Here is a 57,671-nt window from a genome sequence, read left to right as displayed (position 1 = left end):
GCCTCTCCAAAGTCCTCTCTGATTGCTTTCTTTTCACGTTCGAGTTTTTCTCGTTCAGCCTTTTCTCTAGCTTCCTGTTCTGCTCGTTTTCTTTCTTCCTCTATACGAGCCTGACGTTCTGCTTCAAGACGAGCACGTTCTTTTTCTTCAGCTTCAATCTCTGCCCTTCTACGTTCAAGCATTTCCTGAATACGTCTCTGTTCTTCTTCGCGTTCTCTCCTGATACGTTCTCGTTCTTCTCTTCTAGCTTCCTCGATACGTTGTTTTTCTTTAAGACGTTCTTCACGTTCAAGTCTTCTTCTTTCAGCTTCTTCAGCTCTCTGCTGCGCTTCTAAGATTCTCCTATCAACTTCAGCATAGTAATTTCTCTCGATGGTAATAGCCTTACCAATCTGATCAAATACGGCCGTTGAATTCTCTGGAAGATCAGAATTCTTATATCCCTGAACGCCTTGAACTTGTATATATCCGACAGCACCTTCTGTATGGACATCATACTGTCCTGATAGAAGTTCTGATTTATATCTTTTTACAACTCTTGGTTTTATAGGCTTATAATTTCTTTTACCTATTGGCTTATAAACATCTTTGACATTACTCTTATCCGTATAACTTTTAAATAGGACAAGATTACATGCCATGGTCTTTCCAAGGTCTTCCACATATTCCTTATTAGGATTAAGTGCCGTATCCTCTACGTTAATCTCATAACCGACCTTATCATAACTTAATATGTATTGCCAAAGTGCAAGACACGCCTTTAAATCAACGTTCTTCATAAGAGCGTTAGTTCGCATAATAGGTGGTTGCACAAAGTTATTCCCAAGACTTGTACAAAGTTCCGAACCTTTGTAGCCTTCTATTGTTTTTTTAAGCTTTTCAACACGTTGCCATACCGTATATCCGCTATCATTTGTTGCTTCAAGACTTCTCTTTGTATCAATGGCGATTTTAACATTAAATGAATTACCATTCTCATCATTTATCTTACTTTCCGCCTCCATTGCATACACTTCTTCGTCTTTTTCAATCTCAGACAGTTTCTGATATCTGGTCATTATAAAAATATACAGTCTGTCAATAAGCGTATTAACGAAACGGTTCTCATATGTACTAAGACTTTCCTCTTTATGCACATTAAGAACCTTTGAAGGAGTAATAGTCCCCTTCTTTTCGTCTACGCTCTGTATCAGATCTGTATGTTGTGCTAAATGCTTTATTGATTCAACTGTAATTTTTTTGGACAGGGCTATCGGAACTATCTCTTCAACGTCCACGATAGTCCTACCAGGATTTCTTATAACATTATCAACATGGATAATGCCATCCTCTATGGCTTCAACCCAAGATACATCAATACTTTTCTCCATGAGCTTTCTGTTCATGGAAATATTGAAACGCCCTAAGCCCATAAGTCTGTTCATATCAACATAGACATCATTTTCATCCATGGTGTCAAATGCACTTTGAAAATCCTGGTACCATTCTCCATATTTCTCGTTCAATAAAAACCTCCGGATTCCCTAGAACAGTTTCTGTAGTCTTTCTAGATATGCAATTGATTCATTCATCTTGCCTTTGCCAAATGATTTGTTAATATATACTACCAATTCCTTAAGTTCATCTCTAAGCATTGCAAGGTTTAAAGATTCAAACTTACGGAATATTTTAGTTGCAAGTATGTAATCAATACCATCAAGTTCATCGCCCCCACATGCGACATATACAGGAACAAAAAGTCCCATCTGCTTGATAATACGGTTACCAAATGCTACTCTCAACTTGTCGATTACCCAAAGGTCAAGCTGATGTATTTTTTTAAGATTCTCTTCTGAAATAGGATATTTTTCAAATGCATCCTGGAATAGATCATTCAAATGTGAGAAACTAATAGTTAACTGATCTGCCTCAGGTGCTTCGAAAGCAACACCCTTTGCATCAAGGTTTATAGGCTGAGCACGGTCATAAACCTTATCTGAAATAGCATATGTGGAATCATCGTTGTTAGCTGTTCCAATATACCAGATATTCTGCGGAATGCGTAAACGTCCATGATCAAGATTCTCTGGATCTGAACTCCATACATTAGGAACAAGATCAAGTTCCCATTCATCTGCGTTAGGCATTTCAAGTATGGATAACATTTCAGCAAAATAGTACTCAATACGAGCAATGTTCATTTCGTCCAAAAGAATTAAATTAACATTGTCATTATAACTTGCTTCATATATTCTCTTAAGAACTTCGGTTTCATTGAAGTTCTTTGTAAATTCATTAAAATATCCAAAAAGTTCTGTTCTATCACGCCATGATGGCTGAACTGATGCAATAGTTGTATCTATACCTAAAAACTTACCAAATGAATATGGTAAAGATGTTTTACCAGTACCAGATATACCCTGAAGGATAATAAGCTTTGTAGAAGCCATACCTGCTAGGAACAATCTTATAGTTTTTATGTCATAATACAAATGCATCTTTGAACATGCAAAGTTACGATATCTTTCACATACACCTGGAAGATCGATTTCATTATCATAGTTAGGTGTTTCGTAATTCTTATAAAACATATCAACTTCATAAAGTTTAGAGAAACGTCTGGTTTGAGTAATAAATATACCTTCGTCTCCTGCTGCCTGTTGAATGTTCTCTGCATCTTCTGTTTCATATTCTTCCGACGTAAGACTAAGAGCTGGTCCACCTCCGCCACCTATCTGAGCAACTTTCATGGCCATGATTCTGTCTTTCTCTTTCGCCATCTTCATAACATCTCTCTGAAGAACAGATATTTCCTCAAGAAGATCTTCGTTACTTACTATGGAATGTCTAAATCTTATATACTTTCTTATAATCATAAGTATAAGTACAAGTATAAGGACGTAAATAACCACGACAACTACAATCGTAAGTATCGCAAGAATCCACTCCGGTGTGCTAAAATCCTTGGAATAAGTCTTAAATATCTTTATGTAATTTTTAATGTTAAATATCTTTATTATGCCTCGGCCTATCCCCTGAAACATTATTTCAAAGCCTTTTAGCATTTCAGATATAAATTCGAAAAACCATCTTAAAAACTTGTCCACTATTTATACCCTCTCATCCTTCTTATGCCTAGTCTTCTGCTACTGATTCTTCAACCTCTTTAACTGTACCCTCTACATCATCTGAAGCTTCTGTATCATCTACATTTTCAGCTTCTTCTATAATTTCAGTACTCTCCGTACTTTCAATTTCTTCTACATCATCTACTGCTTCTTCTGCATTTGCTGCTTTTTCTTTAGCAGCCTTTTCTTTAGCAAGATACTCTTCTACAGCTTTTCTCTTAATTTCTTCTTCATCTTCTTCTGAAATTACACCCTGTTTTGCTTCGATTAAAACAGTGATAAACTTGTATAGTTCAAATATGAAGAATATAGCTATAGGAATAAGTACACAGATAAAGAAACCTTTCTTTGTTGTTACAAAGTCTATGAACTTACCTAAGCCTTTAACCTTTGTACCAGTCCACTTACCTATGATATCTGAAGCACTTACTGGAGTTTCATCATCAATCTGGTTGTTATCACCCTTTGTGATGAATCTCTTTGTGTTATCTTCTTCTGATATTTCAACAATTCTATGAGTATTAATTACTCTCTGTCCATCAATAATAGTATAGAAAGTGATTACATCATCCTTCTTCAATGAATATAAATCATCTACTTTCTTTACCATGATAAGATCGCCTTGTTTAAATGTAGGGCTCATGGAGTCTGATTGTACGCTCATAGGGCTATATCCAAGGAGTGTTGGCACTCCGTTGTTTTTTTCCGATCCAAATACCATTACGGTTATTAAAAATGCAAATATAAGTAATATCCACGCTAAGATGTCAACTACTACGCTAAGTACTTTTTTCATAGTCTATTCTGCCTTTCAAATCTTTCTTTAAGTATTTCTTCTGTTAAAATCAAGTTGATTCTATAATCTTAAAATCCATCTGGAATTTAATAGTTCCGCCTATGATGGCATCCACACAGTCAGGGTCGTTACCCTCTAACCATATAACAACTGTGTACTTATCTCTATCCTTAGGAGCAAATCCTTTCTTTTGAGTTCTCATAATAACTTCAGATGAAAGGAATTCCTCATCACAATCGCTTTCTTTTCCGCCACCACTGCTCTTAGTTTTACCATATAGTGTTTTCTCGCCATTCTTATAAACGGCAACTCGTATGGCATCATCAACATTCTTAGTTACATTTTCAATAAACAATTCACCTTCATAAGAGAGCGTATCGCTTCCTCCGTTTATAACATAGAAAGTGTATGCAATGTAATTCTGACCGTTATGACTTCCGTTAATATTATCAATATTATCCGGAAGATCTTCACCACTAATATTAGTCATATCATAAACTATCTTTGCATTAAGCTCCGAAATGGTATGATCATATTCTGGTGTTTCGGAAAGTGTCAATCCCTGTCTAGCCATATCGTATTTATTTACTTTTACCGTGAAACTTCCAAACTTGTCATAAAAGTACGAAATTATATAGACAATAGCAATTATTGCCACTAATAACCCTATAAGGAGTGCTATTACTCGAGTTACTAAAACATGTCTCTTAACTTCCTTGGCAGTTCGACGGAGTTCCACAACATCACGCATATTATCTGCCAAATCACTCCCCCCCTTCAGTATTATTATCCTTCTTTATCCTCTTGTTTCTCTTCTTTTTTATTCTTTAAGTGTCTTGATGCTACGTACTTACCCACAAGCGGTCCAGAACCATATCTACATTGTGCCTTAAAAAGTAACTCAGCCTGTTCAGCGCTCATCACTCCATCGGCAATGGTTTCCGCACCTAATCCACTAGCAAATTCTACTATGGATTCAACAGCTGCAAGAGATCTGGAATCATCGACCAAATACCCTATCATCTCTTCACTAAGCTGTACAAAATCCACTGGATAGTACGCTAATCTTATAAGTGGCGAATTCATACCACCGAAATTTGTAAGCATAAAGTGAAAACCTCTATTTCGCAAATGCTCTATATTCGTCCCATGTATAGACTTTCCTTCAAAAAGAATATCAGGACTAAGTTCAAAACAGATTTTATTAGTATCCACTCTCGACTCATCCATCTTATCCATAAGATACTTTTGAACATCCTTACTTTCAAGAAATCTTAATGGCATATACATAGAAACCCATCTAAAATAGAATTCACTTTCTTGCATCATTTTTATATTTTCAATCAATTGTCTTAATTCCAACTCAAATAAGGAAACGCACTGGTTGCTAAGTTCCGAAACCTTTCTGAAAGTTTCAGGAACCAATGTTCCTAATTCCGGTGTATTAAGCCTTGTTCTAGATTGAAGGAACTGCAATTCTCCGAACTCAAATTCACGAATTGGTCTGAATTTCATATCTACTGCTCTTAGTCCCCCAACCTTTGTAGTAGTTTCAAAATTTCCCATAAATTATCTCTCTATATTAAAACTGAATTCAAATATTATACTTTTAATAAAGTATAGTTGTTCTATTTAAGTATAAATAAAATTATGAAATATGTCAAGTAAATTGGCACTTTGCGAGATTTTTTTGTGCAAAATTACACAAATTTTTGAAATTAAAAAAATCTCAGTTTTGAACCGAGATTTTTTTCTATAAATCATTCTAAAAAACTATATTAATTTACCAACTACATTCCTAAATTTTGCATCATCTTTTTTCATTATACTCATCCTCCAGTTTTCGAAATCTAACTGTTTCATTATATATAGTTTTTGCCATATCTTCAACTCTTATATAAATAAAGCACCTGCTAATTAATAGCAAGTGCTTTGTTATTATTCTTCTGCCCAATTAGGCTCATCAATTAAATATGTTTCTTCGCTTAAAACTTCTTCAATGCCTTCATTCATATACTTGTCCTTATCAAGATATGTTTTAGTTTCATATAATGTTACTTCATCTATAGGAACTTTTAATATCCATTCCCCTCTTGCTACCATAATTACATCATATTTCGAATCATAACTATTTCTATCCTTTTCATAAATACTTAATTCTACAATCCCTTCATCAGGGAAAACCCAGTAACCATTATATTTTTTTCCTTGAAAAATCAAAAAATGTTTTATTTCGTACATCCATTCTATTTCATAAGCCTTTACTGGTCGAACAATACTTTGCCCCCATTTTATACATTTATTGTCGATATCTTCATCATCATTAACATATAAATAATAATCAATTGGTATTTCTTCAAGTATATCTGATATATGTGACATTCTAAGAATTTTGCCTTTATACTTCACGTATATTCCTATTCTTGTATTACTCAAATTTTCACCCACTTTCCAGATTCAAATCTATAACGTTCTACAACTTTACCATCAACAACTTTATTCAATAATGAACCATCATCTATTTCCAACAATTCTTCTGATTTCCATTCAGGAACTGTTGTGTTATTTTCTCCCCAAAGGAACCCATTTCTAGAGCATGGCTTCGGAGCGGTTTCTGTTCCTCCGAATTCCTTACCATAAGGTGTCTTAATATTTTTCAAATCACCTTCATTTTTTAGATTAAATTCTAATTCCCAATGAGTATTACCATCAACAGAAAAAGGAGTTCCCTCATAATCAAGTCGAAATGTCTCAAACATATCTTTATATTTTTTTATAATCAAACTTTTCTCTTTCATTGTTTTATCCATAAACCAACTCAAGTTTAAATCCTTTTAATTGGTTTTCGATAATAGTTTCAGCAAATTTTTCAGAAACAAAAACATCTCCTCGTGGTAAATCTGATATTTTAAAAATGTTTTTTCCTTTTATAGCTTCCTCTATAAATTCATATTTTTCAAAAAACATTATTCTTTTTCCATCTCTATAAGTTTTATATTTAGACAAATCATAATTAATTGCATCTATAATAGTTAAAACATTTATACCATATAATATTTCATCATTTAATTGTATTTTTAAAACTTCAATATCATTTGAAATCATTGGATATAAAACCTCATACGCTCGTTTATTTAAAACTGGGATATTAAAACCTGGTGCATCACCATCTTCTAATTCCAAATCATCATCATACACTTTTACACGAGGTACTATCCAACTATTTGATAAGCTTCTACCATCAAACATCTGATAAAAATCTGCATCTACTTTTTCACATAGTTGAATACTTTTAAATTTATTAACATCAAAATCCAACTTATAAATCTTCATTTTATATCCTCCACTAAAATATTCCTGCCAATAATTTTTCTCTTATCATATCTAAAATATCTATATTATATTTCTTCAAAATAGCTCTTGCTTCAGCTGCTTTTGGTGATGAACCAGCCACTATATGATGTGCTGCGTTTTTATATGCCGGTTCAGGTTTTCCTGATGACAATAGATTTTCTCTCAACTTTTTCGAACTTGCATTGGTACCACATCCGCCTCCAAGAACACTCTTTGCTTCATCAACGCATTGATTAGATTTTATCATACTAAATGCATCATCACCATATTTTTGAATCAACTTTTTACCATCATCACCATATGATTCAATTAAGTCTGCTACATCTTTTCTAGAGTTATTTCCATACTCTCCAGCACCTTCTTCAGGTTTTCCTGTATTTGTATCTCCTCCTACATTTTTCACCTAATAGTTTAGATTTTCTTTCATTTATAAAAATCTAAACATATATACAAAAAAACTGCAGCAAATGACTTTATCATCTACTGCAAGTTTTATAACTAATTATCTTTTGTTTCTTCAAACCACCATGGTTCATCAATCAAATATGTTTCTTCACTTAAAACTTCTTCAATATCTTCATTTAAATATTTATACTTATCAAAAAATGTTTTGGTTTCATATAGTGTTACTTCATCATAAGGGACCTCTATATATATACCATCTCTACCACTTTCAACTACTTCATATTTCGGATCAATCTTTGTGTTGCTCCCCCAACTTGCAGCGTATACCCACAATCCCTTCTTATCAGGATAATAATCAAACCATTTATACTTTCTACCATTACATATAACATAATGACTTATTTCATATAAATATTCTATTTCTTCTGCTTTAGCTGGCTTTGAATAATATGCATATTCTGTACCACTTAATTCCTCGTACCAGTCTTCTTCTTTATCTTCTTCATCATCAATACATATATAATAACCATCTGGCTTATCTCTATTTTCTTCATCACCAATATAACCATAATTACTTAAATAATACTCTTTTTCATTATAACCTACATATCTTCCAGATCTTATATATTTCACATTTTCACCCACTTTCCTATATTACTTTTAAATATATATTGTTCTACAATTTCACCATCAACATATTTAGTAAGTGTCGAACCATTTTTTATTTCTATTCTACCTTCTATTTTCCATTCGGCAATAGTAGTATCATTTCTTCCTCCTGTATAACCATTACCCTTAAACGGTTCAGGTTCATTTACACTTCCACCATAATGTTCACCATATGGTGTTTTAATTCGTGACATATCCTTAGCTTTATCGACATTAAATTCCATTTCCCAATGAGTATTACCTCCTTCCGGAAAATCTCTCACTCCATTATTCAAGTAATCTAATCTATTTGTTTCTACTACATCATCATAATAATGACTTAAATATCTCGAATCTTCAGCTCTTGAAACAAAACCCGTTACCTCATTACTATTGTTACCAATGTAATGTTCTTTGACACTAGCATCCGTTAATACTTTCTTCATTCTAGTTCCTTTATTTATTTTTATCTTATCCCTTATTTCCTTCACTGCTTTAGTCATTCTATTATATTCAGCCTTATTTGAAATCTTTAAATTATCCAATTCAGTTTTTCCTAATTTTTTGAACTTTTGGAACTCATCAAATGATATATCGTTTTCCTTTAATCCTTTACATACTTGTTTAACAACATCACCATTCTGATTAGCCTTTACCATTTTAAATGCATCATCACCATATTTATTTACTAGTTCTATTGCTTCTTTTGCATCGGACTTTGAAAAACTCTTCGTAGCATTTACCAGGTCATCGCCATAATTTTGAATCATCTTTTTACCATCATCACCGAATGATTCAAATAAGTCACCTACATCGTTACCATATTTATTTTTTATCTCTTTCCAAAAATCAGTGTTTGATTCAACATTACCTCCAGATCCACCTCCTGGATTATTTCCATTGCTTGGAGCATTATTGCCTTCGCCTGGCTTATTGACTTCACCTGGCTTTTCACCATCACCTGGTTTATTACCATCAACTGGTTTATTACCATCAACTGGTTTATCGCCGTCAACTGGTTTATCGCCATCAACTGGTTTATCGCCGTCAACTGGTTTATCGCCGTCAACTGGTTTATCGCCTTCAACTGGTTTATCGCCGTCAACCGGTTTATCGCCATCGACTGGTTTATCACCATCAACTGGTTTTCCACCTTCACCTGGTTCACCACCTTCACCTGGCTTTCCGCCTTCACCTGGCTTTCCACCTTCTCCTGGTTTTCCACCTTCACCTGGTTTTCCGCCTTCACCTGGTTTTCCACCTTCACCTGGTTTTCCGCCTTCACCCCAGCTTATTTCACCAGTCTCATCAGCAAAATCAAATTTTGCTCTATCCTTCCACTTTCTTCTAACAAAATCCTTAAACTCATCAGTTTTAAATTTGTTTTCAAAACCTTTAATCACTTTTGGAAGAGCATATTCAAACAATAGAAACAATAATCCGGTTTCTATTGCTTTCTTTAATATTTCTAATATATTCTTGCCACTTGGATCCTTAAGATAATCTATCCAATTACCATAAACCTCTCCCATCTCTTGAATTGAGAATACTGCTCCTACAACACCCATAATTAATATAGCCATCTGCAATATACTAAATGAACCTGATAACGCAGTTGCAGCACCTAAAATCATACCTACAGCACCTATTAAGAAATGTGCCAAAATAGCTAATGTAAATATTGTTGCTGCCGCCATCAAAAGGGTAACGAACGTCATGCCAAATTCCTTACATGATTCTCCACCACATAGATTACCACTGATCATATATGATGCTTCCCCTGTATTTGCATCAAGAGCTATGTATCCTGTTCCATGCCATTGATAATAATATATATCCTTTTCAGGAACAATTACAACCTTATCTTCATTAATTGCTCTTTTTATTTCATTTTTTGTTAATGATTCGATTTCTAAATCATCTATCTCTTCTTTGTTTTCTTTTGACAAGACTTTAAGTGCTATACCTCTCTCCCCTGCTTCTTCAAATACAGAAACAGTAGAAATTCCTTTTACACCAAATGATTTTTCCACTACAAAACCTTCAAGATATGAACCAATAAGTCCACTCATTAACATGTAATTCTTAATTGATTCGTCATCTTCTTCAATAGATGCTAAACCAGCAGTATCAGTATCTACATCAACACAAAATGTTCCTTCTTTTATGGCCATTGGCACACCTAACATAGAACTTACTTTAGGTGTATAACCTATAATACACTCACTAATACATCTACCAAACTTTACGTTATTAGCATTAGCTAAAAGAATATCATAATAATCCAAATATCCAAAATATGATGTTCCAATTGCATTAAGCATCTTTGAAATCATAATGTCATTTGTTACTTTTCCATCACTAAACTCATTTGCATATGAAGTCATATTTGTAGTAGCTTCATCTAAAACAGACTCACTCATAATGTTTAGGTCAAATATAACAGAATATACACCACCTGCTATCAAACTATTTTCAACCTTAACATTATTGATTCCTGCTTCCTTTATGTCTAAAATCAGATTCGTAAATTCACCAGGTATTTGAGCCTTACCTTTTATTGTTTTTTCTCCGTCAATAGTTATAACTGGGCACACTCTAACAAGATAAGCAGGTGTATTATAAATATCACCATACTTATTTATAAGAGCTTCATCTTCTTTTGTTTCTGGTTCATATGATAAAGTAACTTCTTTGCCATATAAATCTGAAGTATTAATGCTAATACTTGCATCTGCATTATCGCCAAAAACGTTTGCATATAATGCTCCTTTTAATGAAAACGAAATTGTGTCTACACAATCATCAGGTAAAGTTTCACCCTCATACTTTTCATTAACCACATAATACTTCAATTCAGAAGGTAAATATCCTAATTCTTCTTTCTTAATATATCTAACTCCTACTGAACTACCTATTTCTTTAGTGTCAATCTTTCCCTTTGATAATTCATCTTCTATAAAATCTAATGAATCATCACTATTAACATCTACAAATTTATGAACACCTGAAAAATCATCATATGATAATTCACTTGAAACATTAATACTTGCACATTCAGCATTATCATATTTAGACATACTTTCAGATATTAACTTTTCTACATCCTCATCTTTTTCGACTTCTTCATATTCCTTAAATGATGGATCTAAATATATCCACATCTTTTTTCCATTATTTCTGTCAACACCTCTATAGCTTTCATAGTTAACAAATGCTTTTACCCAAACATGCTCTATTCTAATTTTAGAAATCTTGCCATCATAAACACCATGCTGTGTAGCTATACCTAACATACTTATCGCATCTACAGCTGCTTTATCTGTATTTACACCTAACCATGCTTTGGCCATTTCTATGTCTATATCAACATAACCTATAACAAACTTAGCATCATATCCCTTATATTTAAGCATAGCAATTAAAAGCGCTGCCTGATCATAATCATTTCCCGCTTTCTGATCATATGTACCATTACAACCAAGTCTCAATCCTGTATATGGTTTAAAATCAAAATTATTGTGTACATACTCATATATCTTTACTGGTGTTTCTAATTCATCTGCTTTCTTTTTAATCTCATCATTAAGAACAAGATATGATGAATCTAATGATTTCTTTGAATTTTCTTTAGCAGAAATCTCCGAATTTGGTAATTCTTCACCAACAATTTTAGTTACCTCATATCCATCTGTCTTTCCATGTGAATCTTTATCATTGATAGTATCATTAACTGGATTTTTAGTTAATCTCTTAATATCATCATTAAGATTTTTAATACTCTTTTTTGTTTCCTTATCTGAAATACCCTTCTTAATTCCACTCTTTATATTAAGTACATCTTTATCTAACTCATCAATTGTCTTACTGAGATTATTTTTATATTCTTCAGCTCTATTAATTATCACATTAGAGTTAGTATACTTAATCGTCTCTTTATACTCTTTATTTATAACTTCTTTAGTATCATCTATAACTTTTTCAAGTTCAGAAATTTTATCTAATCTTTCTGCTTTTATTGTTCTACTTAGTTCTTCTGTTTTTTCTGCTAAAGTTACAATGCTTTTAGCAGATTCTATCTTCAATTCTGGCTGCTCATACTCCTGGACTTCGTATATTTTCTGCTTACTAGCTTCTTTTAGTGCTTTTACTCTTTCCTTATCGAATGCATCCGGTACATATGAAGATACTACAGCTAAAATGACAGCAAGATTAACAGTAATTATTCTATTATATTTATTCTTTAATTTTCTACTTATCATTTGCACAATCCTTTTCTTTTTTCTTTAACAATACACAAACTATTATAAGTGACATACTCTGAATTAACAGTAACACTCTTATCAAGTCTTTATTCATATAATCACCTGTCTTAGGTGTTGATTCGTTAGTATCATTCTGATACTTACTCTCATTAATGTTTTCTGTCTCATTCTTCTTAGCATCATCTATCTTCTTGTTATTACTTCTACGTTTTCCTTTAACAACATCCTTCTTTTCAGATTTTTTATTCTTTGAAGGTTTACTTGTTTTATCTTTATCAGAATTACGACCATTATTACTATTATCGTTATCTAATCCATTGCTATTTTTATTTTTCATTTTTGTTATTTGATCAACATTTGTTTTCTTTGCAAAATAAGCTTTAATAGTAACATCTGATTTTGGCATAACAATTTCTATTTCAGATTTATTAATCTGATTATTATCAAGAACGTCTTCCGCACATACCCATTTATCAAATACATAATCGTCATTAGCCTCTGCTTTTAATTTGATTAACTCTCCTGATTTATATAATCCATTTTTACCACTAACTTTACCACCAGTTTTTGCCTCAATATATAGATTATATCTTTTCTCGTCAAGATTTATAGTTGTAACATCAAGTGTCTGATATATACCATCGATTTTAGCAACAAGAACTGCAATGTATTCTCCTTCACTTAATTTATCTGTCTTTACTTCAACGTCAGAAACCGTAGTCTTTTTCCTATCAATACTAATATTCTTTTCTGTTTCAACTTTAATGTTTTCATCATTAACATTCACTAAAACAATACTACTATCAATATTCTGAACAACTTTATTTCCTTCAAGATTCATTTTGACCTTAGCCACAATATTCTCGTCTACAAAGTGTTCGTCATTAATAAAATCAACACTTCCAGCTAACTTTAAACTCTCTTCCTCTTCTCCAATTTTCTTATTATGTGATAATAGATTCTTCTCATCATCAGTTAAAGTATTTATCTCTTCATCCTGAACACTTCCATCTGATTCCTCGCTACTAATTTTTCTTGTTCTCTTAACACATTCTAACTCTATATCATCTAATGTTCGTTCAACACTTTCATCATTCTCATTTGAATACTCAAGTTTTATATTTTCGATTAATTTTATACTATCACCTTTTTCAGCTTCATCTAATTCATCAAATGAAACTTTTATCCCAAATTCCTCTCCAACACTAATATAATCCTTCAAAAATTTAACTGTTTTAGTACCATCTTCATTTTCAATAACTTCATCAGGTTCGCTTTCAAATGTTATATGTTCATAAGGCACATTCCTACCCAAAGTCATTGAGACAGCGACTTCTCTTCCGGCCATCTTGAAGATATCTCCAACCAAATCATCAACACACTTTGTAATATCCTCTCTATTTTCTACTCCTATAAATCTTCCGCCTGTTGACTCAGCCAAGTATGTCATATCTTCTATTGCTTTTGGCAAATTCCTATCGCTTATATTACTTTCAAGTAAAACTGTATAAATTGTAATCTCTTTTTCTTTTAGTCCATCTTCATTTAAGACCTTTTCATCTCCTTCTCTTACACCATCACTAAATAGATAAATAACTTTATCTCTTTCTTCATCTTCAAAATCGTTTATACAATAATTTATATTTCTATATATTGGTGTACCACCCCACATAAAGAAGTTTCTTTTACTTTCTATCCATTTTAATAATTCTTCTTTATCACTGGAGAATTGGTGTTCCATTTTACTTTTTGTAATAAATCTGAATGCAGCTCTATCCTGAGGTTGCATTTTCGAAATAATATTAATAGCACCATTAATTGATTCATTCCAATCCTTTCCACTCATACTTCCAGAATCATCTAAAATAATTATTATGTCCATAGGTCTTCTTTTAATAGTCTCTGAAAGTCCTTTTCCAGATAAATTAAAATCAACATCGACACTCTTTGTATCTTTCTCAATAAAATCTTCACTTGTTTTATAATCAATATCTATTCTATTTTCATCTTCAGTTTCAAATAGTTTAACGTATGTGATTTTACTAATTAAATTCTTATTTCCTTCATGTATAACAACTCTAACTTTTAATAAACCTTTTTCTTCGATTTCAGGGACAAATGCACTTGTACCATATAAAGCACATCTATCATCCTTTCCACAAACTAATTCTTTTTCATCCATATAAATTATATTTCCATCTTTATCTTCAACACTTATAGATGCACTTGTTTTTCTATCTGTATTTGTTAAAACAAATGCCTTTGGAGTTATTTCAATTTTTCTATTAGATCCTATTTTATATGCTTTTGGAGTAACTTCTATATTCAAACTAGAAATTTCAAAATATTCTTCAATATTAAAATTCTTAATTTTACTAGAAATAACTTCACCATTCTCATCTATTAAAGTTACTAAAATATGGCATTTACCAAGATGATTTTTTGTATTATAAACAAAGGTGTTTTCATTATATTCTAACACCTCACTATTTCCATCTTCGTCATACAAAACACCACTTACACTCATACCATCTTTAAATCCAACAATAACAGGCTTAAACAAAATATCAGTATAAGCTTTTACCTTTCCATCTTCTGTTGCTAATACTATGTTCTTAATATATGAATCAACATCTTTTTCATTAATCATTTGTAAGTAATCGCTAGCTATAGAAATATACATTGCTGTAAGTTCAACATCTTCATATAAACTTCCATCACTAGATAACTTATCATTTATTTCTTTTATTCTACTCTTTGTATTATCATCATTTCCAAGTAAGGCACTTGTACAAATTAAAGTATTCTTTATACTTGCTTTATCAAGTCCCCATGCATTCTTTGTATTTTCTTTTTTCAATAAGTAATCATAGGCTTTATCGACAATACCCTTATAGGCATTTCCGTCACTTAATTCAAGATTATCTTTTAATACTCTATATACATATGCTGTTAAAAAGATACTTTCCTCTTCATTGTTATATGAAAAACTTCCATTTGCATTTTGTTTTTTCTTTATATACATTAATACCTTTTCAATCGTTTGTAGTGCGTAATCATCACTTAAATACAAATTTTCAAGAGCTAATATTGTGTCTAAAGTATCACTCTCATATCCATCAAAAATAGAAAAACCGCCATCATAATTTTGCAATTTTTCAAAATCAATGTTGGCGGCACTTTTATTATTCATGTATTTAGCAAGATTCATTCTAAATAAGTCATCATTGTTTCTTGCTTCTATTGTATTTAAATAATTTAATGATTTATCAACTATTTCTTTACTTTCTTTTACTGAAGATAAATAATACGAGGCTATTTCCTCATCATATATCTCCATTCCAATCTTAAAACTTCCATCTTTATCTTGATTATCTCTAATCCATTTATTCGCTTTATCTAAAGAATTCTTAATTTCAGTACTTGATATAATTTCATACGAGTATACCTTATTCTCAATTCTTAATAAAGCAACTTCAATACACATAACAACTGCTATTGTTATCGCTATAAATCTTAATGTTAACTTTGACATAACTACTTCCTCTTTTCTTTTTTATCAATACCGACACAACGTTAACATTATATATTTTTATCCTGTATTTTTCAAGTATTTACCCAACTTGTACACTTTCTCAAAAATTTCTAATTTTTTTAAAAAGATGCAACAGTTTGCATCTTTTTTTGCACTTATATATAGAATCCCCAATAGCATTTGCTAATCATTTTATATTTTTTTGTAAAGGAGATTTACCATGAAAAAACAATTAACAATTATTCCGCTTTTAATGGTAACCATACTTGCTACATCCTGTAGTTCAAAAAAACATAATTTTCATCAGGTTAAAAAGGTACCAATTACAAACACTACAGTACAAGAGACTACAACCGAAGTTGTATATGACCAATTATTTTATGATTCTGAAAAGAACGTTGAATTTACATTATTTAGAAGTGGTGATTCATATTTTCTTTGCAGAGATAATAATTCTACCGACAACACGAATAAAGATAGTGAAGTTATTACCACAGATTGGAATCGTGTGGAATGGGAAATCCCTGAAGAAATCAAAATAAAAGATTTCGAATTTCTTCATGTTAAAGCCGACCTCACAATATTAAACGGTGGAGAAGCTGGTTACCTTAACGATCCAGTAATTGATAAAGTATACGAGCAAAAAGCTATGACCTATGATGAAGCGATGAAAAAGAAAATAATAGATAAATATGATTGTTCAACAAAATACTTCACTGGTCCAAGGATTTATGAAAACAACGGCGACTCTTTCATAATAGTATACTCAAATTATAAAAATTACCGTTTATACAAGAATGAAAAATTTATGAATAATTACGCAACCGCATACGATGCAAATGAAGCTATGGGTTCAGCAAGAATAAAAGAATAAAGAAAAAGAAAAACTAAATTGTAATGAAAAAATTTATAACTTATTGCAGCACAGAAAGGAACGAAAAAAATGAGAAAGAAAAGTTTATTATTAAACGCAATGTTAATATCCGCACTACTTGCAGGCTCATGCGGATCTAAAACAATCACCAGAACATCTAAGGAGCCTACTACTATTACATCGGAACAAAACACAAATAGAAATGCTAATAAGCCGATACAAAATGAGCCTACAAAAATCAGGGAAGTTAAGAATGCATTTGCTCCAAAAAGCATGGCATCATCTTTTGATAATCTCTTTTTAAATACACTTCCAGATAAGGCTAGTAGTGATAATGTTCTTATATCACCATTTTCAGTAATTATGGATTTTGGTATGTTAGAGAACGGCGCAAAGGGTGATACATTGGACGAACTTGAAAAATATTTAAATGGTGGCATGCCTCTTTCAGAGCTCAATAAACTTATGGAGACTATGCGTACTTCGATGATGAATAGCAAGGATGTCGATTGGAATGTAGCAAATGCCATCTGGTTAAATAAAAACCAAACTTCTGGTCTAAATAAAGATTACCAGAAGCTTGTTAAAGATATTTATAATTCAGAGGTTAATCTTGTTCCATATTCAAATGAAACTGTTGATGAAATTAATGAATGGGTAAACAAGGAAACATCAGGCATGATTCCTAAGCTACTTAATAACGTTAATCCAACTGACTTTATGCATCTTATTAATGCCATCGCTTTTAAAGGAGACTGGGACGAAGAATTTGAAAAGGATAATACTGAAAAAGATACAATATTTAATAATCTTGATGGAACAACTTCTAAAGTAGATATGATGCACTGTGAATTAGATTCTTATATCAAAACTGATGATTTACTTGGTTTTACTAAAGACTTCAAGGGTGGAAAGTATAAATTCTTTGCTTTACAAGCTAACGATAATCTAACTCCTAAAGAAATTATGGAAAAAACCAAGAAAGACGGTACATCAATATCAGATATTATTTCACAGAACACAGTTGATGCTCCTGCCTACATTGGTCTTCCAAAGTTTAGTATTGATTATGGTATTCAGTTAAATGGTGTTCTTAACAACATGGGAATATGTAAATCATTTGGTCTTGATGCTAACTTTTCAGAACTTTGTGACGGTAAGTCTCCATACATTAATCAAGTAATCCATAAAACTCATTTTGAGATTTCAGAAACAGGTGTTAAGGCTGCAGCTGCTACTTCAATTTCCTTGTATGAAAATGTGGTAATTGCAGACTCCACACCAATAACTATTACTATGAATAAACCATTTGTATATGGTATATTAGATGAAGAAAGCAAATTACCAGTATTTATCGGCGAAATGCATACATTTGCTGGGCAGAAATAATTTATAAAGAATACACGAAAGAAAGGAAACACTATGAAGAAGAAAAATTTATTATTAAGTGCTGCACTAATTTCTGCTTTAATGTTAAGTTCATGCGGAAGCAAAACCGGCACAACTACAACTAATTCTAATGAAACAACAACTATTACTAATGAAACAACAACTATTACTAATGAGACTCCTACTAATAGTAATCCAGAGACACCAAGCAATACATCTACTAATCCGGAGGAACCTAATAATCCTGATCTTGTAGCTTCTACCTCACTTTCAAATAGTTTTAATAACATTTTTTATAAAACTCTTGAAAACGAAGTGGATAAAAATAACAATGTTTTAGTTTCTCCATTTTCAATTGTTATGGATTTTGGCATGCTTGAAAACGGAGCTAAAGGATCTACAAAAGAACAAATGGAAACTTATTTAAATGGTGGCATGAGCGTCGAAGATTTAAATGAGTATATGAAAACCTTAAAAGACAAGATGATGAACTCAAAAGAATTAGAATGGAATGTTGCAAACTCAATTTGGTTTAATGAATCACAGATTAGTGATGTCAGTAATGATGTAAAGGAAATCGTAAAAAAATATTATGATTCTGAAATTAATAAGAGACCTTATAATAACGATACATTAGAAGAAATTAACAACTGGGTTAAGAAAAATACTAACGACATGATTCCAGTGATCCTTGATAAGCTTAATCCTTCTGACGTTATGCATCTAATTAACGCAGTTGCTTTTGAAGGTGATTGGTATGTTAAATTTGATGAACATGATACCACTAAAAATGCTCCATTTAAAAATCTTGATGGTAGCACAACTAACGTTGATATGCTTCACTCTATGAATGCTGGATATTTTTCAAGTAATGATTATATCGGATTTACAAAAGCATTTGCTGATCAAAATTATAGTTTCTTTGCCATGAAATCTCAGAAAGGTTTATCACCTTTAGAGATGATGAAAAAGATGAAAGATGACAATGAAGATATTTCAACAATCATGACCAAATACGGAATCGATGGTATGGCTAATATTGGTCTTCCTAAGTTTGAACTTGATTATGATACAGTTTTAAATAAAACATTAGCAGACCTAGGCGTTACTAATGCATTCTCTCCTTCAGCAGATTTCAGTGTTCTTGCAAATACTAACGAACCTTTATACATTAGCAAGGTTATTCATAAAACCCACTTTGAACTTTCAGAAACAGGTGTTAAAGCTGCTGCTGCAACTTCGATTGCCATGACTAAGGGAGCTATGATAAAACCTAAATTGGATGTTGAAATCAATATGGATGAACCTTTCATCTATGGTATTTACGATAACAAAAATGGGCTTCCAATCTTTATTGGATGTATCAATAATTTCAAATAGAACCACTTAATACGTAAAAAAGCCTGCTAATAAAAGAATTGTTCTTTTGTTAGCAGGTTTTTTATAATTATTTATTTTCACGATCAAGTCTTTCAACAAATGCCTCAATTTTCGATAATGCTTTCTTTAAATCAGCAAGTGAATATGCATATGATATTCTAAGGAATCCTTCACCACAATCACCGAAAGCTGTTCCAGGAACAACGGCAACCTTTTCTTCCATCAAAAGTCTTGTAGCAAATTCCTCCGAAGTTAATCCAAATCTCTTAATGCTTGGGAATACATAGAACGCACCGAATGGTTCAAAACAATCAAGTCCCATCTTCTTAAATGAATGCATTAAGAATCTTCTTCTTTGATCATAACTTTCTCTCATGTCTGCAACATCTTTATCTCCGTTACGAAGTGCTTCGATAGCTGCATACTGAGAAGTTGTTGGAGCACACATAATAGCAAATTGGTGAATCTTTAACATCTGCTCAATAATCTGTGTTGGACCAGCTGCATAACCAAGTCTCCAACCAGTCATAGCATACGACTTAGAAAAACCATTAATAACAATTGTACGCTCTGCCATACCAGGCATTCTTGCAATTGATGTATGCTCTCCCTTATATGTAAGCTCTGAGTAAATTTCATCTGATAAAACAAAGATATCTTTTTCGACACAAACCTCTGCAATTGCTCTAAGGTCATCCTCTTCCATAATTGCACCTGTTGGATTATTAGGGAATGGTAAAATTAAAATCTTTGTCTTGTCTGTAATATGTTCAAGTAATTCCTCTTTAGTTAAACGGAATTCATTCTCTTCTTTTAAGTTAATAATAACCGGAACACCATCAGCTAAAACTGTACATGGTTCGTATGAAACATAACTAGGCTGTGGAATTAAAACCTCATCACCTGGATCTAACATACTTCTAAGAGCAATATCAATTGCCTCACTACCACCAACAGTTACAATAACCTGATGATTAGGATCATATTTAACCCCTATTCTTCTTAAAAGATAATGACTTATTTCTTTTCTTAATTCTTTAAGTCCAGTATTAGATGTATAAAATGTCTTACCTGATTCTAATGAGAAGATACCCTCCTCTCTTATATGCCATGGAGTATCAAAATCTGGCTCACCTACGCCAAGTGAAATTGCATCGTCCATTTCATTAACTATATCAAAAAACTTTCTAATACCTGATGGCTTAATATCTACTATTTTTGTTGATAGTGGATTTCTCATGGTGTAACATGTATCCTTTCATCTTTTCCTTTGTCCGGAAGCACTGTTCCGCTTTCTTTGTACTTCTTTAATACGAAGTGTGTGGCTGTACTAAGTACAGTATCAAGTGGCGCTAACTTATGCGCGACAAATGAGGCGACTTGCTTCATAGTCTTTCCTTCGATGATAACTGTAAAATCAAAACCACCTGACATAAGGTATAATGAACTAACTTCATCATAATTGATAATTCTCTCAGCGATTTTGTCAAAACCAAGTCCACGCTGTGGAGTAACTTTTACCTCTATAAGCGCAATAACTTTTTCCTTGCTAGTATTATCCCAATTAATCATTGTATAATATCCGCATATGATATTCTCTTTTTCCATCTGAGCTATTTCATTCGCCGCTTCTTCTTCACTTATTCCAAGTAAAACGGCAAGTTCCGCTAAATCAATACGGCTATTCTTTTCAATAAGATTTAATATCTTCTCTCTCATATAAAAGCCCCTTTCAGTGTATATTCTTTAAAACGTCACCTTTAAAAGGTTCAACATATTTTTTCTCATCATCTATCATAATGATTTTATCGTTATTCTTACTAAGCTTTCCAATAATACTAACTGGAATTCCTTTATCTTCCAATCTACTAATATATTCATCAGGATTACTTGTAGCAAATACCACGCTACCCGCCGATCTCATCATATATGGATTTACATCCATTATATTACAAGCTTCCACTGTCTCCTGTCTTATTGGAATTTTCTTAAGGTCAACTTCAAATCCGCAATTTAAAGAAGATGCAAGATTTGAAAGTCCTTCATAGATACCACCAGTACCCAAATTATCAATGTAGAATAAGTTTATCCTATTATTTATCCTATTATCATTAAAATTCTCATTTTTTATATCATTTTTAGCTTTTATTTCACTTTTTAAAACTTCTACGATAGTCTCCACATGATCCCTAACATTCATCCAGGATTTAAATTTCTCATAGGAAGTATCTAAAGAATTTCCAAGAACTTCATGAATCTTTGCTTTGTAATTATCATACAAATAAGCAGTACCTTCAATGCCAGTATATGCAGTCATTAATATATAAATATCTTCGCTATCAATTCTTGATTTGACTTCTTTCTTCTTCTTTAACAATATAGTCTTCAAGTCATTCGCTCGACCTGCATCTACATTATCTGCAAAATCATCACTCTGATTTTTTAGGGCTTCATCATAAAATACCGTAAAACTTACAATTACATCTGTTACTTTATTAGATACAATTGTACTTCCTCCGCTTATCTGTAAATCATTCTCCTTAGCAAGCCTATCACAAAGTCTCGCTATATCCTTTAACTTTTCTTCATCATATTCCCTAGGTAGAGTAATGGCAACAGAAACCTTATTTGGCTTTCTACATAAACTAACCCACGCACTGTTAACCGCTTTAGCATATGCATACTCGATTTCATCAACACCTTCAGCTATCTTAGTAGCAGATGTGCCTATTACATCCATATTCTTTAATATGCTTCTATTTATTATGCTTTCTTTGACTTTTCCTAAAGAATTTATATTCATAAAATAATCTTTCCAACGTATACTAAAATAAACGTTATTCTATTACACCTGGACCTTCTTGTTCCCGTCTTGAAGTAGTTGATTCTGACTGTCTAGGTGTAGTTGATTCTGACTGTGCAGGTGTTGTAGACTCTCCATTAGCCTTTGTACTTGAAGATTCCTCAGAACCATCAGAAGATTCTCCGTCCTTCTTAGTCTCATCCTTCTTCTTAGTAGTCTTTTCCTTCTTAGCAGTACCAACAATCTTTTCAGTCGGAGTTGCCTTATATGTACTAGTATTTATTAAAATCTTATCTTCAAGCTGTCCATCAATAAATACATACTTCCAAAGTTTAGCAACATATCCTGTATAACCTGCAGTAACTATCTCTTCGTACCCTTCTGGTTTTGTACTATCCTTAGTAATTTTAACCTCAGGTTCCTTCTTACTAACTGTTTCAGATTCAAATTCCAATGTACGATTTGCTGGTCTTGTTTCATGACCATATACATTAAACTTAATACTTCCACCCCAACTAAAGATACCTTCTATGTATAACGGAGCATCTGTATCATTCTTAAACTTCAAATCCTTATAATCACCAGTAATTGCTGCATCAGCCGCAAGCGGAACATAATTAACAGTCATAGAGTGATTAAGTCTTTCTGTTATTTCTACCTCTGCACGAAGAAGCGCATTATAAAGTGTAGTTGATACCTGGCAAATACCACCACCAATATCTGTTGAAACTTCACCATTAATAAACGCACCAGCTTCATAATATCCGTTCTCCGCCGTAAATGGCAAAAACATCTCATTACATGATATCTCATCACCTGGATATAATACTAAGCCATCAAGCTTCTTACATCCATTTTCTATATTTTTATTTCTGTTTTCTGTTGTTGTGGAAACAGAGAAAGTTGTTGTATAACTACCTAACGGTTCATCTGAAACTTTTTCACAATCTTCAGATGTAACCTGTGCTTTCTCCTCAGTAGTAGGAAGCTTAACAAGTCCAACACTATCAGTTGCCCAGTCTTCCTTCATGTAATCATAAAGAACTTTTGAAGCTTCATCCTTATCAATTACATAACCATTCTTTTCAGGAATAACCTTAAAGCCGTTATCTGTAAGTTCAAGCGAAGCATTCTTCGCTGTTGAACCAAATTCTTCAATTACCTTTTCAAGTCCACTCTCAAGCATATTCTTCTTAACTTCCATTTCAACAGAATATACCTTGTTTCCATGTTCAAGATCCTTATTCGCCTTATATCTAGCAACAATGTTACCAGACTGACCATAAGAAACCGCATCATCAACAACTTCCTTGTTAGCCCACTTATATCCAAGTTCAGACGCTTGAACAGAAACTTTTTCAGAACCTATGGCTAATGTAACTTTCTGATCTGAAATACTTTCAACATAACTTTTAACTGCACGCTTTGCATCAGCCTCCGTCATGTTTGCAATATCAATGTTTTCAATATATACGCCCTTTAAAGCCTTCTGGCTTTCATTGGCATATGTCTTACTTGAAAACACACAAAAAACAGAAGCCATTGCAAAAAGACATGCAATGTGCTTTCTATTAAATTTCATTTTCTTTCTCCTAATAAAGTCCTGGTAACGCTAAAGTAACTACCATAGCAAGTACTAAAATAATAACTATAATAGCTGAAAATCTTTGTCTTGTTTTTGGATTGTTAAAATTAATCATACTATCCCTCATTTCCTAAATGTATTTTATTCATCACATTTATGTAAATCTATTTTTTCAGTAAATTATATTATAACACAATTAATTCCCATATAAAATATTAAAATATTACCATTTTCGGCCGTATTGACTTAAAATTTTGTCGATTTTTCTCGATGCTTCGCTCTTACTAAGGGTTTCAACATCAAAATCCATCTCCAATTCATGAATATTACAAAGGTCAATTAAATACTTCTTCTGAGCATTTGTTATAGGCGACTGCTTCTTAGGCTTATACGCATACACATATGGAGCAAATACTTTCTCATCACTACTAGCGCTCTGATAATCACATAATCCATTCTGCTCATCAGCCATTTTAAGGTAAATCATACCAGCCGCCTTCGCATCATCAAACGCTCTATGATGATTTTCAAGTTCCACACCTAAGTATTTAGATAAATGATTTAATCTTCTACTTTCAAGGAAAGGATATCTCTTTCTTGAAATCTTAACAGTATCTATAACTAAGTTATCAATGATTAATGATGCATTTGCTGCATTTTGCTTTAGGAATGAATAATCAAATGTAATATTATGTCCCAAAAGTGGATAATCTTCAATAAATTCAACAAAATCAACCATTACATCATTAATATTTCTCTTTCCATCGACATCTTTCTGTGTAATTCCAGTCAGATTTGTAATAAGTGGCGGAATCAAAACTCCCGGATCTATAAGTTCACTAAACTCCTCAACCACTTTTCCATCAACTATCTTAACCGCACCAATTTCAATTATTTTATCCCTTGTTACGGCAACTCCCGTTGTTTCTATGTCAACTGCGACAAAATCACATACTTTCATTTTTCTTTTTGCCTTTCAAATATTTTAAATACTTTGTGGTACTAGATTATCTCATATCACTATAATGCCAGTGTGTTCGGCCAAAACCTACGTTTGCACTGCCCTCGAGCCAATTCTAGAAACAGATTTTAAACTTCACAAGACGGACAATACTCTCTCAAAAAACATTCACTACACTTAGGTCTTCTTGCGATACAAATCTGTCTACCCAAGGTTATAATTTGCATATTGTATAAAATCCAATGGTCCTTTGGTAAAACTTTCATTAAGTCATATTCTATCTTCACAGGATCACTTTCCTTTGTAAACCCAAGTTTGTTTGAAATTCGTTTTACGTGAGTATCCACAACTATGCTTGGATCATCATAAAGATTTCCACGAATAACATTCGCAGTCTTTCTGCCAACACCTGCAAGTGATGTTAACTCTTCAATTGTAGAAGGAACTTTCCCATCAAACCTATTGAGCAAATCATTCGCACAGCTTATAATGTTCTTTGCTTTGTTTCTGTAAAAGCCAATTGAATATATTTTTCTTTCAAGTTCCTCAGGCATAAAGTTTGCCCAATCACTTAACTTATCATACTTTTCATAAAGCGGTACTGCCACCTGATTAACTCTGTCATCAGTACACTGCGCACTTAAAATAACAGAAAAAAGCAATTGCCAGTCTGTATTATACTTAAGATAACATATAACATCCGTACCATAGTTTTTATCAAGAAGTTCAAGTATTTCTGATACATTTTTATTACCAGTAAACTTCTTTGACTTTTTAGATATTAAAGTTTTACTGCTCTCTTTATTATACTTTACTTTATTATTCACTTTTTTATCACTCATCTTATAATCTTTTTAATTTTATTATCCATCTACCAAATTTTAGCCTCTCCACCAGGAGAGGCTAAATTAAGATTTATTCACTTACGATAGTTAGTATCATTTTAATACTAACTATAATTATTTTAACTCACCTAATATTTTTTCGTTAATATCAATTACTTTCTTCATGGCATCAGGACCTGGTGCTCCAATTGTAAGTCTCTTTCTAACGCATGTATCAAGTGAAATTGCTTCATAAATATCTTCATCAAAGAGTTCTGAGAACTTCTTAAATTCATCAATTGACATATCATCAATTGCACAATTTTTATTAATACAATAAACTGTAATTTCTCCAATTACTCTATGAGCATCTCTAAATGGCATACCCTTATTTACGAGGTAATCAGCTGCATCAGTTGCATTTGTATAACCACCAGTTGCTGAATTATACATACGCTCTTTATTAAATGTAATTGATTTAAGCATACCATCAAAGAGTTTAATACACCCTTTAGTTGTATCAATTGCATCAAATGTAAGTTCCTTATCTTCCTGCATATCCTTATTATATGCAAGAGGAATTCCCTTCATTGTTACAAGCATACTGTTAAGTGCACCATATACTCTACCAACCTTACCTCTGATAAGTTCTGCAATATCAGGGTTCTTCTTCTGTGGCATAATTGATGAACCTGTTGAATATGTATCACTAATCTCAACAAATTTATATTCATTTGTATTCCAAATAATTATTTCTTCACAGAATCTACTTAAATGCATCATGATAATTGCCATTGCATCTAAGTATTCAATTAAATAATCTCTATCAGAAACACCATCCATACTGTTAAGTGTTGGTCCGTCAAATCCAAGTAATGAAGCTGTATAATCTCTATCTAATGGATAAGTAGTACCTGCAAGTGCGCCACTTCCAAGAGGACACACATTCATTCTCTTATAAATATCACTAAGTCTATCATAGTCTCTCTTAAACATTTCCATATATGCACCAAGATGATGTGCAAGTGTTAAAGGCTGCGCCTTCTGTAAATGTGTAAAACCTGGCATATATGTTTCAACATGTTCTTTCATAAGTCCATGAATTGTATTAAGTAAATCACGAACTAAATTCTTAGTTGCTACTATCTCATCTCTTGTATAAAGTTTCATATCAAGTGCAACCTGATCATTACGACTTCTGCCTGTATGAAGTTTCTTACCAACACTACCAATTCTTTCTGTAAGTGTTCCTTCTATAAAACTATGGATGTCTTCTGCAGTAGTATCAATTTCAAGTTTTCCTTCATTGATATCACTTAAGATTCCTTCAAGTCCTTTAACTATCTGTTCTTTCTCTTCATCTGTAAGAATACCCTGTTTTGCAAGCATTGTAACATGAGCAATGCTACCTCTGATATCCTGTTCATAGAATCTGCTATCAAATGTAATTGATGCATTAAAATTGTATACTAATGTGTCTGTTTCTTCACAGAAACGACCGCCCCAAAGTTTTTCCATAGCGTTTCCTTTCAATTAATTATCTTTATATTTTATCTTAGTATCATTTTGATACTAAGTATTGTACTTCTATTTTTCTTCTTCTGATTCTTCTTCCACAACCTGAATCTTAAATGCTTTCTTATAAGCCTGATCCAAATCTTTTTCAGTAAGAACAATTACGCCAGCGCCATCCCAAAACGTAACATTACAAATTTTACCAAACTTATCATTATCAACAAGTAAGTATCTTCTGCCAGTCTTAGTTTTTTCCATAGCTGTACGCTTAACTGCTGCTTCAGCACTATCAGGTGTTGTAAATCCTGAATTAACACCAATGCCATTCGCACCAAAAAATCCAATTGTAAAATGATATTTTTGCAAATTCACAATGGCATCAGCCCCAATAAGACATTCTGTTTTTTCTTTAATTTCTCCACCTAGTAAAACAACCTTCATACCCTTCTTCATAAGAGTACGTGCATGACCTATGCTATTTGTAACATAAGTTGCATTCTTCTCTTCAATAAAACCAAGCATGTAACCAGTTGTTGTACCAGAATCTATAAATACAAAATCTCCAGGATTAATTAACGTTGCCGCATACTTTGCAATTCTAATCTTCTCTTCCTTGTTAAGTTTCATCTTTTCCTTAACAGAAATTTCAGAATTAGTAACAGTAACATCATTACTAACTGGAATTGCACCACCATACACTCTAAGGACCTTACCTTCTTTATGTAAAAACTTAATATCTCTTCTAATTGTTGATTCAGAAATACCAAGTAATTCCACAAGTTGAGCATGTGTCATACCCTGACTATTATTAATCGCCTGAAGTATTTTTTCTCGTCTGTTAGTTGCGAGCATAAGCTACCTCCTCGTTTTTCAGATTAGAAACTTCTTTAAGACACTATTCTAATCACTTAACACCCTTCTATATTTTACTATCATTACCTTTCATTTTCAAGCAAAAGTGCACATTTTCTGTCATATCACAGCAAATAGCCGCACAAACAAAGAACTTCCCACCCATTTGGTGGAAAGTCCCTGTTCTTTTCCTATTCAACATTCTTTAAAGCTGCGGAAAGAGGAATCTTCTTAATTCTTCTCATATCGAATGCTGCGATAATTACATAAGCTATAAACAATACTACTGCCACCTCAATAATATTTTTAACTGGCATATAGTATGGTAACCATCCAGGCATATTAAGAAGATATGCCTTCCAAATTACTGCCATTAAAACATGGCTTAAAACAACTGATAGTATTACTCCAAAAGCAACAACCATTGTCGTTGACAGCATGTATAATCTGTTAATCTCACCATTTGAATAACCTAATACTTTGACCATTGAAATCGATGTTTCATTCTTTTCAATAACAATCTTAGTTAATAAATACATTAAAAGCATTGCAAATCCAAAACTAAATCCAGCAAATATATCCATAAAGTCACCCATTGAATGGTTAAGCTGTCTTGATGTTTTCAAAATGTCATCAACTGTAATTGTTCTATAAATATAGTTTTCATCAATATCTGTAATCTTTGTTTCTGACAGGAATCCATTAAAGAAATTCTCATCCTTTTCAAAGATTTTTCTAAACTGTTCAAGATTCATGTATATTGAAATACCAGTACCTTTTTCATAAATACCAGTGTTTTTAAATGTATACTTACCATCTTCATATTCTTCTTCAAGTTTAAGTATCTCACCATCTTTAAGATCAAACTTATCTTGGTAGTAATTTGATACTAACACTTCGTTATCTTTTAAATCTTTAAATTCCTCATCGTCTATTCCATAAACAATAATTTCTTCCTTGTATTTATTTGAAGTAATAAGTGTTTCCATACAAACTTTTTTAGCCGTTTTATTACTTGTTGTAATTACATTACCTTCCATATCAACATTCTGCTTCAATATATACTGATATGGTGCTACTAACTGCTCCTCAACTGTATCCTGATAATGATTAATTGTTATTGGTGCAGCCTTACAGAAGAACATCATAACACCTGCAAGGAAAATACCAAATATCAAAACAAAATAACTAATTATATTCTGTAAAATAATTCTAAGTCTGAATCTTCCAAAGAAACTAATTCTTGGAAGTCTCATTGCTTTCTTTTTCTTACTTGTTGATAAATCATGTCTTAAAAATCTAAGAGGTGATAATCTTAACTTCTTTGAAATCATAATAAAGTTAATAATGATAGTAAGTACAACTGGAACAACAGTTGTTAAAATAAAAGCATCCTGATTCCAAAGTGTCTCAAATGTAGGTAATGAATATGAATTATAGTACATATTTGCTATAACATTTTTCATACATGTATAACCAAGTATATTACCTATGGCAGCTCCTAGTAAAGTTACAAAAACAGGAATCGACATATAATGAACTAACAGCTCTGTTCTTGTATATCCTGATGCTCTAAGTGTGCCAATTACAGCAGATTCTTTCTCGATTGTATTATTAATTGTAATAGCAAATATAAATGCGACTACTGCAATAAGTACATATAAAATATATTTAACAAATACTGAATCCTTACCAACATCATCCTTAGCGAAATTAGTAGCCTGATTCTGATATTCCGGAATAAATCCATCGACTCTATTTTCTGTTGCCGTAGCTTCAGCAATAATGTCTTCTAATAACTTATCTGATACTTTCTTTTCTTCTTTCTTATTCTCTGGAGCATTATCATAAATCCATGAGTAATTATAGTAAACTTTGTGTGTATCATTATCAAAGAAACTATCATTAACAATGGCAACATTAAACTTATCTGCATCAAACATCATGTCTTCATTATTTTGGAATAAGCAGTTGTAATCTGATAATGAAACAAAGCCTACAACTTTAAACTTCTTACCATCAACTCCTATTGTATCTCCAACTTTAATATCCTTATAATCAGCATGTAATCTATCTATACAAATCTCATCATCTGCTTTAGGAAGTCTTCCCTCCATAATACAAACTTTGTTAATTTCAGTTCTATTTTTGAAGATTCTTACTGTAGCATCTGCCTTACCATCTTCATCATCAAACTCTTCTAATTCTTTATAAAAATTCTCATAAACTTTAACACCTTTTTTGTTAATATTCTCAACAAATTTATCACTTGCTTTATCGTATAATCTAAAATTTCCATCTTCAAGATTATACTTTTCTTTTGTTTCATCAAATGACTTATTCATACTGAATGAAGCAACCAAATCACCTGCTCCCATAGCAATCATAAGTATCAAAAACAAAAACATTATCATATATTTCTTAAAATCACCTAAAAGCTCTTTAGGTAATCTTTTCACTAATGGATTTCTCATAGTTCATTTCCTTTCTACCAGTCAAGGTCTGTTGCAGAAACCTTATTCTCGTTAATATCATTGTGTCTTATAATACCATCACGAAGTTTTATTACGTGATCAGCCATATTTTTAACTGCCTCATTATGAGTAACCATTATGATTGTATTTCCATATTTCTGATTTACATCTTCAATAAGTTTTAAGATTTCTTTTGAAGTTGTATAATCTAGTGCTCCTGTAGGTTCATCACAAAGTAAGATATTTGGATTCTTTACAATTGCACGTCCAATTGAAACTCTCTGCTGCTGACCACCTGATAACTGATTAGGTAATTTATATCTGTGTTCAAATAGTCCAAGTGTTTTTAAAAGATCATCAATATCAAGTGGATTATCTGAAAGGTATGCACCAACTTCAATATTTTCTTTTACATTTAAATTTGGAATTAAATTGTATAACTGGAATACATATCCAAGATGCTTTCTTCTATACTGTGTTAATGCCTTTTCATTCATTTCATCAAGCTTATCACCATCAATTGAAATGTATCCACTATCCGGATTATCAATTCCCCCAATAATATTTAATAGTGTTGATTTACCTGAACCTGAAGGGCCAAGCAAAACACAAAACTCACCTTTTGCAATCGAAAAATTCATCCCTCTTAATACTTCTTGTTTTGTTTCTCCCTCTCCAAAACTTTTCTTAAGGTCTACCACCTCTAAGAATTTCTTCTCATCACACATATTATCCTCCTTCGGGAAGCCCCTATTTTTATTTAACCATCAACCATAATCTATTCCCTCTTCATAAATCATGTGTTGATTATCATGCAATTTGAAAAACATTTTACATATGAATGATTGTTCATATGTTTCATTGTTATTATAATCATATTAATTTTATTCGTCAAGCGAATTTATTGAAACTATTTATCAATAAGTTAGCCTATGCTAATTCCTTCCACATTAACCATGTTCTAATAGGCTTACCCATTTTGAAAATAGGTAAATAAAAAGAGACTCCTGCCAGTTATTTCTAACTGGCAAAAGTCTCGTTATTTCAATTCTAACCGGGTTGTTCTATCGAATGATTACAACCGTACTGACGATTTCGAATACAAGCAAATGCTTGCTAACTACTCCCTTTTGCAAAGGTTTATTTAACTTTCGTTATGCTAACTATAACATATTATTTTTAAATCCGTCAACACCGAATTTCAAATTATGACAAATTTCACGTTTAAAAACATGCTATTTATCCTTGCCTTCTGCTTCTTCCGTATCGTCAACTTTCTCTGTCTTATCATCTTCCTTATCCTGTCTAAGACTATCGATTTCACGGTTAACTATTTCTCTACCAAATTTACAACTATCTAGATAGAAATCACCTGTACATAATAGATAAATTATTCTATCAATCTGATAAGCTGTAACTTTATCTTTCTTTCTCTTGGCATTAGTTGTCTTAACCCATTTGAATACTTCCTTAAGAACTTCCTCATCCTTAACTGTTCTTTCACATTCAGGATCTACAATATACTCTATAGTCTTCTTTAAGAAAGCTTCAGGTTTTGCGATATATGTACAACCGCACTCTTTAAGCCATTCACAAGTAAGAGCGAATCCCATTCCTCTGATTTTCTTTGAGATAGCCTTTATTGTATCAATAATCATGCCCATCTCATCATCATCTAATTCGCATACATCAACATATACCAAGGATCTAATTCTATCAACACCGTGTCGTCCGTCCACTTTCTTATAAAACAATGTGATGCCATCAAATAATCCTTTACTATATTTCTGCCATGCTGTGTCCTTATCCTCTTTAGGTTTTTCATCTTTAATACCAGCATCTAATATAGCCTTATAGATATCCTCCCAAGTACTATATGTGTCCGCTGACTTATAAACGTCAAAGTCAAATAAAACATCTCGAACGATTTTGTAGTTTTCACCCTCCTCATCATTCATCTTTATTTTACTTTGCATGGTGGTACTTCCTTGAAGCGCTATTGCAAAACTTCTGAAGATTTCGTGAGATCTTACTCCTCCATGAGGTTTGAAATAAGCTTTCAAATCTTTTACACCCATAACGTCCGCAACATTCTGCAAATCTGAATACAACTTATTAAATAAAACATCGTAATACTCGCCCGCCATAAAAAACCTCCTTTTTCTTTTTTCGTTCTCTCACTTATAAATAAAGTGTCGCTTCCTCAATTATATCAATATTTGTCAAATCTGTTAACTTGCAATTTGCACAAAAAAAAACTACTTTTGTATGCAAAATAACAAAAGTAGTTTTCCTATGTAAAAACCTATATTTACGTATATATCTCACAGCAAATGCATACGTAAATTATTTATTATTTTCGTTTCTATAAATGCCATATATCATCGTTATATTGAGCGATAGTTCTATCAGATGAGAAAAATCCAGCATTTGCTATATTAACAAGCATCTTCTTCTCCCATGACTTTCTATCTTCATAGTCAGCATAAACTTTTTCCTTAGTTTCAATATACTCTTTAATATCTATAAGAGCCATAAACCAGTCCTTGTTAACTATTTCCATATACAATCTTGAAAGATTATCCCACTTACCAACCTTAAGCATCTCCTTATTTACAAGAAAATCAACTAAAGTTGCAATCTCTGGGTTATCATCATAAATCTTCTCTGAGCAATAATCAGCCTTTGCATAATGCTCGATGATTTCATCACTCTTCTTACCGAAAATGTATATATTATCATTACCAACGAAATCATTTATTTCAACATTAGCACCATCAAGTGTTCCAAGTGTAATAGCACCATTAAGCATAAACTTCATATTACCTGTTCCAGATGCTTCCTTACTTGCAAGTGAAATCTGCTCTGAAATATCAGCTGCTGGAATAACCTTTTCAGCGTATGTAACATTATAGTTTTCAAGCATAACAACCTTAAGATGATCTCTTACCTGTGGGTCGTTCTCTATCACCTTTGAAAGACAGATAATCGCATGAATAATGTCTTTTGCAATTGTATATGCAGGAGCTGCCTTAGCGCCAAAAATCATAGTAATTGGGCGTTTGGGAATATTACCAGCTTTGATTTGCTTATACTTATATATTGCATATAAAAGATTCATCTGCTGACGCTTATATTCATGAAGACGCTTAACCTGAACATCAAAAATAGAATCAGGATTAATATCAACACCCTCTTTATTTTTTATATAAGCAACGAATTCATTCTTCTTATTTTTCTTAATATCATCAATTCGTGAAAGGACTTCATCATCACCAAGGAAACTTTCAAGTTTCTTTAATTCATCAGCATCCTTCTTGAATCCGTCGCCGATTTTCTCTGTAATAAAATCAGTAAGTTCATGGTTACAATGTAAAAGCCATCTTCTAAATGTAATACCATTTGTCTTATTATTAAACTTATCAGGATAAATATCAGCAAATACCTTAAGTTCTGATTTTTTCAAAATATCAGTATGAAGTGCTGCAACACCATTTACGCTATAGCAATAATGGATGTCGATATGAGCCATATGAACTCTTCCTTCATCATCAATTATTGAAAGTCTCTTATCATCATACTTTGCCTTAATCTTTTCATCAAGCTTTCTGATAATAGGCATAAGCATTGGAACAACCTGTTCAAGATAAGCAATAGGCCATTTTTCTAAAGCTTCTGCCAAAATAGTATGATTTGTATACGCACACATCTTTGAAACAATATCAGTAGCTTCATCAAAGTCAATGCCTTGTTCACCTAATAATCTAATAAGTTCTGGAATAACCATAGTTGGATGTGTATCATTAATCTGAACTACAGCATATTCATAAAAATCATGCAAGTTACTTCCCTTAGCCTTAGCTTCATCAATAATAATATGAGCCGCATTACTTACCATAAAGTACTGCTGATAAATTCTAAGAAGTCTTCCTGCATCATCTGAATCATCAGGATATAAAAATAAAGTTAAATTCTTCTTAATATCCTCTTTGTTAAAATCAATGCTATCATCATGAATAATAGATTCATCAACGCTTTCAACATCAAATAACTTAAGAGTATTCTTCTTGTTATCATAACCTATTACATCAATCTCATAAAGAACAGACTTAACACTACAATTACCGAAGTTAATATCATATGAAATATCAGTTTTCTTAAGAATTGATTCATTCTCAATCCATGGATTAGGTAACTCTTTCTGAAGATTATCCCTAAATTCCTGTTTAAATAAACCATCATGATAATTAAGACCTACGCCATCACCACAAAGCCCCAATGTTGCAATCGAATCAAGGAAGCATGCTGCTAATCTTCCAAGACCACCATTACCAAGTGAAGGTTCATTTTCAATTTCTTCAATCTCACTTATATTAATTCCTTCTTCTAAAAGCGCTTCTTTTACATCATCATAAATTCCCAAATTAATAAGATTATTTGATAAGAGTTTTCCAATTAAAAACTCTGCTGAAATATAGTATAATTTCTTCTTACTTTCTATATTTCCTTTTTCTTCTGCCATTCTTTTTGTAAGTCTTAATAATTCGATATAAATCTCCTCTTTTGACTTACCTTTAATTAAACCCTTTACTTCATCTTTAAACATCTTTTTCTCCTAACTAAATATCTCTCTTTTATTTCTTAGCATCATTTTGATACTAAGTATTTCCAAGCACCTTAAAGGCACTTACTCTCCTCACAGACGAATTAATATCAATCTATTATTTCACATCTACCATATATTTCCATAAGGTATGCTAACTTTTCTGAAAGTTCTTCTGTAAACACACCAGGTTTTGCTCTCCAACTCCAGTTATGTGTACCAACTGTAGATGGAAGATTCATTCTAGCTTCATTACCAAGCCCTAGAAGGTCCTGTGCTTGAACAATAGCGTAATCTGAAACCGAACTCCAAACCCCTCTCATCATACCCCAGTTATAACCTTCCTTCTTAGTAAGGTTAAAATATGTAACTGTTCTTTTTACATCTTCTTTTTTAGCATTCTTAAACCAGCCCATAGTAGGTTCATTATCATGGGTACCTGTATAAGCAACACTATTCTTAATGTAACTATGTGGTCTATACGCACCACCATCCCTTGTATCAAATGCAAACTGTAAAAGCTTCATACCAGGAAAATTCGTTTTCTTTAAAAGTGTAATAACATCCTTATCAAGGAATCCTAAATCCTCTGCAATGATTCCATCCTTACCACACTTTTCAAAAACGGCTTTGAATAAATTAAAACCAGGGCCCTTCTCCCAGTGTCCGCCTCTTGCATTCTTATCACCATATGGAATTGCATAATATCCAGCAAATCCTCTGAAATGATCAATTCTTACAACATCATAAAGAGACTTAGCATACTTAATACGTTTAACCCACCATTTATAATTGTTCTTCTTCATGTAATCCCAATCATAAGTTGGATTTCCCCATAACTGACCATCCTCAGAGAATCCATCCGGTGGACATCCTGCAACCCATATAGGCTCAAGGTTTTCATCAAGTTTAAACTCTTTTGGATTAGACCACACATCACAACTATCATTTGCTACATAAATAGGGATATCGCCTATTATAAGAATTCCGTTTTTATTAGCATACTTTTTAAGTTCATTCCACTGTTTATAGAAAAAATACTGTGTAATCTTCCAAAAATCAATCTCTTTCTTATATTTCTCTTTTGCCAAATTGATGGCTGTTTTCTCTCTTAACTTATACTCTTTCTTCCATTCCTGCCAAGTTTTTCCACCCTGTTTACTTTTAATAGCCATGAAAAGTGAATAATCATCAAGCCAAGATTTATTCTTCTTTAAAAACTTCTCGTAATCATCAGCTGGCTTTTTTAAAAATCTATCTGCAGCCTTTCTTAAAACCTTAAATTTGTTTTCAAGAAGTATGTTAAAATCAACGTGTTCTTCGTTATCCCCCCAATTGATTTTATTATAGTCCGCTTTTCTTAAATATCCTTCTTCTTTGATTTTATCAAAATCAATTAAATATGGATTTCCAGCATATGTCGAATATGATGAATACGGACTATCTCCATACCCTGTTGGGCCAATTGGTAAAACCTGCCAATACGTCTGCCTAGCAGCAACTAGAAAATCAACAAATTCATACGCTTCCTTACCCATGGTTCCAACACCATATGGAGAAGCAAGACTTGTTATGTGCATTAAAACTCCGCCAGCTCTCATACCTATCCTCCTTCATCTTTTATCTCTCTTTTTTAATTGATGCCTATTAGTTTCTCTTTTTAAATCTCTTAATCTCTTTATAGAAATCTCTTATCTATTTTTTCTTTGATTTCACTTCTCCTACACTGCTGCCCTCTTTAATAACATAAGGGACAATCTCATGAACAGCATAGTTTTCTCCCTTTTCTTCTGCCTTAATTCCACCTAAAAGAATTTCAACACTTCTTTTAGCTAGCTTTTCAGTATTTTGCCAAACTGTTGTAATTCTTGGAATGCAGAAATTTGCAATGTCAGTTCCATCATAACCTATAACTGACATATCCTGTGGAACCTTAATATCCATATCCTTAAGTGCACGAAGAGCACCCATAGCCATCATATCACTCATAGCAAATATTGCAGTAATATCACTATTCTTCTTTAAAAGATCCTTAGTAGCCTGATAACCACCTTCAAGTGAGAATCTGGCATATGAATACTGCTTTGTCATATCAAACTCAAGATGCTTCTTTCTCATAGCACTCTCAAATCCTAAAAGACGTAGACTACTTGGATGTGATACATTAGGATCACCACCAATAACTCCAATATTTCTATGTCCTTTATCATATAGATAATTTACAATTCTTGAAGATGCAGAAACATCATCAACAGCTACTGATGAAAGATTGGAAATATTAAGTTCAGAAGCCCCATTAGTTACAATAACGCATGGCAAATCAAGGTTCTCAAAATTCTTCTCAAAGTATTCTAAATTAGAACCAAGAAATGCTATACCATATGGCTTCTGGTTATTACAAACCTTTCTAGCTTCCTCTACTTCGTTTTCATCCTGATCAATATAATCAACCACACAGGCATGTCCATTTTTAACTATCTCAGTCTGCATGAGTTCGACAATTGATTCAAATAGCATATTCTGAGTACCCTTTACTATTAAAACAATTCCATACTTTGTCTGGGATTTTAAGTTTTTTGCATTAGGATTAGGTTCAAAATTATATTTTTTAACCACATCCATAATAGCCTTCTTAGCTTTTTCACTAACATGTTCACTATTATTAAGAACCCTTGAAACTGTGCCAACCCCGTAGCCTGATTCTTTTGCAATCTCTTTGATTGTAATCATAATCACACACTCCATTTTTATATTTATAAGCTTATTAAATATCTCGTGGAATCAATTCCATCATAATTACATACTAACAAACAATTTGTGAAAAATCAAGTGTTATTTTCTGAAATATTTTGATATTTTATTTAGACTATTATTTCAACACAATGTCACTTAGAAATTCTTATATAAAATAGTTCAAAATATGCTAATCTGAATATAAGCAAAAAGATAGTATCAAATTGATACTATCTTTTCTTTACCTGCTTCTTTATGACGCCTATTATATTTAATTAATCAATTCCAGATAATAAATTACTCATCATAACCAAATCTGCTACATTAACTTTTCCATCTAAAGTCACATCTAATTTAGCCGGATCAAAAGTAAGACAATTTCTATTATCCGATAACTTAACAGTCTTCTGCACTCCACCTATTGTATAAGTTACTGTCAATGACTGTAATTCCTTAAGGGTAATTCCCTCTATAGGTTTATTTGGTTTCATCTTCAATAACTTGTTCTGTAAATCAGTACTTAATAAGTTAAAAGCCATCAACTTATCTTTATCTGCTTCATCCGGATAATAATTACTCATATCTATATCACCAAGTATATCATTACAATCAGGAGTTTTTAGCATAGTGCTTCGATTTTGGAATGCATACAATGCTTTCTCATACTTATCATCACCATATAAACTATAATTTGGATATCCATGAGTTCCCATATAACCATGAGCAGCATCCAAACCAAATCTAGCAGCACCAACTTCTATTGCTTTATTTGAAAACATAAATGTTTTATGAGCATCATTCTTATTTTTTCCTGTATGATACTGTCTTCCTTCTGTAGAATCAACATAATAGAATTTTCCGCCTACTTTTATAGCATTCCAAGCATGAGCTCCAGCATAAGAAATTAAATACTTACCATCTATCCATACCTTAGCTTCTGGATGGGCTTTTAATTCTTTTGCCTGTGTCTGAGGTGTAACCGGTGTTATTATTCCAGAAAATACTGTTTCAGCCTCTACACCCGCACTTTCCAATAGAAATGCATACAATTGAGAATCTTCTTGACATTTTGTAACCGTATGACAATCAAATACTTTTAAATAAGTACCTTTAGCATTAGGAGCATCATATGTATAATTCTTTACAATATACTCATATACTTCCAATGCAATTCTTAATTCTTCATTTGCTGAAAGCTTACCTTTTACTTTATAAGCTTCATCACCATAATACTTAAGACCCAAACTTTCAAGAACATATTTTGCTTTACTCTTAGCATAGTTTAAAGCAAACATGCTCATATCAAGTCTACCAAAATTTTTCTTTAAAATATCCGGAACAGTATCATTAGCACTCTTACATTCTACCTTTTTACCATTCACATAAATATTTATTATATCTCGAATGTCTCCGTTAACTAACTCATCGCGTTTTATTATTTCTCCAGCCAAAAATTCATTTTTTCCAATCTTTAATGTATCAACTTTAGAACTTAATATTACACAATAATTTTTAATTTTGTTAACAGTACTAAGATCACTTGTTGATAAATCTAATACATTACCACTTGGTTTATATTTAACTAGCCAATTTCCCATAACAATTTTTTCAGCACCAGTATTATGGTAGAAAATATATTCTCCTATTTTACTTATATTCTTTGCATCACATTTTACTTTATCTATTTTACCATGTGCACCAAACCAATCACCTATACTATTTATTTTTGATGATACTGTCAAATCAGAAATATTAGCACTATTAAATACACTATTTCCCATACTCTTTACAGTATTTGGAACATTAACGCTTGAAAATGTTTGGGATGAACCAAACCAATCACCTAAAGCTGTAACCGTATATGTTTTCCCGTTTACACTTACACTTGAAGGAATAGACATATTACCACTTCCTCCAGATACCGATACAAGAGTCATTTCGCTGCCAGAAATCTTATATCTATATGTCCTTCCACTATTAGTAAATTCTCCATCATACTTTACTTCTGCCTCAGTAACAATAGACTTCTTATAAATACTATCACTCATTGGCATAACCATTCCTGTAAGCATCATCATACTCAAAGACAATGTTGCAATTCGTTTTAGGTTTCTTTTACCTAGTTTTTTGTTTTTCATTTTCTTTTTACCTCCATAAAAAAATACCCACTCAACTATCCAAGCAGGTATAAGAATTCTTTTTTCATTGTATTTCAAAAAAGAGACTCTACTCGGAAATGAATAGAGTCTCCATATATCTAGTTTAAATTATATTCCCCATACCCCATAAATTTAATACATTATTTATTTTTATCAACTTTTGAAAATAATCTTTGCATAAACATAATATCTCGAACATCATATTTATTATCAAAATTAATGTCTGCTGCATCTGCATCAATAAGTGAATACCATTTTCCATTTCGCTTTTCAACTAATTTTACATCAATATGTACACCACCAGAAGTATAACCAGAATTTAGTGATTGTGCTTTTTTATCTGTGATTGATAATGCTCCATTTTTTGCTTTTCTAATCATTTCACGATCTTCATCTGACTGCACAATAAAACTTGTAAGAAGCTGCAAATCTTTTGTATCACGATACCATTTCCCACTCTTATCTAAATCACCTTTATATTGTGTTTCTTTTGGTGTTGTTAACATAGTTGAATAATTTTGGAAAGCATAAAATTTCTTTGTATATTCATCATTAGCATACTCTGAAAAATGTGGAAAACAATGAATGCCTTCACTATCAAACATATTTGATACCAAGGAACAACCATAACCATTTATTTGTCTGTCTGTTGTTACATCAACATGTGTCCATTTACCGCCAATTTTAATAAGAGTCCATAAATGATTACCATTTTTTCCAATTCTATATTTACCATTTAAAGTATAACTATATTTTTTGCCTTCAGCTGCATACTGTTTCTTCTGTGCTTCAGAAACTGGAATCAACTCTGCAGATGAAATTGTTTCTGCTTCAACACCTGCACATTCTAATAAAAATGCATACATTTGACCATCATATGCACACTTAGAATATTCATGACAAATAAATACTCTCGTATATGGTCCTACTGTTTTTTTAGTATCATAAACATAATTTTTAACTATATAATCATGAAGATCTAAAGCTATATCAAACTCTTCCTCTACCGGCAAAGTTCCTTTCTTTTTATTGTTTAATCCATAATACTGATGTCCCAACCCTGTAATAACATATTTAGCCTTGTCAGCTGAATAATTATATTCGAAATCAGATTTTTCAATCAATAAATAATACTTTCTAACAATATCAGGTAATATATCTTTTGCACTCTTACATACAACTTTTGTTCCATTCACATATACGTTTTTAAGCTTACTATTATTCAACACATAATAAGCTGAAGGTATTTCAAAAGTTGTTTTTCCAAACTTAATTGTATCCACATTAGTCATATCAAATCTTATGCCTCGATATATTTCCTTTACATTAGTTAAATCCGATGTTGATAAATCTAATACATTTCCATTTGCTTCTAACTTAACTAAGTATTTTCCTAAAATAATTTTCTTTGCACCCTTATTTAAATAAAAGCAATAATCTCCTAAATTATTAAGTTTTGTTGATTTACACTCAACACTACTTACATTAGAACTTGAAGCAAACCATTCTCCAGTAGACTCAAGATTAACTGATAATTTCAAACTATCCATTGTTGCAGCATAAAAAACACGTCTTTCAATTATTGTAACAGTATCTGGAACAACAACCTTTGTAAATGTCTGATATGCACCGAACCATTCGCCTAACTTACTTACTGTTTTCTTCTTTCCGCCAATAGTTACTGTTGATGGAATTTTTAGTTCTCCTCCGGCTGTTACAGACATAAGCATAATCTTATCTGTTCCATCATTCTTATACTTATAAGTCTTCCCTCCGTAACTAAATTCACCATCATAAGATGTGTCTGCTTGAGTGATAACAGTGTCTTTTCTAAAAGAATCACTCATTGGCAATACCATACCTGCTAACATTGTTGCACTTAAGCCTAAAATGCAAACCTTCTTTAGCAATTTGTTTTCTGTCTTTACCATACTAGTAAACCTCCTTATAAATATTTAAAGCGCACCTACTTAAAATAAAGTGGGTGCGCTTATTATCGCATTTTTTCATGTATAAACATAAAAGGCTCAACATATACAGTTGAGCCTTTTTATATTAGTTTGTTATTCCCTGTACCCAAATTCATCATAAGTTCTTTTCATACATAAGACACTTCGTAAAAGTCACTTTCCCCATATGACTATCATTTTACACTATGTCCATTATAAATTTTTTCATAAATTATCTAAAAACAAAGATTTGGGTTGGAATACATATTATTCAAAATTCTGTTCAATAAATAAATCAATAAACTCTTCGATCTGCTTTAATAATTCGTCCTTCTTCTCAGGTCTTCTATCGCATACCTGAATAAGAACTGTAACAGGTGAAACATACTCTAACGCAAGTACTTCTGGATCACACTTTCTAATTTCTCCTGCTTCCATCATACGACTAAAAAGCTTAATATATAAATTCACTGGATTAGTAAGCTGATGTAATGTTGCCTCATCACCCAATTCTTCATTTCTAAACTGTTCAATACTTAACATTTTACGTAGTTTTATTACAGTATCATCACTAATAGTATATCTAATCTGTTTCATACTAAATTCTTTTAATGTCTTACCATCATGAATGTTTTCAAGAAATTTAGGGTCAAATCCCATATTGTTTTTATAAGACACATCCCTCATTTTTGTAAGTTGTTCAAATAGATCTTCCTTACCTTTAAAATATTTATATAAATTTGGTCCCTTAATACCTATTGATTCTGCAATTTCATCTACGCTTGTTGCAGCATAACCCTTCTGTGAAAAAAGAGTTAATGCTGTTTCCATTAATCGTTCTTTTGTTGAAACTCTTGCCATTTCTCTCTCCTTCTTTCTAACATTAACATTGTTAACATCTGTTTTATAATAGCATAACGACCGTTAACTGTCAACTTTATCTTTAAAAGTTTTATAACTCAAAAAGATGTTGCACTAACTTTTGTTAGTGCAACCCTATCTATTATAAATAATTATTTAAGCTTTCCTTTGAAACCAGCTTTTTTAAGAATCTTTGTATAAGCATTTTTCTTTGCTTTTAATACCTTAACAGTACAATTCTTAACACCAACAAATGATTTCTTTCCAACGCTCTTGAGTTTCTTTGATTTAATCTTAATAAGTTTTAACTTCTTATCGCCCTTAAAAGCATTTGCTCCAATTGTTTTTAATTTCTTTGAAGTAAATGTAACAGCTTTAAGATTCTTCATATTAGCAAATGCATTCTTACCAACTTTAGTTACATTCTTACTAATAATAGCTTTTGTAACTTTCTTATTACCCTTAAATGCATTAGCCTTAACTGATGTAATCTTATATTTTACACCATCAAACACGCCTGTCTTAGCAAGTTTAATCTGTGTTATTGATTTCTTTCTAATACCTGTAACTGCAAGTTCCCCAACGACTTTTCCATCCTTGCTACCAACTTTAGTTACTTCATAAAAATACTTTCTATCTTTTACTTTAGTTCCTACTTCAGGACCAGCATTCTGTGCAACAGATGCACCAGCTACAGCTGTCTTACCATCATCTGATGTCTTGCTGTCTTTATTATCTTTTGATTCTTTTGAATCTTTGTTATCTTTTGAATCCTTACTGTCTTTATTATCTGTATTATCTTTGTTTTCTTTATTATCTTCTACATTCTGACCGTTCTGGTTGTTTTCACCATTCTGACCTTCACCGTTCTGGTTTTCGCCATTCTGACCTTCGCCGTTCTGGTTTTCGCCATTCTGACCTTCGCCATTCTGGTTTTCGCCATTCTGACCTTCGCCATTCTGATTTTCGCCATTCTGACCTTCGCCATTCTGACCTTCATTATTTCCAAAATCTTCAAAATCATCTGGATTAAATGTTATAACTTTATCTTCACCAGTTACTGGATCCTTAACTGGAACTACTTCACCAGCTTCATTAACTTCTGTTTCAATTTCACCTTCTAAGTAAAACTTAACAACATTATTACCATCACTAGTTGGTTCAATTCTTACTACGAAACCTTCAGGAATATCTGATTTACTAACGATTTTCCATGTGTAGACAATATCTTCACCTGCTTCATTCTTTTCTTTTAAATTGTCCACATTAAGTGTTCCATCTGTAGCACTAGCAACGAAATCATATTCCTGCTGCTTTACGCCATCTGCATATAAAGCTACTTTCATTTCTACTGCTTCTGGATGCTCTGACTGATAATATGCATTACTTCCACCAAAATAAATACCAGCCCATGCGCCATAACCTTCTTCAGCATATACTTCAAGTCCTGCATTAGGTGCAACTGTAAATGTCATAGCTAAACTAAGCACCGCAACAAGTACTTTTCGCATAATATTTTTTAATGTATTCATTATGCATTCCTCCTATTAAATTATTTATTTACATTATAATGAATGCAACCTTTTATATCTAACCACATTTGATACTAATAGTCAATAGAAATAAGGGCTTTCGCCCTTATTTTTACTCACTTTTATTTATTTTTCTAACACACCTTACAGTCTGTCTTGTTCGCCCTGAAAATGTACAAGTAAACATAGTCAAATCCCAATCATTTACATTTTTTACCATCTCATCTTTATCATTCCCATCAATTACTTCCTGATTGGAAACTTCATAAGTTATACTCTCATCATAAACATCTGTAAATACAACTTCATCACCTGATGCAAGCTTGTAAATCTTTGCAAAATAAGAGAAATAATTATGTGCACAAATAACTAAATCATCCTGATATGAACTTCCCTTATACCTACAAGCTCCTACATTTAAAAGTCCATCATTCCAATCCTTTGAAACAGGTAGTTTAATATCAAGTGAAGGAATTGAAATATAACCTATGTAAGCAACACCATCTATTATCACACAGTCATTAACTGTACGTTCTTTTTCATCAACAATTGTCTCATTAGGTTTTGGATTATCCTTATTCTCTGTAATCTTCGTTTCAAGTTGTTCCATAACCTGTACTCGCTGCTTTTCACCTTCCATCTGTGTATATATGTTAAAACCAACAATACCAACAGCCACAAGAATAAAAATCACACCTAATAAAATTATAATTCGTCCATATACTTTTCGCTTATTCATATATATCCCCCATACGTTACAACATGTCATTATTATACAATACATCAAACGCTCAAACAACACAAAAAGCCGGCCTACAGCTATGCAAATGCACCACCATAAACCGGCCATATATGTAAACATGTATTTTCTGAAGTTCTACTCTTCAGAATCTTCCCCATTATTCTTAATCTTAATTCCAACAAATACTAAAATAATTCCGATTACAAAAAGTGGTATTACTGGCCACCATAATAATCCTGTTTGAGGAAGATCACTATCGTCCGCTGCAGAACCTCCATCGCCTTGTTCATCATCCTCCTTACCTTTCTTAGTTGTTATTTCTTCAGTTTCATCTTCATCTGTTTCATCCTCATCCGTCTCGTCAATTTCCGATTCGTCTTCAGAATCATTTTCAGTTTCTTTATTTGTCGTCGTTTCAATAACAACAGTCATTGTAGACTCTTCTTCAGGTGGATTATATGTATTAACAACTACATAATCACTTCCTTCATTTCTATATGAAACTTTATAGTTTTTAATGACTGTCTTTTCTTTTACCGACCAAACCGCTGTTTCATCACTACTTTCCCATGTGTACTTCCAGTTATTACTTTCATTCAATCTAACTGTGTCATCCAGTACACCATCCTTATATAATTCAACAATAACTTCGTCATGGGTACTAGCATCATCACCTTTCCATAACTTTTCAACCTTGTATGCGATATTGTTATACACAAACTTTGCCGCAACATCAACATTTACTCCACTCGAATCAGTTATCACTTCAACTATCATAGGTGCTGGTCCATAAACCTTAGAACCTATTTTAACATTACTTCCAACTATTAAGTATACGCCCTGATCTAATCCTGTTATTTTTGCAATTCCACTGATGGCATTTGCTTGTCCATCTATAGAAACACCATCACTTAGCACTATATTAGCAAATGTCGTTGCTGCATTTGCTACATCTTCTCTTGTTGTAAGCGATGAAAAATCTACATTAGATGAACCAAAATCCGAATCAATAATTAGTTGTCCTCCTGCTCCATAATCTGCTATCTTATACGCTTTCCAAGTAACATCACTAACTATATTTCCATTTATTTCATTGCTGATAGTAATCGAATCATCTGCAGCATATACTTTTCTTTCTAAAGAGAGGCATGTAATCAAAAGGGCACTTAAAGTAAAGCATAGCATACTCTTAATCACTATACTGCGATAATAATCTACTGTTTTTAAAATAATTAACAATGAATTATTTCTTCCCTTCATCTATAATACGCCTCCTTTGTTTGCGCTCTTTTTCTCGTTTGGATTCTAAAATCCAATATACAACTAATAAGATAAAAAGCGGTAATGCAATAAAAGGTATAACTGAATTCTTATCTATCAAAACTGCATCCGCAGTCACTTTCACATTTTTCTCTCCTTTTGCATTCTCTACTCTATGGCCTCTCACAAATAATCTATGTGTATTAACACCATAAGGAGTACATGTAAGGAGTGTTGCATAGTCTTTACCTTCACTAATCTTTAATTTTTCGACATCCGATGGTAAAACTATGTTTATCTCATCAACTTCATATGTTACTGTGTAATTTAATATTGTAATAGTGAATGTATCGCCTTCCCTAAGTTCATCTAAATCACTAAACAATTTAGCTGAAGGTAATCCTCTGTGCGCAGATAAAACTGTATGTGTGTTCTCTCCACCAACCGGAAGAGATGAACCTTGTAAATGTCCTATTGCTACATTTAAAACTTCACTATTTGTTCCATGATATACAGGTAGTTCAACATCAATTGCTGGTATATTTACATATCCCATAATGCCTGTTCCTGTTATATCTAATACTTCATAATAATTCTTTATTTTTTCATAATTCCTTAACGGGTTTTCCAATCCATATAATTTCTCATTATATTCCCTAGCCTGTTTTAACAACGATTCAATTTCACTATCTTCAAGTTTTGATACCTTTTCCTGATATGTATTGATTGCCCTCATTTGAACCATTGTATTCCAATAATCACTAATCTTAGGGTATAAGAAAATACCTAATCCAAGAATAATTAACAAAACAAGAAATCCTGTAATTAATCGATCTTTTTTCTTGTCGCTAGTCTTCTTTTTCTTATCACTATTCTCTTCTTTTTTTACTTCTGTCTGATTATTTAATTCTTTCATACTGCCATATCATCTTTACTGTTATTTTACTTAGTAGCATTTTAATACTAACGCAAATTTTCAATTGTAATATCCGCCGGATGCATATTTCTATGCATCCAGCCAATATTTACACTTCGAGGTATAATAATAAATATAAAAATATCTATATCGAATCAAAACGTGTAATAATCTCCCTAAATCTTATTAATTTCTTGAGCGTTTTCTTGTAATAAGAAGTACGCCTGCGCCAAGCACTAATATAATACCTACTACATAAAATACTGTTGTACCAATTCCACCTGTTGTTGGAAGTGTTGCTGTAAGTTTTGTATTAGTAATATTTTTATTATCACCAACAAATTCTCTATTTGCATCATTAGTATTTGCTGTATAAGCACCTGCCTGTGTTCCGTCCCAGTTCTGCTGTGTAATGATTGCACTTGGTATTACAAAAGATACGTCATTAGTTGCTAATGCATAACCTGAAGGAGCATCTGTTTCATGTAAATAATATGTATCTTTTGAATCAAGACCACTTACTCTAAATGTTCCATCAGCCTTAGATGTAATCTTAGTTGCATTTGCTTCACTAGCTACCCATCCTGTAACCTTGCCATTAGCATCTAATGTTGCATATTGTTTATTTGCACCTGTTCCCTTATAAACTACAAATTTTGCATCTGAAAGTTTTATAGCCTGATTAACACTATCAACTTTAGTAAAGTCCTGTGCATTTGTAAATACTATAACTTCATCTGGAGGTGTTAATCCAGTCTTTGTACTTGTACTACCTGAATCGTTAGGATCATTTGAATATGTAAGAGTTACTGTGTTTTCATATCCTGTTCCAGGAACTGCATCATCTGTTAATGTAGCTGTATATGTAACTACTATATCTTTTCCATCAAGAGCTTCCTTCTGTGCAGGAGTTGTAGCTCCAACTGCATCAAATATATCATCTATTGTAATAGTAAATGTACCTGTTGATGTATCACTAATTGTATATTTTGAAGAATCAATTTCTTGTCCATTAATAGTAACTACAAAATCTTTTGGATTCTCTAATACAGTATCAAGTACATCATTAAATACGACCTTATATGTATCATATGCTGATGTATTAGTTGGTAATGTAGCTATAAGTTCATAAGGAACTTTTTCTCCAACTTCATAATCTGCAACATCATTATAACCTGTACCAAATCCATCATCAGTACTATAAGAATCTTCTTTAATCTTTACTACTAACTTTGGAGCATCTGATTTAGATGCAATAGTAATATTTTCATCTTTAACAAGTTGAAGAATAAACCTTGTATATGCACCATTGTTATCTCCTACAGTTGGATTAGCTGGTCCAGGAGCTGCTGCATCCTGAACGAAGTAATAACCTACTTGTAGTGGAGAAATAACATTATTTACAGATGTTCCAGCCACTGTGTTTGAAAGGTTAGCTGATACTATCTTAACAAATGCCTTTGTCTGTGTATCAAAATCCTTGTTAGCTGCAGTATCACTAGCAAATACACTGATATTATCTGTAAGTGCTGCTGCTACATCTGCCGCTGTATTAGCTGAAGCAAAATATGTACCAATTGTTGTATCTGCCTTTAATGCTGCTAAAAGTGCTGTACCATTAACACCATCGCCCCATCCATCAACTACAGGTTCATCTGAAGCATTAAGCGAAACCTTAAATACTTCATATGCTTCATATGTATGTTCTCCATCATCATTAGCACTGTTATTAATTGTAATATTGTATTCACTTATTGCATAAGTAACATTTTTAGTTATACCTGAAAGTGTAATTACTAATGCGAGAGTAAGAAAAATCGCCAATACTCTCTTAATTGTTCTCATTTTTTTCATAGCTCTCCTCCTTTTCTTCTACGTTTTGATATATATTTATTATTTACTTCCTTAATCCTCTTTCTATAAACAAGAGTAATTAAAGATATTAGAATCATTAATAGGGAAATCATTCTTAAAAGTTTAATTCCCTTACCACCTGTATTTGGTAGAACAACTCCACCTTCATCCTCAACATTTACTACGTTGTATACGAATATAGTTCCTCCAGATTGTCCGTTGTTTTGATATACGGTTTGACTATTTGGTATCTGTGTAACTTCCTTCACATAATAATAATATGGATCTACACCATCATTTGTTGGTAATCCTTCTGGAATAACTTCCCAACCTTCTGATTTCTTTAATATGATATTATCACCATTTAAAGTTACTCCATTAACCGAGGATAAATCTGTTGCTGTTAACTTAACTGCATCCGTTGGAACTCCTTGTTCATCATATGTTGCACTACTATCACCTGGAGCTGTTGTTGACCTATAAAGATCAACTTCTATCTGATTAATTCCTAACGAATTAAGTTCTGCAGCTGTCATTTCTACTCTGTGTTCATTCTGCCAAATCTTTTTAATAGATAATCCCGGAGTATTATAAATATCAACAATTCCTAATGAATGATCAAGTCCTTCAGAAATTGCTGCATCCGTTCCTACTATTAACCATCTAGCTGATGATGAAGATGAGAAGTTATTAGTAACATCCGTCCATGTATTTCCTCCATCTGTACTTCTCTTAACGCTTTCTTCAACCACATAGTAATAATAAGGTGTTTCATCATCACTACCACTAACAAGTTCTACTCCATTAAACTTATTAGGGGCATTATTATCAGTTATTGTAGGATCTCCATACCATGTATATTTCCAATTGTTTACATCACTTAACTCTTTTCTATCTATGAATTCCCATCCGTTATTCTGTATAAGTTGTTCTACTTCTGCATGATCAGTTGGGATTGAATTAACCCTTCCTGCTCTGCCTGTTCTATAAACTGCAACAACCACTTTATACTCTGATGTATCAAATCCACTTGGAACAGTCCAATTTTTATCAACGCTTATATTAATGTAATTTCTATTTGTAATATCATATACAGCCTGTCCTTCTCCATTATTCGTAATATTATCAATACTCGAAACATCCAAATCGAAAGATCCTGGCACCGAAGCAAGTGCACTTTTCGCTGCCTGAGCAACTTCTGATGTAACTTCATTTCCATAAGTGAAAAACTTCGGTTCATTAAGTGTTATAAATGGATTTGGAGCTTCTATTTCAACTAGCATATATATAACGCCCTTTTCCAAACTAATATAATAATCATCTGTTGTAATTTTAACTGCCGAATCTATAATGTTTTGGGTTGTAGCATTTGTCCAACCAGACCACGTATCTGACGGTTCACTACTTGATACAATATGTGTATGATATGAATTTGGACCAACACTCACATCTTTTTCTCTAATCTCTGTTGCTACCTGCCATACATTATCATCTACGTTATATCTATATATGTTAAATCCTGCCTGAACCTGTATGTTCATGTTATTTAGATTAAGCTTATTTAATTTAATAGGTACTGATGTTGATGATGTAGCAGATGTTGAATCCTTAATTGAAATATTATTTACACAATCATCGGTATCTGATCCACCATTTCTATCAAGTGTGGCGCTATTAGATAACTTAAGTCCAACTTTATCTTTTGCTGTTTCATATGTAATTTTATATGTATAATCAACTCTTAAATGCTTACCATCTGGTAATGTAAGTCCAAGCGATGGTTCCTTAACTGTTTCAACGTTTTTATGGAATATAATTTTTCCTGAAACTAGTTTTCCACCACCATGTGTATACCATGCACCAAATTGTACATAACCTAAATCAACACTTTGAGTAATTGGTATATCTGTTGCACTCCATTTTCCTTCACTATCAAATACTAAATCTCCTAGACCTGTTGAATCGCCATTCAAACTATTAATACCTGTTCCTTGAATCTGCCAACTATCATGGCTTACCCAAGCTCCTGGAGTATCTCCTGTTATAAGCACATCAAAGGTATCCCCTGCATTTGCTGCATTTATTTGTAAACCTTTATTTTCATATTTCAACATTCTTTCATCATTACTATCAAGAGTTAAATCATACTCTTCATCAACAACAGAATGTTCTGTCCTTACACCAGAGTACTCATATACATACTCACTACTATTAAGTTCTCTTGGTGCTTGACCTTCTCGAATTTCATATATCTTAAGTTTATCTAAAACTACTTTAACTTTACTTATATCGACATTAGTATCTATCCTATTTATATCACCTATGTTATATAAACCTAAGGCTTCTGCAGAAGTAAGATTTGATAATGATAAAACATCGTTAATATCTATCGTTCCTCCCGTTGATAAATCGGTTGCCGATGGATTTACATCCAATGAATAATTAACATATCCATCTGTAGCTCCCTGTCCTCCAGTCTTTGAAATATTATCTGTATTAGGAATTGATGTATCATTACCTAATGTAGTTTCAACACTATCTGGTATATATGTTTGTAATTCATCTATAACAGTATTTGCTATAGTTTTTGTTCCATCATCATTAATTTGAGTATCTGTAACGTTCTTTGGAAGTAATATTGTGTACTCTATATCAAATACCTTCTTACTATTATCATTCTCTGCTTTAAAGAATATATTAAATACATTAGAGCCTGATGTATATTCATAGTAATATGAGTAATCTCCAGAACCAGGATTCATCTTTTCTTTATAGTACTCACTATATTTAAAATAAATACCTGTATCCGTATCTAACAATGCACCTGCTGGCATTGTATCTACCATCTTAAACTTCTTATCAGGAACAGAATCTCTCTTTGTAAGATCCATGTGAATTACATATGGAATCTTATAATACATAACAGAATCAACTGTTTTTACCTCAAGATCCTTAACATTAATACTTGTTTCTCCTGTTTTATCATATGGTACATCATTAGGATTAAAATATTCTAATACATACTCATCTGAATTCTCTTTTGTATCAAAATTAGCAGTATTCTTAGCTTTAAGTGCTTCCTCTGTGGAAGAAATTGCTGTAGTTGTATAATATAATTTCACAAGATATGCATTAGCTAGAGGTGTACTACTTGACTCTTCTGTATCTTTAAAGTAAACACTAAATCCTCCATTACCGTCATCTGTCAAAGTATAGTGTGAAGGGTCAAGTACTGCTTCTACTGGATTTCCTCCACTTCTATATGTATATCTTATTTGCATACTTCCTGAATTATAATAATTCTTATATGTTGAAGCCGAGTCTGTTTGTATAACACTTTCTGAACCTTTAGTTATACTTGTTGTATCCGTAAGTGTCTTACCTAAAAATCCACCAACTTCTTGTTCTAATGAGACTAGCCATGGAATAGTATAAGTCTTAGTTCCATCTCCATTATCAACTGTAGTAGCTGTTCCGTTTACTTGTTTATTAATTGCATTTGTAGGCTCCCATTCATATTTATCACTAGTTGTTCCTATAGGTCCAGTTTCATCACCAATCTCAACTGGATTTATAATTGTTGTTTTATTTCCACTAACTGTTTTATTAGGTAAATCTGGATTTCTTGGGTCAACAGTATACTTAATGGAGAATATTTCTGGATTCTCTCTATTTGTAAGAACCTGATCTAATGAATCTCCAATAATCGTAACTTTATTACCACTTATTGTATAATTAACGCCCTCTGTTAATGGACCATAATATCCCTTATGAACCACTATGCTCGTTGCATATTCTAAATAAGGATCTTCTATATAATCACCAGCAGAAATCACATCACCTGAATTTCGCTTAAACTGAGCTGTGTATGTGATAAGCCCTGTACTACTCTCATATTGATGCTCTTTATGAGCAATCGGTTTCATATAAACTGCCGTTGCATTTGTCTTACTTAATTCAGTATTTGAAGGCGATTTTAATATCGCAGTATTTTTAGCAAATACTTGACCATATTGATTTGCTTCTGCTGTTTTATCGATTAAAGTTCTATATGTAACAGATATTTGATTATCCGATATATTACCAAACGTTAATACTCCACCTGAATATGAAGTAGCACCTAATCTATTAGCATTACCATCTCCAGTAACTGTTAAACTTCCACTAACCATATCATTAATCATAACGTCCTCTAATTTAAATCCGTTAAGATTATTTCCGTATGCGTTATTAATAATGACCGTCCACTCATACTCTCCTGTTGAGTAATCTGTACTTGCCCCCTTAGTTACTGAATAACCCGCTGGAACATATGCAAGAGCACTATCAGTATACTCGTCTCCACCATGATTCATCGTAACCGTATTCTCTATATTTTGGCCCTGTCCACTTGCAAGAATAGACTGTGGAACCGTCTCTGTATAAGTAAGTGTAATAACCTTATCAGTAATTCCGTTATTAAGTACTACTGTATCTCCACTCATAGTATATGCATTTGCTGGATTACTTGTAATAACACTAGTTGAAGTAATCTTACTATCTGTGATAATTGCTCCACCCATATCCTCTGCATCAGGATTATAAACCTTTATCGACCATGTTATCGTGCCATCATCACCGTTAAATGTTCCTGCTTTATCAATATCCATTACTCTTTCAGGATATCCCGTAACTTCAAATATTTCACCACCAATTGAAATCTGCTGACTAGCAGTATTATTATTATCATCCCTAACAACGTCAGCCACAAATTTAACTGTACCTGTAATCTCCTGATTTGCATACATTTCAAGATAATTATCCAAAAACTGTATCAAAACATAGGATACCCCATTAGTATCCGTATATACATGATAAATACCTGATTGTGTAGCACCGTCCATTACATTCCCCCACTCGCCATCTCCTGGGAGTTCCGCTGTAACGGCTATATTATTACTTGTAATTGGATATAGCAAATACGGTCTTTCCACTGTTACATCATTCTTATTTAAGTAATATTCAAGAGTAAATTCTACACTTTGAATATTACCCTCGTCTTTCGCCATCACTTGTGAAAAACTTACATTACTTACCTGACTATCTGGAAGATCATATTTTGCAAGACTTGATAAAGTATTAACTGAAGGAACTGATGGTATGTTACCATTATCTAGTTCAGTCTTAGTAATACTTATTGCTGGAATAATAAGCACAACAGTAACCATAAGCATAACAATAACAGACATTAACGATACTGTATGCCTTACATCACGTTTTCGATTATTCTCTTTAATTAGGTTATGAGTAAATCTATCTATCTTCTTCATACTCAATACCTCCGTAACATCTGCTAAAACGTTTATGGTTACAATATGTACTAAAGATTGTTTATTTTAGAATTTTAAATTTGTCGATTGGCCATATGGCCATTTTTACCTTCCCCAGTACCTCTTCTTCGGAGACACATCCAATAGTTTTTGATCTACTATCAACACTTGTAGATCTATGATCACCCATAACAAAGTACCTATCTTCAGGTACTTGATATGGATAAGTTAAATCATTCTCACCATATGAAGGACCATCAATATATGGCTCATCAATGGCTTCATTATTAACTAGAACTGTCCCATCAGTTCTAACTTCAATGTAATCTCCCGGTAATCCTATTACTCTCTTCAATAGGACTTTATTATTATAGTAAAATGCTACTATATCTCCTCTTTTTAAACTAGTTGTTCTTTTACATACGACAACTGTTCCGTTAGTTAAAGTAGGTGTCATACTCGTTCCTGTAACTCTAAGAACGGGTAATAAAAAAGATGAAATCAATACTGCTATAGCCGCAACTACAATCAAAGATGCTATCGTGTTAAATAAAATATGAATATAATCACGTCTGTTCTTTAATCTACTAATCTCATCTTCGATCTGTAGAGCTGTTGGAAGTATTATTTCATCTTGTTCTTTTACATTTTTAATTATCTTAGACTCTATTTCAATCTTATCGTTTTTTTCTTTTATCATAAAACTTCTACCTCCCCATCTTCTCGCTCAAATGGGAGATATTCTTCTCCTGCAAGTTTAGAAACTTGCCTTAATACTGTTCTTGTATTATATAGAAGTTCATTATAGTCTTTTTCACGATCTTCAAGATTTCTTTTAAGCCTTCTGTTTTCCCCTTCTACTTTATCCAACTCTGTACGCATATTATAAACTAACTCAAGCAATTCTAACTTGTTTAATTTTCTTAGTTCATTATATTTCATTTTTAACACCCAATACCTATATAAAATTCAAGCCAATATGTATATTTTTATATCATATACGTATCATCTATATGTTCAATTTTAATAGTTTTTTGGCACAATGTCAAGCAAATAAAAACCGCTCAAACGCTTTATTTCAAGCCAAAAACTAGGTTTATCGTTTTCGTTTTTGTTTTATTTTAATGTCATTTTTTCTGTTAAATTTTATACTATCCATAAAAAAAAGGCCATACCCTTAGGTATAGCCTTTTTTTATATCAATTTTCATTGATTTATTTTAATACTGGTTTTTCTTTTTAATTTTAACCATTGCAACTAATCCAACAAGTGATGATAAGAATAACATGAATAACTCTTTAATGTGATTAAAATCACCTGTCTGAGGAGTTGATGAACCACTTCCACCTTCAGTCTCACCTGTTAATGTCTCTGTAATTCTTTCTGTTGAGGATGATTCTCTTTCTTCACCTCTAACAATTTCTTTTTTGTCCTTATTCTTCTTGTTTTTCTTATTATCCTTCTTATCTTTCTTCTTGTCTTTCTTGTTGCTTTCCTTATCTGTCTTCTTTTCAGATTCTCTTGATTCTTCTGCTACTACATCCTGAGTTTCTTTAATTGTCTCTTTTGTAGTAGTTTCAGTCTCTTTAGTAGACTCTGTTTCAATGTCGACAGTTGATTCTGTTTCCTCTGTAGTAGATTCTGTTTCCTCAGTTACATCTTCTTTAACCTTCTTATACTTGTCTTCAATTTCTACAGTCTTTCCATCTTTTGTAAGAACTGTATTTGCTGTATAAGAATCGTCATTACCTTCTGAAACTTTCTGGCCGTTCATCTTAACATATTCAAGTTCATAACCTTCAACGTTAGCCTGTGTTTCTTTTACTGTATATTCACCAATTTCGATATTCTCGAACTTAAGTGTATATGTACCGTTACTATTCTTATCAAAGTCGCCAAGTTTAATTTCATGTTTATCTCTTGATGTCTTAACATTTCCATTAGCATCCTTGAATAAATATTCACCAGCTTCATTCTGTACTGTAAACTTAAGGTTTTCGAAATCATCTTCTACGATATTATCACCGTCGAGTGTCTTCTTGATTTCTAAATCACCTGTCTGAACTTTATATGCATCTACGATTTCAAGAACCTTACCATCTTTAGTTACAACTGCATTTGTTGTGAATGAATCATCATTTGAAGCATTAACCTTCTTTCCATCCATTTCAACATATTCAATATCATAACCTTCGATATTTGCCTGTGTTTCTTTTACTGTGTACTTACCTACTTCGATATCCTCAAACTTGAGTGAGTAAGTTCCATCATTGTTCTTATCGAATTCACCTAAAGCGATTTCATGCTTATCCTTGCTTGTCTTTACTTTTCCGTCTTCTTTGTATAAGTATTCACCTGCTTCATTCTGGACTGTGAACTTAAGGTTTTCAAGATCATCTTCTGTGATGTTTTCACCGTCGATTGTCTTCTTAATTTCTAAGTCACCAGTTTCGATGATTTCCTTATACTTATCTTCGATTGTTACAGTCTTTCCATCTTTTGTTACTACTGTGTTTGTTGTATAAGCTTTATCAGTTCCTTCTGAAACTTCGCTGCCGTTCATCTTAACATATTCAAGTTCGTAACCTTCGATATTTGCCTGTGTTTCTTTTACTGTGTACTTACCTACTTCGATATCCTCGAACTTAAGACTATATGTACCGTCATTATTCTTATCGAATTCACCTAAAGCAATTTCATGCTTATCCTTGCTTGTCTTTACTTTTCCGTCTTCTTTGTACAAGTATTCACCTGCTTCGTTCTGAACTGTGAACTTAAGGTTTTTAAGATCATCCTCAGTGATGTTTTCACCATCGATTGTCTTCTTGATTTCTAAGTCTCCAGTTTCTACGATTTCTTTATACTTATCTTCAATTGTTACAGTCTTTCCATCTTTTGTTACTACTGTGTTTGTTGTATAAGCTTTGTCAGTTCCTTCTGAAACTTCGCTGCCATTCATCTTAACATACTCAAGTTCATAACCTTC

At 32.4% G+C, this 57,671-nt stretch carries 41 protein-coding genes (1 of these 41 only partly in view); 3 read left to right on the top strand and 38 right to left on the bottom strand.

Going from position 1 to position 57,671, the window contains the following annotated elements:
- From B5D16_RS09695 to B5D16_RS09640, 12 genes are all read right to left on the bottom strand, one after another.
- On the bottom strand, positions 1–1,505 hold the 5' portion of the coding sequence (locus B5D16_RS09695; protein WP_143405098.1) for a DUF2357 domain-containing protein. It extends 754 nt beyond the left edge of the window; only the first 1,505 of its 2,259 coding nucleotides appear in the window; its start codon is at positions 1,503–1,505; its stop codon lies off the left edge, out of view.
- A gap of 18 nt (positions 1,506–1,523) precedes the next feature.
- On the bottom strand, positions 1,524–3,086 hold the full coding sequence (locus B5D16_RS09690) for a hypothetical protein (RefSeq protein WP_078766789.1): 1,563 nt from the start codon (positions 3,084–3,086) through the stop codon (positions 1,524–1,526).
- Positions 3,087–3,114: 28 nt separating this feature from the next.
- The gene (locus tag B5D16_RS09685; RefSeq protein ID WP_078766788.1) at positions 3,115–3,903 is read right to left on the bottom strand and encodes a signal peptidase I; all 789 of its coding nucleotides are present in this window, start codon (positions 3,901–3,903) and stop codon (positions 3,115–3,117) included.
- 49 nt (positions 3,904–3,952) lie between these two features.
- Positions 3,953–4,666 (bottom strand): hypothetical protein, encoded by a 714-nt coding sequence (locus tag B5D16_RS09680; RefSeq protein ID WP_078766787.1) that lies wholly within the window; start codon positions 4,664–4,666, stop codon positions 3,953–3,955.
- A 23-nt stretch (positions 4,667–4,689) separates the two neighbouring features.
- On the bottom strand, positions 4,690–5,469 hold the full coding sequence (locus B5D16_RS09675) for an EAL domain-containing protein (protein WP_078766786.1): 780 nt from the start codon (positions 5,467–5,469) through the stop codon (positions 4,690–4,692).
- Between the two features lie 372 nt (positions 5,470–5,841).
- Entirely contained in the window at positions 5,842–6,339 is a 498-nt protein-coding gene (locus tag B5D16_RS09670; protein ID WP_078766785.1) for a hypothetical protein, read from the bottom strand.
- On the bottom strand, positions 6,336–6,701 hold the full coding sequence (locus B5D16_RS09665; RefSeq protein ID WP_143405097.1) for a hypothetical protein: 366 nt from the start codon (positions 6,699–6,701) through the stop codon (positions 6,336–6,338). Before B5D16_RS09665 ends, B5D16_RS09670 begins: the two co-directional genes overlap by 4 nt.
- Before the next feature lie 4 nt (positions 6,702–6,705).
- Positions 6,706–7,236, bottom strand: a complete 531-nt coding sequence (locus B5D16_RS09660; protein ID WP_078766783.1) for an imm11 family protein — start codon at positions 7,234–7,236, stop codon at positions 6,706–6,708.
- 13 nt (positions 7,237–7,249) lie between these two features.
- A complete protein-coding gene (locus B5D16_RS09655; protein ID WP_078766782.1) occupies positions 7,250–7,660 on the bottom strand; it encodes an AHH domain-containing protein in 411 nt (136 codons plus the stop codon).
- Positions 7,661–7,755: 95 nt separating this feature from the next.
- Positions 7,756–8,295, bottom strand: coding sequence for a hypothetical protein (locus tag B5D16_RS09650; RefSeq protein WP_078766781.1), 540 nt, complete (start codon positions 8,293–8,295; stop codon positions 7,756–7,758).
- Positions 8,292–12,572, bottom strand: coding sequence for a transglutaminase-like domain-containing protein (locus B5D16_RS09645; protein WP_078766780.1), 4,281 nt, complete (start codon positions 12,570–12,572; stop codon positions 8,292–8,294). The genes B5D16_RS09650 and B5D16_RS09645 overlap by 4 nt, the downstream gene beginning before the upstream one ends.
- Positions 12,562–16,110 (bottom strand): InlB B-repeat-containing protein, encoded by a 3,549-nt coding sequence (locus B5D16_RS09640; RefSeq protein ID WP_078766779.1) that lies wholly within the window; start codon positions 16,108–16,110, stop codon positions 12,562–12,564. The genes B5D16_RS09645 and B5D16_RS09640 overlap by 11 nt, the downstream gene beginning before the upstream one ends.
- 220 nt (positions 16,111–16,330) lie before the next feature.
- Here B5D16_RS09640 and B5D16_RS09635 point away from each other — a divergent pair, with 220 nt between their 5' ends.
- The 3 genes from B5D16_RS09635 to B5D16_RS09625 all read left to right on the top strand — a co-directional run bounded on the left by B5D16_RS09635 (position 16,331) and on the right by B5D16_RS09625 (position 19,753).
- The gene (locus B5D16_RS09635) at positions 16,331–16,984 is read left to right on the top strand and encodes a hypothetical protein (RefSeq protein ID WP_078766778.1); all 654 of its coding nucleotides are present in this window, start codon (positions 16,331–16,333) and stop codon (positions 16,982–16,984) included.
- Positions 16,985–17,053: 69 nt separating this feature from the next.
- Positions 17,054–18,373 carry a serpin family protein gene (locus tag B5D16_RS09630; protein WP_078766777.1) on the top strand — a complete coding sequence of 440 codons (1,320 nt, stop codon included), beginning with the start codon at positions 17,054–17,056 and terminating at the stop codon, positions 18,371–18,373.
- Positions 18,374–18,406: 33 nt separating this feature from the next.
- Positions 18,407–19,753 (top strand): serpin family protein, encoded by a 1,347-nt coding sequence (locus B5D16_RS09625; protein ID WP_078766776.1) that lies wholly within the window; start codon positions 18,407–18,409, stop codon positions 19,751–19,753.
- A 67-nt stretch (positions 19,754–19,820) separates the two neighbouring features.
- On the opposite strand, the gene B5D16_RS09620 is transcribed toward B5D16_RS09625, so the two are convergent.
- From B5D16_RS09620 to B5D16_RS09495, 26 genes are all read right to left on the bottom strand, one after another.
- Positions 19,821–20,993, bottom strand: coding sequence for an aminotransferase class I/II-fold pyridoxal phosphate-dependent enzyme (locus B5D16_RS09620; protein ID WP_078766775.1), 1,173 nt, complete (start codon positions 20,991–20,993; stop codon positions 19,821–19,823).
- Entirely contained in the window at positions 20,990–21,472 is a 483-nt protein-coding gene (locus tag B5D16_RS09615; RefSeq protein WP_078766774.1) for an Lrp/AsnC family transcriptional regulator, read from the bottom strand. The genes B5D16_RS09620 and B5D16_RS09615 overlap by 4 nt, the downstream gene beginning before the upstream one ends.
- A gap of 13 nt (positions 21,473–21,485) precedes the next feature.
- Positions 21,486–22,556 carry an AIR synthase-related protein gene (locus B5D16_RS09610; protein WP_078766773.1) on the bottom strand — a complete coding sequence of 357 codons (1,071 nt, stop codon included), beginning with the start codon at positions 22,554–22,556 and terminating at the stop codon, positions 21,486–21,488.
- A gap of 34 nt (positions 22,557–22,590) precedes the next feature.
- Positions 22,591–24,138 (bottom strand): VanW family protein, encoded by a 1,548-nt coding sequence (locus tag B5D16_RS09605; RefSeq protein ID WP_078766772.1) that lies wholly within the window; start codon positions 24,136–24,138, stop codon positions 22,591–22,593.
- Positions 24,139–24,364: 226 nt separating this feature from the next.
- Positions 24,365–25,102 carry a 3'-5' exonuclease gene (locus B5D16_RS09600; protein WP_078766771.1) on the bottom strand — a complete coding sequence of 246 codons (738 nt, stop codon included), beginning with the start codon at positions 25,100–25,102 and terminating at the stop codon, positions 24,365–24,367.
- 128 nt (positions 25,103–25,230) lie between these two features.
- Complete coding sequence (nth, locus tag B5D16_RS09595; RefSeq protein WP_078766770.1) at positions 25,231–25,944, bottom strand: endonuclease III; 714 nt, start codon at positions 25,942–25,944, stop codon at positions 25,231–25,233.
- A gap of 117 nt (positions 25,945–26,061) precedes the next feature.
- The gene (gene argH, locus B5D16_RS09590) at positions 26,062–27,444 is read right to left on the bottom strand and encodes an argininosuccinate lyase (RefSeq protein ID WP_078766769.1); all 1,383 of its coding nucleotides are present in this window, start codon (positions 27,442–27,444) and stop codon (positions 26,062–26,064) included.
- A 69-nt stretch (positions 27,445–27,513) separates the two neighbouring features.
- A complete protein-coding gene (locus B5D16_RS09585) occupies positions 27,514–28,293 on the bottom strand; it encodes a DeoR/GlpR family DNA-binding transcription regulator (RefSeq protein WP_078766768.1) in 780 nt (259 codons plus the stop codon).
- Between the two features lie 191 nt (positions 28,294–28,484).
- On the bottom strand, positions 28,485–30,767 hold the full coding sequence (locus B5D16_RS09580) for an ABC transporter permease (RefSeq protein WP_078766767.1): 2,283 nt from the start codon (positions 30,765–30,767) through the stop codon (positions 28,485–28,487).
- A gap of 14 nt (positions 30,768–30,781) precedes the next feature.
- Positions 30,782–31,495, bottom strand: a complete 714-nt coding sequence (locus B5D16_RS09575; protein WP_078766766.1) for an ABC transporter ATP-binding protein — start codon at positions 31,493–31,495, stop codon at positions 30,782–30,784.
- A 507-nt stretch (positions 31,496–32,002) separates the two neighbouring features.
- Positions 32,003–32,914 (bottom strand): hypothetical protein, encoded by a 912-nt coding sequence (locus tag B5D16_RS09570; RefSeq protein WP_078766765.1) that lies wholly within the window; start codon positions 32,912–32,914, stop codon positions 32,003–32,005.
- A 218-nt stretch (positions 32,915–33,132) separates the two neighbouring features.
- The gene (locus tag B5D16_RS09565) at positions 33,133–35,373 is read right to left on the bottom strand and encodes a glycogen/starch/alpha-glucan phosphorylase (protein WP_078766764.1); all 2,241 of its coding nucleotides are present in this window, start codon (positions 35,371–35,373) and stop codon (positions 33,133–33,135) included.
- Positions 35,374–35,480: 107 nt separating this feature from the next.
- Positions 35,481–36,971 carry a 4-alpha-glucanotransferase gene (malQ, locus tag B5D16_RS09560; RefSeq protein WP_078766763.1) on the bottom strand — a complete coding sequence of 497 codons (1,491 nt, stop codon included), beginning with the start codon at positions 36,969–36,971 and terminating at the stop codon, positions 35,481–35,483.
- A 94-nt stretch (positions 36,972–37,065) separates the two neighbouring features.
- On the bottom strand, positions 37,066–38,100 hold the full coding sequence (locus tag B5D16_RS09555) for a LacI family DNA-binding transcriptional regulator (protein WP_242943032.1): 1,035 nt from the start codon (positions 38,098–38,100) through the stop codon (positions 37,066–37,068).
- Between the two features lie 278 nt (positions 38,101–38,378).
- A complete protein-coding gene (locus B5D16_RS09550; RefSeq protein WP_143405095.1) occupies positions 38,379–40,241 on the bottom strand; it encodes a leucine-rich repeat protein in 1,863 nt (620 codons plus the stop codon).
- 161 nt (positions 40,242–40,402) lie between these two features.
- Positions 40,403–42,193 (bottom strand): leucine-rich repeat protein, encoded by a 1,791-nt coding sequence (locus tag B5D16_RS09545; RefSeq protein WP_078766761.1) that lies wholly within the window; start codon positions 42,191–42,193, stop codon positions 40,403–40,405.
- 285 nt (positions 42,194–42,478) lie between these two features.
- Complete coding sequence (locus tag B5D16_RS09540) at positions 42,479–43,072, bottom strand: TetR/AcrR family transcriptional regulator (protein WP_078766760.1); 594 nt, start codon at positions 43,070–43,072, stop codon at positions 42,479–42,481.
- 152 nt (positions 43,073–43,224) lie between these two features.
- Positions 43,225–44,604: a leucine-rich repeat protein gene (locus tag B5D16_RS09535; RefSeq protein WP_078766759.1), complete on the bottom strand. Its 1,380-nt coding sequence runs from the start codon at positions 44,602–44,604 to the stop codon at positions 43,225–43,227.
- Positions 44,605–44,716: 112 nt separating this feature from the next.
- A complete protein-coding gene (locus B5D16_RS09530; RefSeq protein WP_159444359.1) occupies positions 44,717–45,343 on the bottom strand; it encodes a sortase in 627 nt (208 codons plus the stop codon).
- A gap of 138 nt (positions 45,344–45,481) precedes the next feature.
- Positions 45,482–46,606, bottom strand: a complete 1,125-nt coding sequence (locus B5D16_RS09525) for a Cna B-type domain-containing protein (protein WP_078766757.1) — start codon at positions 46,604–46,606, stop codon at positions 45,482–45,484.
- On the bottom strand, positions 46,590–47,522 hold the full coding sequence (locus B5D16_RS09520) for a class C sortase (RefSeq protein ID WP_078766756.1): 933 nt from the start codon (positions 47,520–47,522) through the stop codon (positions 46,590–46,592). Before B5D16_RS09520 ends, B5D16_RS09525 begins: the two co-directional genes overlap by 17 nt.
- A gap of 186 nt (positions 47,523–47,708) precedes the next feature.
- The gene (locus tag B5D16_RS09515) at positions 47,709–49,376 is read right to left on the bottom strand and encodes an isopeptide-forming domain-containing fimbrial protein (protein WP_078766755.1); all 1,668 of its coding nucleotides are present in this window, start codon (positions 49,374–49,376) and stop codon (positions 47,709–47,711) included.
- Positions 49,373–54,685: a hypothetical protein gene (locus tag B5D16_RS09510; protein ID WP_078766754.1), complete on the bottom strand. Its 5,313-nt coding sequence runs from the start codon at positions 54,683–54,685 to the stop codon at positions 49,373–49,375. The genes B5D16_RS09515 and B5D16_RS09510 overlap by 4 nt, the downstream gene beginning before the upstream one ends.
- 61 nt (positions 54,686–54,746) lie before the next feature.
- Positions 54,747–55,385 (bottom strand): signal peptidase I, encoded by a 639-nt coding sequence (gene lepB / locus B5D16_RS09505; RefSeq protein ID WP_078766753.1) that lies wholly within the window; start codon positions 55,383–55,385, stop codon positions 54,747–54,749.
- Entirely contained in the window at positions 55,382–55,627 is a 246-nt protein-coding gene (locus B5D16_RS09500) for a hypothetical protein (RefSeq protein ID WP_078766752.1), read from the bottom strand. The genes lepB and B5D16_RS09500 overlap by 4 nt, the downstream gene beginning before the upstream one ends.
- 277 nt (positions 55,628–55,904) lie before the next feature.
- The coding region (locus tag B5D16_RS09495) for a SpaA isopeptide-forming pilin-related protein (protein WP_200803975.1) at positions 55,905–57,671 on the bottom strand (1,767 nt) is incomplete at its 5' end.

The sequence above is a fragment of the Eubacterium uniforme genome, assembly GCF_900167115.1.
Classification (GTDB): domain Bacteria; phylum Bacillota; class Clostridia; order Lachnospirales; family Lachnospiraceae; genus Eubacterium_S; species Eubacterium_S uniforme.
Note: the sequence above shows the minus strand (reverse complement) of the source record. Positions and strands in the feature narration are given on the sequence as shown.

Bases quoted from the DNA above. Each gene is read 5' to 3' on its own strand.
- B5D16_RS09620 (WP_078766775.1), bottom strand. From the start codon at position 20,993: ATGAGAAATCCACTATCAACAAAAATAGTAGATATTAAGCCATCAGGT.
- B5D16_RS09520 (WP_078766756.1), bottom strand. From the start codon at position 47,522: ATGAAAGAATTAAATAATCAGACAGAAGTAAAAAAAGAAGAGAATAGT.
- B5D16_RS09610 (WP_078766773.1), bottom strand. From the start codon at position 22,556: ATGAATATAAATTCTTTAGGAAAAGTCAAAGAAAGCATAATAAATAGA.
- B5D16_RS09615 (WP_078766774.1), bottom strand. From the start codon at position 21,472: ATGAGAGAGAAGATATTAAATCTTATTGAAAAGAATAGCCGTATTGAT.
- B5D16_RS09515 (WP_078766755.1), bottom strand. From the start codon at position 49,376: ATGAAAAAAATGAGAACAATTAAGAGAGTATTGGCGATTTTTCTTACT.
- B5D16_RS09580 (WP_078766767.1), bottom strand. From the start codon at position 30,767: ATGAGAAATCCATTAGTGAAAAGATTACCTAAAGAGCTTTTAGGTGAT.
- nth (WP_078766770.1), bottom strand. From the start codon at position 25,944: ATGAGTGATAAAAAAGTGAATAATAAAGTAAAGTATAATAAAGAGAGC.
- B5D16_RS09575 (WP_078766766.1), bottom strand. From the start codon at position 31,495: ATGTGTGATGAGAAGAAATTCTTAGAGGTGGTAGACCTTAAGAAAAGT.
- B5D16_RS09555 (WP_242943032.1), bottom strand. From the start codon at position 38,100: ATGATTACAATCAAAGAGATTGCAAAAGAATCAGGCTACGGGGTTGGC.
- lepB (WP_078766753.1), bottom strand. From the start codon at position 55,385: ATGATAAAAGAAAAAAACGATAAGATTGAAATAGAGTCTAAGATAATT.
- malQ (WP_078766763.1), bottom strand. From the start codon at position 36,971: ATGAGAGCTGGCGGAGTTTTAATGCACATAACAAGTCTTGCTTCTCCA.
- B5D16_RS09675 (WP_078766786.1), bottom strand. From the start codon at position 5,469: ATGGGAAATTTTGAAACTACTACAAAGGTTGGGGGACTAAGAGCAGTA.
- B5D16_RS09530 (WP_159444359.1), bottom strand. From the start codon at position 45,343: ATGAATAAGCGAAAAGTATATGGACGAATTATAATTTTATTAGGTGTG.
- argH (WP_078766769.1), bottom strand. From the start codon at position 27,444: ATGGAAAAACTTTGGGGCGGTCGTTTCTGTGAAGAAACAGACACATTA.
- B5D16_RS09665 (WP_143405097.1), bottom strand. From the start codon at position 6,701: ATGAAAGAGAAAAGTTTGATTATAAAAAAATATAAAGATATGTTTGAG.
- B5D16_RS09685 (WP_078766788.1), bottom strand. From the start codon at position 3,903: ATGAAAAAAGTACTTAGCGTAGTAGTTGACATCTTAGCGTGGATATTA.
- B5D16_RS09585 (WP_078766768.1), bottom strand. From the start codon at position 28,293: ATGCTCGCAACTAACAGACGAGAAAAAATACTTCAGGCGATTAATAAT.
- B5D16_RS09500 (WP_078766752.1), bottom strand. From the start codon at position 55,627: ATGAAATATAATGAACTAAGAAAATTAAACAAGTTAGAATTGCTTGAG.
- B5D16_RS09640 (WP_078766779.1), bottom strand. From the start codon at position 16,110: ATGTCAAAGTTAACATTAAGATTTATAGCGATAACAATAGCAGTTGTT.
- B5D16_RS09645 (WP_078766780.1), bottom strand. From the start codon at position 12,572: ATGATAAGTAGAAAATTAAAGAATAAATATAATAGAATAATTACTGTT.
- B5D16_RS09625 (WP_078766776.1), top strand. From the start codon at position 18,407: ATGAAGAAGAAAAATTTATTATTAAGTGCTGCACTAATTTCTGCTTTA.
- B5D16_RS09540 (WP_078766760.1), bottom strand. From the start codon at position 43,072: ATGGCAAGAGTTTCAACAAAAGAACGATTAATGGAAACAGCATTAACT.
- B5D16_RS09565 (WP_078766764.1), bottom strand. From the start codon at position 35,373: ATGTTTAAAGATGAAGTAAAGGGTTTAATTAAAGGTAAGTCAAAAGAG.
- B5D16_RS09605 (WP_078766772.1), bottom strand. From the start codon at position 24,138: ATGAAATTTAATAGAAAGCACATTGCATGTCTTTTTGCAATGGCTTCT.
- B5D16_RS09550 (WP_143405095.1), bottom strand. From the start codon at position 40,241: ATGAAAAACAAAAAACTAGGTAAAAGAAACCTAAAACGAATTGCAACA.
- B5D16_RS09570 (WP_078766765.1), bottom strand. From the start codon at position 32,914: ATGGCGGGCGAGTATTACGATGTTTTATTTAATAAGTTGTATTCAGAT.
- B5D16_RS09535 (WP_078766759.1), bottom strand. From the start codon at position 44,604: ATGAATACATTAAAAAATATTATGCGAAAAGTACTTGTTGCGGTGCTT.
- B5D16_RS09660 (WP_078766783.1), bottom strand. From the start codon at position 7,236: ATGAAGATTTATAAGTTGGATTTTGATGTTAATAAATTTAAAAGTATT.
- B5D16_RS09635 (WP_078766778.1), top strand. From the start codon at position 16,331: ATGAAAAAACAATTAACAATTATTCCGCTTTTAATGGTAACCATACTT.
- B5D16_RS09600 (WP_078766771.1), bottom strand. From the start codon at position 25,102: ATGAAAGTATGTGATTTTGTCGCAGTTGACATAGAAACAACGGGAGTT.
- B5D16_RS09545 (WP_078766761.1), bottom strand. From the start codon at position 42,193: ATGGTAAAGACAGAAAACAAATTGCTAAAGAAGGTTTGCATTTTAGGC.
- B5D16_RS09630 (WP_078766777.1), top strand. From the start codon at position 17,054: ATGAGAAAGAAAAGTTTATTATTAAACGCAATGTTAATATCCGCACTA.
- B5D16_RS09525 (WP_078766757.1), bottom strand. From the start codon at position 46,606: ATGAAGGGAAGAAATAATTCATTGTTAATTATTTTAAAAACAGTAGAT.
- B5D16_RS09510 (WP_078766754.1), bottom strand. From the start codon at position 54,685: ATGAAGAAGATAGATAGATTTACTCATAACCTAATTAAAGAGAATAAT.